This is a genomic window from Streptomyces sp. NPDC045955, assembly GCF_056430805.1.
The window spans coordinates 27,698-84,556 of the sequence record NZ_JBWKKY010000028.1; the positions used below are offsets into that span (position 1 = coordinate 27,698).

42 protein-coding genes and 13 pseudogenes (1 of these 55 running past the window's edge) are annotated in these 56,859 nt (G+C 68.0%); 22 read left to right on the forward strand and 33 right to left on the reverse strand.

Annotation, left to right across the window (positions count from 1 at the left end):
• Positions 1–3,299: 3,299 nt before the first annotated feature.
• The 6 genes and pseudogenes from AC07F0_RS36000 to istA all read right to left on the reverse strand — a co-directional run bounded on the left by AC07F0_RS36000 (position 3,300) and on the right by istA (position 9,275).
• Positions 3,300–3,647, reverse strand: coding sequence for a hypothetical protein (locus AC07F0_RS36000; protein WP_478984150.1), 348 nt, complete (start codon positions 3,645–3,647; stop codon positions 3,300–3,302).
• Between the two features lie 1,501 nt (positions 3,648–5,148).
• A pseudogene (locus AC07F0_RS36005) lies at positions 5,149–5,652 on the reverse strand (integrase core domain-containing protein); the annotation flags it as partial.
• A 142-nt stretch (positions 5,653–5,794) separates the two neighbouring features.
• Positions 5,795–6,181, reverse strand: coding sequence for a DUF1707 SHOCT-like domain-containing protein (locus tag AC07F0_RS36010; RefSeq protein WP_436729348.1), 387 nt, complete (start codon positions 6,179–6,181; stop codon positions 5,795–5,797).
• Between the two features lie 9 nt (positions 6,182–6,190).
• Entirely contained in the window at positions 6,191–6,760 is a 570-nt protein-coding gene (locus AC07F0_RS36015; RefSeq protein ID WP_478984152.1) for a helix-turn-helix domain-containing protein, read from the reverse strand.
• A gap of 146 nt (positions 6,761–6,906) precedes the next feature.
• The gene (gene istB / locus AC07F0_RS36020; RefSeq protein ID WP_478984154.1) at positions 6,907–7,695 is read right to left on the reverse strand and encodes an IS21-like element helper ATPase IstB; all 789 of its coding nucleotides are present in this window, start codon (positions 7,693–7,695) and stop codon (positions 6,907–6,909) included.
• Entirely contained in the window at positions 7,692–9,275 is a 1,584-nt protein-coding gene (gene istA, locus AC07F0_RS36025; protein ID WP_478984156.1) for an IS21 family transposase, read from the reverse strand. Before istA ends, istB (AC07F0_RS36020) begins: the two co-directional genes overlap by 4 nt.
• A 191-nt stretch (positions 9,276–9,466) precedes the next feature.
• On the opposite strand from istA, the pseudogene AC07F0_RS36030 reads away from it, so the two are divergent.
• Positions 9,467–9,610, forward strand: a pseudogene (locus AC07F0_RS36030) (thermonuclease family protein); the annotation flags it as partial.
• 152 nt (positions 9,611–9,762) lie between these two features.
• Here the strand turns inward: AC07F0_RS36030 and AC07F0_RS36035 are convergent.
• From AC07F0_RS36035 to istB (AC07F0_RS36045), 3 genes and pseudogenes are all read right to left on the reverse strand, one after another.
• Positions 9,763–9,864, reverse strand: a pseudogene (locus AC07F0_RS36035) (glycerate kinase); the annotation flags it as partial.
• 312 nt (positions 9,865–10,176) lie between these two features.
• Positions 10,177–10,713: a GNAT family N-acetyltransferase gene (locus AC07F0_RS36040; protein ID WP_478984158.1), complete on the reverse strand. Its 537-nt coding sequence runs from the start codon at positions 10,711–10,713 to the stop codon at positions 10,177–10,179.
• A gap of 77 nt (positions 10,714–10,790) precedes the next feature.
• A pseudogene (gene istB, locus AC07F0_RS36045) lies at positions 10,791–11,566 on the reverse strand (IS21-like element helper ATPase IstB).
• 149 nt (positions 11,567–11,715) lie between these two features.
• Here istB (AC07F0_RS36045) and AC07F0_RS36050 point away from each other — a divergent pair.
• Together AC07F0_RS36050 and AC07F0_RS36055 are read left to right on the forward strand one after the other, a co-directional pair.
• Positions 11,716–12,240 (forward strand): annotated as a pseudogene (locus tag AC07F0_RS36050) (HARBI1 family protein); the annotation flags it as partial.
• Between the two features lie 6 nt (positions 12,241–12,246).
• Positions 12,247–12,354: pseudogene (locus AC07F0_RS36055) on the forward strand (IS481 family transposase); the annotation flags it as partial.
• A gap of 9 nt (positions 12,355–12,363) precedes the next feature.
• Here the strand turns inward: AC07F0_RS36055 and AC07F0_RS36060 are convergent.
• The 5 genes from AC07F0_RS36060 to AC07F0_RS36080 all read right to left on the reverse strand — a co-directional run bounded on the left by AC07F0_RS36060 (position 12,364) and on the right by AC07F0_RS36080 (position 16,468).
• Positions 12,364–12,660, reverse strand: coding sequence for a hypothetical protein (locus AC07F0_RS36060; RefSeq protein ID WP_478984160.1), 297 nt, complete (start codon positions 12,658–12,660; stop codon positions 12,364–12,366).
• A gap of 97 nt (positions 12,661–12,757) precedes the next feature.
• Positions 12,758–13,840, reverse strand: coding sequence for a M14 family metallopeptidase (locus tag AC07F0_RS36065; protein ID WP_478984162.1), 1,083 nt, complete (start codon positions 13,838–13,840; stop codon positions 12,758–12,760).
• A 2-nt stretch (positions 13,841–13,842) separates the two neighbouring features.
• Positions 13,843–14,154 (reverse strand): hypothetical protein, encoded by a 312-nt coding sequence (locus AC07F0_RS36070; RefSeq protein WP_478984163.1) that lies wholly within the window; start codon positions 14,152–14,154, stop codon positions 13,843–13,845.
• Entirely contained in the window at positions 14,151–15,707 is a 1,557-nt protein-coding gene (locus tag AC07F0_RS36075) for a S8 family serine peptidase (protein WP_478984165.1), read from the reverse strand. Before AC07F0_RS36075 ends, AC07F0_RS36070 begins: the two co-directional genes overlap by 4 nt.
• Before the next feature lie 368 nt (positions 15,708–16,075).
• On the reverse strand, positions 16,076–16,468 hold the full coding sequence (locus AC07F0_RS36080; protein ID WP_478984167.1) for a hypothetical protein: 393 nt from the start codon (positions 16,466–16,468) through the stop codon (positions 16,076–16,078).
• Between the two features lie 322 nt (positions 16,469–16,790).
• Here AC07F0_RS36080 and AC07F0_RS36085 point away from each other — a divergent pair, with 322 nt between their 5' ends.
• The 3 genes from AC07F0_RS36085 to AC07F0_RS36095 all read left to right on the forward strand — a co-directional run bounded on the left by AC07F0_RS36085 (position 16,791) and on the right by AC07F0_RS36095 (position 21,021).
• On the forward strand, positions 16,791–17,717 hold the full coding sequence (locus AC07F0_RS36085) for an AfsR/SARP family transcriptional regulator (RefSeq protein ID WP_478984169.1): 927 nt from the start codon (positions 16,791–16,793) through the stop codon (positions 17,715–17,717).
• A gap of 223 nt (positions 17,718–17,940) precedes the next feature.
• Positions 17,941–18,690 carry a peptidoglycan-binding protein gene (locus tag AC07F0_RS36090; protein ID WP_478984170.1) on the forward strand — a complete coding sequence of 250 codons (750 nt, stop codon included), beginning with the start codon at positions 17,941–17,943 and terminating at the stop codon, positions 18,688–18,690.
• Between the two features lie 240 nt (positions 18,691–18,930).
• Positions 18,931–21,021: a trypsin-like serine peptidase gene (locus AC07F0_RS36095; protein WP_478984219.1), complete on the forward strand. Its 2,091-nt coding sequence runs from the start codon at positions 18,931–18,933 to the stop codon at positions 21,019–21,021.
• Between the two features lie 227 nt (positions 21,022–21,248).
• Here AC07F0_RS36095 and AC07F0_RS36100 read toward each other — a convergent pair.
• A pseudogene (locus AC07F0_RS36100) lies at positions 21,249–21,479 on the reverse strand (alpha/beta hydrolase); the annotation flags it as partial.
• A 506-nt stretch (positions 21,480–21,985) separates the two neighbouring features.
• Between AC07F0_RS36100 and AC07F0_RS36105 the strand changes: the two are divergent.
• Together AC07F0_RS36105 and AC07F0_RS36110 are read left to right on the forward strand one after the other, a co-directional pair.
• Positions 21,986–22,195: a hypothetical protein gene (locus AC07F0_RS36105; protein WP_478984172.1), complete on the forward strand. Its 210-nt coding sequence runs from the start codon at positions 21,986–21,988 to the stop codon at positions 22,193–22,195.
• 81 nt (positions 22,196–22,276) lie between these two features.
• Positions 22,277–23,396: pseudogene (locus AC07F0_RS36110) on the forward strand (IS630 family transposase).
• Between the two features lie 48 nt (positions 23,397–23,444).
• Here the strand turns inward: AC07F0_RS36110 and AC07F0_RS36115 are convergent.
• On the reverse strand, positions 23,445–24,101 hold the full coding sequence (locus AC07F0_RS36115) for a maleylpyruvate isomerase N-terminal domain-containing protein (RefSeq protein WP_478984174.1): 657 nt from the start codon (positions 24,099–24,101) through the stop codon (positions 23,445–23,447).
• Between the two features lie 1,198 nt (positions 24,102–25,299).
• Between AC07F0_RS36115 and AC07F0_RS36120 the strand changes: the two genes are divergently transcribed.
• A complete protein-coding gene (locus AC07F0_RS36120) occupies positions 25,300–27,174 on the forward strand; it encodes a diguanylate cyclase domain-containing protein (RefSeq protein WP_478984176.1) in 1,875 nt (624 codons plus the stop codon).
• Here the strand turns inward: AC07F0_RS36120 and AC07F0_RS36125 are convergent.
• Positions 27,142–27,774: a hypothetical protein gene (locus tag AC07F0_RS36125; RefSeq protein ID WP_478984178.1), complete on the reverse strand. Its 633-nt coding sequence runs from the start codon at positions 27,772–27,774 to the stop codon at positions 27,142–27,144. The two genes, AC07F0_RS36120 and AC07F0_RS36125, sit on opposite strands and share 33 nt — an antisense overlap.
• Positions 27,775–28,161: 387 nt before the next feature.
• Here AC07F0_RS36125 and AC07F0_RS36130 point away from each other — a divergent pair, with 387 nt between their 5' ends.
• The 3 genes from AC07F0_RS36130 (at position 28,162) to AC07F0_RS36140 (ending at position 31,670) form a co-directional block, all read left to right on the forward strand.
• Complete coding sequence (locus AC07F0_RS36130) at positions 28,162–28,689, forward strand: hypothetical protein (protein ID WP_478984180.1); 528 nt, start codon at positions 28,162–28,164, stop codon at positions 28,687–28,689.
• A gap of 1,050 nt (positions 28,690–29,739) precedes the next feature.
• Positions 29,740–29,892: a hypothetical protein gene (locus tag AC07F0_RS36135; RefSeq protein ID WP_478984182.1), complete on the forward strand. Its 153-nt coding sequence runs from the start codon at positions 29,740–29,742 to the stop codon at positions 29,890–29,892.
• 533 nt (positions 29,893–30,425) lie between these two features.
• Positions 30,426–31,670 (forward strand): AlbA family DNA-binding domain-containing protein, encoded by a 1,245-nt coding sequence (locus AC07F0_RS36140; RefSeq protein ID WP_478984183.1) that lies wholly within the window; start codon positions 30,426–30,428, stop codon positions 31,668–31,670.
• A gap of 362 nt (positions 31,671–32,032) precedes the next feature.
• On the opposite strand, the gene AC07F0_RS36145 is transcribed toward AC07F0_RS36140, so the two are convergent.
• The 4 genes from AC07F0_RS36145 to AC07F0_RS36160 all read right to left on the reverse strand — a co-directional run bounded on the left by AC07F0_RS36145 (position 32,033) and on the right by AC07F0_RS36160 (position 35,070).
• Positions 32,033–32,410 (reverse strand): fic family toxin-antitoxin system, toxin component, encoded by a 378-nt coding sequence (locus AC07F0_RS36145; RefSeq protein ID WP_478984185.1) that lies wholly within the window; start codon positions 32,408–32,410, stop codon positions 32,033–32,035.
• On the reverse strand, positions 32,410–32,649 hold the full coding sequence (locus tag AC07F0_RS36150; protein ID WP_478984187.1) for a hypothetical protein: 240 nt from the start codon (positions 32,647–32,649) through the stop codon (positions 32,410–32,412). The genes AC07F0_RS36145 and AC07F0_RS36150 overlap by 1 nt, the downstream gene beginning before the upstream one ends.
• 429 nt (positions 32,650–33,078) lie before the next feature.
• The gene (locus AC07F0_RS36155; RefSeq protein WP_478984189.1) at positions 33,079–34,821 is read right to left on the reverse strand and encodes a tyrosinase family protein; all 1,743 of its coding nucleotides are present in this window, start codon (positions 34,819–34,821) and stop codon (positions 33,079–33,081) included.
• Positions 34,822–35,070: a hypothetical protein gene (locus AC07F0_RS36160; RefSeq protein ID WP_478984190.1), complete on the reverse strand. Its 249-nt coding sequence runs from the start codon at positions 35,068–35,070 to the stop codon at positions 34,822–34,824.
• Between the two features lie 343 nt (positions 35,071–35,413).
• Between AC07F0_RS36160 and AC07F0_RS36165 the strand changes: the two are divergent.
• Positions 35,414–35,661, forward strand: a pseudogene (locus AC07F0_RS36165) (ISAzo13 family transposase); the annotation flags it as partial.
• Positions 35,662–35,667: 6 nt separating this feature from the next.
• The gene (locus tag AC07F0_RS36170) at positions 35,668–35,994 is read left to right on the forward strand and encodes a hypothetical protein (protein ID WP_478984226.1); all 327 of its coding nucleotides are present in this window, start codon (positions 35,668–35,670) and stop codon (positions 35,992–35,994) included.
• Between the two features lie 66 nt (positions 35,995–36,060).
• Here the strand turns inward: AC07F0_RS36170 and AC07F0_RS36175 are convergent, their stop codons facing one another.
• Positions 36,061–36,420, reverse strand: coding sequence for a hypothetical protein (locus AC07F0_RS36175; RefSeq protein WP_478984192.1), 360 nt, complete (start codon positions 36,418–36,420; stop codon positions 36,061–36,063).
• Positions 36,421–36,518: 98 nt separating this feature from the next.
• Here AC07F0_RS36175 and AC07F0_RS36180 point away from each other — a divergent pair, with 98 nt between their 5' ends.
• A complete protein-coding gene (locus AC07F0_RS36180; RefSeq protein WP_478984194.1) occupies positions 36,519–36,761 on the forward strand; it encodes a DUF6207 family protein in 243 nt (80 codons plus the stop codon).
• Between the two features lie 829 nt (positions 36,762–37,590).
• On the opposite strand, the pseudogene AC07F0_RS36185 reads toward AC07F0_RS36180, so the two are convergent.
• Both AC07F0_RS36185 and AC07F0_RS36190 read right to left on the reverse strand, forming a co-directional pair.
• Positions 37,591–37,750 (reverse strand): annotated as a pseudogene (locus AC07F0_RS36185) (LexA family protein); the annotation flags it as partial.
• A gap of 64 nt (positions 37,751–37,814) precedes the next feature.
• Complete coding sequence (locus AC07F0_RS36190; protein WP_478984196.1) at positions 37,815–38,153, reverse strand: ATP-binding protein; 339 nt, start codon at positions 38,151–38,153, stop codon at positions 37,815–37,817.
• Positions 38,154–38,279: 126 nt separating this feature from the next.
• Here AC07F0_RS36190 and AC07F0_RS36195 point away from each other — a divergent pair, with 126 nt between their 5' ends.
• The 3 genes from AC07F0_RS36195 to AC07F0_RS36205 all read left to right on the forward strand — a co-directional run bounded on the left by AC07F0_RS36195 (position 38,280) and on the right by AC07F0_RS36205 (position 41,584).
• A complete protein-coding gene (locus tag AC07F0_RS36195) occupies positions 38,280–38,774 on the forward strand; it encodes a hypothetical protein (protein WP_478984197.1) in 495 nt (164 codons plus the stop codon).
• 378 nt (positions 38,775–39,152) lie between these two features.
• Complete coding sequence (locus AC07F0_RS36200; RefSeq protein ID WP_478984199.1) at positions 39,153–40,022, forward strand: nuclease; 870 nt, start codon at positions 39,153–39,155, stop codon at positions 40,020–40,022.
• 314 nt (positions 40,023–40,336) lie between these two features.
• Positions 40,337–41,584: a M20 metallopeptidase family protein gene (locus AC07F0_RS36205; protein ID WP_478984220.1), complete on the forward strand. Its 1,248-nt coding sequence runs from the start codon at positions 40,337–40,339 to the stop codon at positions 41,582–41,584.
• A gap of 534 nt (positions 41,585–42,118) precedes the next feature.
• Here AC07F0_RS36205 and AC07F0_RS36210 read toward each other — a convergent pair.
• The 5 genes and pseudogenes from AC07F0_RS36210 to AC07F0_RS36230 all read right to left on the reverse strand — a co-directional run.
• Entirely contained in the window at positions 42,119–42,520 is a 402-nt protein-coding gene (locus AC07F0_RS36210; protein ID WP_478984201.1) for a DUF6009 family protein, read from the reverse strand.
• Entirely contained in the window at positions 42,517–44,037 is a 1,521-nt protein-coding gene (locus AC07F0_RS36215) for a DNA primase family protein (protein ID WP_478984202.1), read from the reverse strand. The genes AC07F0_RS36210 and AC07F0_RS36215 overlap by 4 nt, the downstream gene beginning before the upstream one ends.
• Entirely contained in the window at positions 44,034–45,068 is a 1,035-nt protein-coding gene (locus AC07F0_RS36220) for a bifunctional DNA primase/polymerase (protein WP_478984204.1), read from the reverse strand. Before AC07F0_RS36220 ends, AC07F0_RS36215 begins: the two co-directional genes overlap by 4 nt.
• A 756-nt stretch (positions 45,069–45,824) precedes the next feature.
• Positions 45,825–46,382, reverse strand: coding sequence for a telomere-protecting terminal protein Tpg (gene tpg, locus AC07F0_RS36225; protein ID WP_478984206.1), 558 nt, complete (start codon positions 46,380–46,382; stop codon positions 45,825–45,827).
• A gap of 649 nt (positions 46,383–47,031) precedes the next feature.
• Positions 47,032–47,587: pseudogene (locus AC07F0_RS36230) on the reverse strand (ATP-binding protein); the annotation flags it as partial.
• Between AC07F0_RS36230 and AC07F0_RS36235 the strand changes: the two are divergent.
• Together AC07F0_RS36235 and AC07F0_RS36240 are read left to right on the forward strand one after the other, a co-directional pair.
• Positions 47,510–47,884 (forward strand): hypothetical protein, encoded by a 375-nt coding sequence (locus AC07F0_RS36235; RefSeq protein WP_478984228.1) that lies wholly within the window; start codon positions 47,510–47,512, stop codon positions 47,882–47,884. The pseudogene AC07F0_RS36230 and the gene AC07F0_RS36235 overlap by 78 nt on opposite strands.
• A gap of 149 nt (positions 47,885–48,033) precedes the next feature.
• The gene (locus AC07F0_RS36240) at positions 48,034–48,765 is read left to right on the forward strand and encodes an alpha/beta fold hydrolase (RefSeq protein WP_478984208.1); all 732 of its coding nucleotides are present in this window, start codon (positions 48,034–48,036) and stop codon (positions 48,763–48,765) included.
• 358 nt (positions 48,766–49,123) lie between these two features.
• Here the strand turns inward: AC07F0_RS36240 and AC07F0_RS36245 are convergent, their stop codons facing one another.
• Entirely contained in the window at positions 49,124–50,248 is a 1,125-nt protein-coding gene (locus tag AC07F0_RS36245) for a GlxA family transcriptional regulator (protein WP_478984210.1), read from the reverse strand.
• A 166-nt stretch (positions 50,249–50,414) separates the two neighbouring features.
• Here AC07F0_RS36245 and AC07F0_RS36250 point away from each other — a divergent pair.
• A pseudogene (locus AC07F0_RS36250) lies at positions 50,415–51,343 on the forward strand (NADP-dependent oxidoreductase).
• A 257-nt stretch (positions 51,344–51,600) separates the two neighbouring features.
• On the opposite strand, the gene AC07F0_RS36255 reads toward AC07F0_RS36250, so the two are convergent.
• Positions 51,601–54,675 (reverse strand): Tn3 family transposase, encoded by a 3,075-nt coding sequence (locus AC07F0_RS36255; protein WP_478984212.1) that lies wholly within the window; start codon positions 54,673–54,675, stop codon positions 51,601–51,603.
• A 391-nt stretch (positions 54,676–55,066) separates the two neighbouring features.
• Positions 55,067–55,567 (reverse strand): DinB/UmuC family translesion DNA polymerase, encoded by a 501-nt coding sequence (locus AC07F0_RS36260; protein WP_478984222.1) that lies wholly within the window; start codon positions 55,565–55,567, stop codon positions 55,067–55,069.
• A 27-nt stretch (positions 55,568–55,594) separates the two neighbouring features.
• Here AC07F0_RS36260 and AC07F0_RS36265 point away from each other — a divergent pair, with 27 nt between their 5' ends.
• Positions 55,595–56,557, forward strand: a complete 963-nt coding sequence (locus AC07F0_RS36265) for an IS481 family transposase (RefSeq protein WP_478984214.1) — start codon at positions 55,595–55,597, stop codon at positions 56,555–56,557.
• On the opposite strand, the pseudogene AC07F0_RS36270 reads toward AC07F0_RS36265, so the two are convergent.
• Positions 56,552–56,859, reverse strand: a pseudogene (locus tag AC07F0_RS36270) (hypothetical protein) (its annotated part continues 259 nt past the right edge of the window); the annotation flags it as partial. The gene AC07F0_RS36265 and the pseudogene AC07F0_RS36270 overlap by 6 nt on opposite strands.

Genomic DNA, 56,859 nt, shown 5'->3' on the forward strand with positions numbered 1-56,859 from the left:
GCGGGCGGACACGCGGCGGGCAGCCCGGCAGTCGTCCCCGCGCCCGCGGGGGTAGCTCGTCCTGGTAGAGGTCCAGGTGGTCCAGGACTTCGTCGTCCCCGCGCCCGCGGGGGTAGCTCTCCCTTGTACGCCTGCCTCACAGCGCCGCACAGGTCGTCCCCGCGCCCGCGGGGGTAGCTCTACGAACGGTGGAGGCGCGGCACGGCTGGCTTCGTCGTCCCCGCGCCCGCGGGGGTAGCTCCCTCTCCGCCAGCAGCATCCGGGCTGCAGTGTCGTCGTCCCCGCGCCCGCGGGGGAAGCTCCTCGTCACCCATGTCCGGCACCGGAGGCGCGTCGTCGTCCCCGCACACGCGGGGGTAGCTCGAGGGACCAGGGGCCGTATCAGTGGGGGCCCGGGTCGTCCCCGCACCCACGGGGGTAGCTCCATCATCCGGCGCAGCATCCGCGCGCCGATCGCGTCGTCCCCGCGCCCGCGGGGGTAGTTCCGACTACACGGCGCTGTTCGCGGAGGAGTGCGTGTAGTCCCCGCGCCCCGCGGGGTAGTTCCGCCATGACCGCGGTGTCCAACCTCCAGCAGTTCGTGTACCCGCAGGGGGAGCTCCTCGAGCCGGCCGCTTGCGCCGTAGCCCGCCACGCCGTCCCCGCATGCGGAGGTAGTTCGGGAGACGAGATCCGCGCCGTGCTCGGAGCGTGGTCGTCCCCGAGCCCGCGGGGGTAGCTCCGTTGCCGTGTCGTTGACGTTTGACGACGCCACGTCGTCCCCACACCTGCGGGGGTAGCTCGGACACGTTCCCGCCCGTGCTGTGGCTGCGCGAGTCGTCCCCGCACCCGCGGGGGTAGCTCCTTGGCCGGCGCGACGAACGTGCCGTAGGTCGAGTCGTCCCCGCGCCAGCGGGGGTAGCTCCACCGACGGGTCCAACACGGACATGGCGTCCTGTTCGTCCCCGCGCCCGCGGGGATAGCTCCTCGGCCACCTCCGGGATCGGTACGGCGCCCGGGTCGTCCCCGTGCCCGCGGGGGTAGCTCCTCGTTGATCTCGTCGAAGGTGGCGTCGGCCTCGTCGTCCCTGCGTCCGCCGGGGTAGTTCCGCGGCCGAGGTGATGCTCTCGTTCGGGGTCCCGTCCTCCCGTGCCCGCAGGGGTAGCTCGCCGTAGAAGTGCCTGTTGCCGCCGATCGTGGCGTCGTCTCCGCACCCGCGGGGGTAGCTCCTTTGCCGGGAGCCTCCAGCGCTACCTTGACCGTTCCTCCCCGCACACGCGGGGGTAGCTCCTGAGCCAGCCGGCACCTGAAGTCCGAGGCCCAGTCCTCCCCGCGCCCGCGGGGATAGTTCCTGCCAGCCCTCGTGTCCCTCACCGGCCTTGCGGTCGTCCCCGCGCCCGCGGGGGTAGCTCGGGGCTTCGAGATCCCTGCGGCGCACCCCCAGGTCGTCCCCGCATCCGCGGGGGTAGCTCCCGGTTCGTGAAAGTCGTGAAGGCCCGGGTGAGGTCGTCCCCGCACACGCGGGGGTAGCTCCGAGTCAACGCGGAGCGGAACGCCATCGCTCCCGTCGTCCCCGCGCCCGCCGGGGGTAGCTCGACCGGCGGACCGGCCGTGATCATGTGGGGCTGGTCTCCCTGCGCCCGCGGGGGTAGCTTCGCGTACGCGTAGGCGTGAGGCTTGTCGAAGCCGTCGCCCCGCACCCGCGGGCGGCACACCGCGCCGGCTGTTTCGTCCCCGCACACGCGGGGGGGGGAGCTCCGTCCATCGCGGCGGCCTGCGCCCCGACACTCCGTCGTCCTCGCACACGCGGGGGTAGCTCCCGGAAGGCCGGCGACACCGTGGCCGTGCGCCGGTCGTCCCCGCACACGCGGGGGTAGCTCGACGCCGAACGGGCCCACCTTCGGCGACCTCGGGTCGTCCCCGCATACGCGGGGGTAGCTCCTGCCGGTTCCTCGGCTACAAGGACAACAGCGGGTCGTCCCCGCACACGCGGGGGTAGCCCCACCGGCGGACCGGCCGTGATCATGTGGGGCTGGTCGTCCCCGCACACGTGTGGGTAGCTCCGCCGCAGTGGTGACGGGAGTTGACCCCTGTGCGTCGTCCCCGCGTCCGCGGGGGTAGATCCGACTGCGATGCGACCTGGTACGGCCGGGTGGCGTCGTCCCCGCGCCCGCGGGGGTAGCTCCTTGCGTGGGCCGAGCTGCTTGCGTGAGCTGAGGTCGTCCCCGCACACGCGGGGGTAGCTCGACGCCTGGCGCGAAGAGCGTCACCGTTACCACGTCGTCCCCGCGCACGCGGGGGTAGCTCGTGCCGTGAGTCCGAGTCGCTGGAGGGGAACCAGTCGTCCCCGCACACGCGGGGGTAGCTCCTCCTGGGCCTACTGGAACAGCCTCGGCTACTGATCGTCCCCGCGCCCGCGGGGGTAGCTCGCGAACATCGACATCGATGTTGTTCTTGCCGTTGTCGTCCCCGCGCCCGCGGAGGTAGCTCTCCCCTTTCGCTGTACGCGTGTTCTGGCAGTAGGTCATCCCCGTGGGCGCGGGGGTAGCTCCAAGGTCGTCCTGTCCGGCCGGCGGCAGGGCCAGTCGTCTCCGCGCTTGCGGGGGTCCGGTGTTGGAGGCGTCGGCGGTGACTCGCACTACGTCGCCCCCGCACACGCAGGGGTAGCTCCGCCAGCAGCTCGTTCACTTCGAGCTGCTCTCCGAAGCGGTGCAGCTCGTACATTGCGGCCTGGTCGTCCCCGCGCACGCGGGGGTAGCTCGTGGGTCCAGACCCCGGCGGCGTCCGGCGGTACGTCGTCCCCGCACACGCGGGGGTAGCTCCCTTGCGAAGCGTCTCGCGTCGTCGCTCACCACGTCGTCCCCGCACGCGCGGGGGGTAGCTCGATCACCGGTCTTCGGCAGGCGGCGCACCTGCTGTCGTCCCCGCACACGCCGGGGTAACTCCAGTCGGGTGTTTCCGGGTGGCCTCGCTCGGGGTCGTCCCCGCACACGCGGGGGTACTCCCTCACCGTCGACCTGAACGTGGACGGCGCCGCGTCGTCCCCGCGCCCGCGGGGGTAGCTCTCCGAAGCGGTGCAGGTCGTACATTGCGGCTTGGTCGTCCCGACGCTTGCGGGGCAACTCCAGGAGCTCCCAAAGCTTCGGGCCAGGCATTCCGTCGTCCCTGCACCCGGGGGGGTGGCTCTGCGGAGAGAGCGTTGAGACTGAGGCAAACCGACGGAATTCGCTGACCTGCTGAAACACGGCCTCGGAGCAGTAGGTATCCCATGAAGGGGTGTGAAGCCTCCCATTCATAACGGGGCGTTGTCATGCGCCGCGTCATCGCCGCCGCCGCCGGCGGCGGCGGCGGCGAGAAGACTTGCCGCCCTTCCTGTCACGACCCCGGGCACGACCACCAACCACCCCATCCCCAGCAGAGGAGACAGCCTGAACGTCATCAGCAGGGGCAGTGACGGCACACCGTTCGAGGATGGAAACCAGCTCCGCGACGACTTCCGAACGGATCCGGGCCTCCTGCATGCGCTCCTGGCAGCGCGCCAGATCCAACTCCGCGGCACGCACACGCGCCTCATCTAGGGCAACCAGCTGCTTGAGCTGCACTGCGGCCTGCTGCAAGAACTCCCGATACCCCATGACTGTCAAACGACGGGCGGGCAGGGCGGACACGCGTGCTACCTCCGCGGCGTCGACCACCCTTCGAGCACACCCAACCGGGCGGCATTCCGTCACTTGACGAGCCCCATTTCGTCGGTAGCCCACTGACGCTGGCGGGGCTTCGTCACCACCTGCTCGCAGCCGTCGTCCCCGCGCCCGCGGGGGTAGCTCGGACGCTGTCCGGATCGCGTGGGACAGCGGGATGTTGTCCCCGCACCCGCGGGGGTAGCTCCTCGACGCGCTCGCCGCCGACCACCTCGACATAATCGTCCCCGCACACGCGGGGGTAGCTCCTGGAGGACCGGCACGACAACGTTCATGATCGCATCGTCCCCGCGCACGCGGGGGGTAGCTCCATCCTGGATCACGGCCACTTCAGCGTGTTGGATTCGTCCCCGCGCCCACGGGGGTAGCTCCTCCCAGCAGGCGGTACCGGCATGACCGACGTGGTCGTCCCCGCGCCCACGGGGGTAGCTCCATCGACGGCGCGAAGGTGGCGTTCGCCGGTCTGTCGTCCCCGCACACGCGGGGGTAGCTCTCACAAGCCGCGTTTCCGTGGCCAGGACGAGGGGTCGTCCCCGCAAAGCGGGGGTAGCTCCGTCTCGTCGCTGCGGAAGTTCCTCAGGATGCCGTCGTCCCCGCGCACGCGGGGGTAGCTCCCCCGTCGCCTCCTACGCCACCCAGGGCCTCGTGTCGTCCCCGCACACGCGGGGGTAGCTCGTTCGGCGCCACTCCGGAGGACCGGGCTCGACTGTCGTCCCCGCGCCCGCGGGGGTAGCTCGCAGTACAACGGTGTCCCGCCGTGTTCTTTCGCGTCGTCCCCGCGCCCGCGGGGGTAGCTCCCGCCCGACCACCAACCCCCGCGGAGCACGCCTGTGGTCCCCCGCGCACGCGGGGGTAGCTCCCACCGTGACGGGCTCGGACCGTTGGGACCGAGGGGTCGTCCCCGCGCCCGTGGGGGTAGCTCTGTGCAGGTGATCGCGTGCCGTATCGACGGCACGTCGTCCCCGCGCCTGCGGGGGTAGCTCCACCGGGACCACGCCGCAGTGACAGCCGTCGTGGTCGTCCCCGCGCACACGGGGGGGGTAACTCCCAGTCGTCGATGCCGCCGTGGTGGCCGACGATGTCGTCCCTGCACACGCGGGGGTAGCTCCGAGTCAACGCGGAGCGGAACGCCATCGCTCCCGTCGTCCCCGCATCCCCGGGGGTAGGTCCTGGACGGTCAACGAGTGGGTAGTAGCTCTCTCCTCGGTCCCCTTGGGGCTGTCTCAACGATGTCGTCCCCGCATCCGCGGGGGTAGGTCCTGGACGGTCAACGAGTGGGTAGTAGCTCGTCCTCCCCGCCACCCCTGCCGGCGATCGCGGAGACCCCCACCAACCGCCTCAACCGTCTACTGAGCGCCTTCGGCGACAGCCTCCACGACGCGCGCACCCTCGCCCCCTCACCCGGACTGTCGGTCCGGCGCCGCGCACTGCGCCGCCGCATGGCAGCGCAAAACACTCGCCCCACCCTCTAGGTGTGCTGATCGGACAGGTTGGTGACGCGGCTGGCTGGTGTGTGGCCGCTGATGCCGGTGTGGGGTCGGTGGTAGTTGTACCAGTCCAGCCAGTCGTCAAACGCTGCCTGTCGTTCGGCGTCCGAGGTGTAGGGGCGCTGGTAGGCCCACTCCTCGAGCAGGGTGCGGTGGAAGCGCTCGACCTTGCCCTTCGTCTGCGGCCGCCAGGGCCGGGTCCAGCGGGGGCTGATGCCCAGCTCGCGGCAGGTGTCGCGCCAGGTGTTCTTGGTGTAGGACCAGGCGTTGTCGGTCAGCACCCGCTCGACGGTCACGCCGCGTGCGGCGAACCAGGCGGTTGCCCGTCGCAGGAAGCCGGCGCAGGTGGCGGCCTTCTCGTCGGGCAGGTCTTCGCTGTAGGCCAGGCGGGAGTGGTCGTCCAGGGCGGTGTGCAGGTAGGCGTATCCGGTCGTGGACCGCTTGCGGTTGGCGCTGCCGGCCGGGCGGCCGAGGACTTTGTGGCCGTGACTGTGTCACTTCCCGTGGATGTCATTTCGACGCGAGTTTGGGAGTCACCTGACGCCCGCCTGCATGATCAATGTCGATGAGAATTGATGTCACTCGCCCTTGGGAGGGGTCGGTAAGAGAGGCCATCGGCAACATTGATCACGGGGCTCGCTGTGGGTCTCCGTGTTCATCGGCGCCTTCCAGGGCCTGGGGCGATGAGTTCCTTCGACGTGCTGCGCGTTGGCAGATGAGCCAGTAGATGAGCGCCGCAGGTGGCGAGACGCACAGCAGGATGATCAGCAGGCGGGAATCGATCACGTGAGTGTGTGACGCAGGCTGTTCCGCCTCGCCTGGCAGGTCTCTCAAGAGGGCATGGAGTTGTTCGCGGGTGCGTGCTTCGTAGGCCGCGGCCACACGTTCTTCGAGTTCGGGAAGTGTCAGTCGGCCAACGGCGTAGTGGTGTTGCAGTTGCGCTTCGACCTGGTCGCGTTCGGCGTCCGAGGCTCGTAACGCAGGGCTGATGGTGTGCTCCTCGCTGTCATTCATGGCGGCCTCTCAGTCAGGGGTAGCGGTGTCCGGGGATGGGCGGTCTTGCAGGTCGACGACCGCGATGACCACCCGCGTCCAAACCCCTGGGGCGTCGCGGTCTCCGAATCGGGTGGCGAGCTGTTCGATGTGACTGCGCAGCTCGGCGAGGGCCTCGTCGGTCAGTCGCAGCGCACCACGATGCAGGTCGATCTCCCGGCGGCCTCCTGTCTGCTTGGACCGGTAGGCAGCGTTGATGTCGGCCCGGGTGGCGTCCAGCATCGAGCCGAGGAACTCGGCCATGTCTTCCGGGTTCGCAGCATCGGCGGGGGGTTCTGTGACGGCGGGGGTATAGACCCGCTCGACCTTGCCGCGGGCCAGCGGCCGGTATTCGGCGATCTCGATGAGCCCGGCCCATTCGAGCTGATTTAGGTGGTAGTAGAGCCGGTCTGCTGGAAGGTCGACGTGATCGGCGAGTTCGCGTGCGGACTGAGGCATCTCCCACAACGCTTCCAGGAGCCGGATGCGCAGGGGATCGGCGAGCGCCTTGTGCACACCGTGCCACCGACGGGTCGATGCACCGGAGCTCTGTGTGCTCATCGATCGCCCCTCCATTGCACAGGTCTTCACTCGTTGGAAAATTCTACAGCCAACGGATAGAGGGTCGCAGCCAGTTGGAGCGGTTAAAAACTGAGCCAGGCCAGGGGTTTCCCTCCCGGACGGGTCAGTGCGATTGCGTGACCGCGTCAGCCGGCTGCGGCTTGCTGGGCTTGTGCCTTGGTGTGTGCGAGCCGGTAGGACTCGGTGCCGGTCTGGATGATCGCGCCGTTGAAGGTCAGGCGGTCGACGATTGCCGCGCAGAGCCGGGGGTCGGTGAAAGTCTTCGTCCAGCCGCTGAAGGACTCATTGGAGGCGATCGCGACGCTGTTCTTCTCCTCCCGCTCGGTCAGCACCTGGAACAGCAGCTCAGCTCCCCGCCGGTCAAGTTCCATGTAGCCGAGTTCGTCGATGCAGAGAAGGTCGACGCGTCCGTAGCGGGCGATCGTCTTCGACAGCTGCTTCTCGTCGGCGGCCTCGACCAGCTCGTTGACGAGCTTGGTGGCCAGCACGTAGCGGACCCGGAAGCCCTGCATGGCGGCCTCGGTGCCCAGCGCGATCAGCAGGTGGGACTTGCCGGTGCCGGAGTCACCGATCAGGCAGAGTGGCTCGCCCTTCTTCACCCACTCACAGGTCGCGAGCGTGTTGACGGTGGCCGGGTCGACGTTGGGGTTGGCGTCGAAATCGAAAGTCCGCAGGCTTTTCTCCCGCGGGAAGGCAGCGGCCCGGATGCGGCGTTCGGACCGGCGCCGGGCCCGGTCGTCGCACTCGGCCATCAGCAGCTCGGCCAGGAAGGCCCGGTAGGACATCTGCTCGCGGGCAGCGCCGTCGGCCTGTTCCTTGAACTGCTGGCGGATGGTGGGCAGCCGCAGCATGCGGCATGCCTGGTCGATGGAGGCGGTGGCTGCTTCTTCGGTCAGGCCACGCTTGCGCATCATGATCCTTCTTTCTCGCCGGCCGTGCGGCCAGGCCGCTGGTCGTAGTGGGCCACCGAGGGGAGCGGCCGGTTGTCGGGTGGGAGATGGGACAGCCTCCAGTCGGCGAGGAAGGTCACCGACGCGGTCGGTCCCTCGTCCTTCGTCGCCTGCTCTGTCCCGGGACGGGCTGGCGGGATCGGCGCACCGTCTGACTCGGCGAGTTTGCGGGCTTCCAAGGCGACTGCGTCGGCGGTGAGGGCTCCAGCTCGGTAGGCGGCGGCCAGGCCGGCCACGACCTGCTCGTGGTCCATGTGCCGTGCCAGCAGCAGTACTTCGATTAGCGCGCGGGTGCCGGCGGCGTCACCGTGGGCGGCCTTCGCCGCAGTCCACCACTTGTCGTGGACGGGGGTGAAGCGGCCTGCGGAGCGGGCCTGCTCCAACGCGGTCGATCCGGGAAAGGCGCCTGGTTTGCGCAACAGGGCCTCCAGGTAGTGGTCCAGGACCAGACGGGAGCCATTGCGGCCGCCGAGGCGTTCATGCCGGGTGACCACCTGGCGGCCGTCGTAGACGACGAGGTCGTTGGCGTGCAGCAGCACCCTCAGTTGGCGGCCGATGAAGCGGACCGGGACTGAATACACGTTGCCGCGGACGCTGATCTGGCTGAACCGGTTGACCCTCGGGGTGAACCAGCGTCCCGTCTCGAAGGGCTCCGCCGGCAGTGGCCGTAGCAAGTGCAGTTCGTCCGCGAAATAGTGGCCGATGGTGCGGGTGCGGCCCCGCAGTCTCCGGGCTTCGTCGGCCTGGTCCCACTGGTCGACCATCGCGTTGAGCTCGGTGAGCGAGGCGACTTCGGGGACGGGGACGAAGTGGTTGCGGCGGAAGTAGCCGATCTGCCCCTCGACGCCGCCCTTCTCGTGGGCACCCTCGATGCCGGGTCGGCAGTAGAACGGCTCGATACCCCAGTGCGAGCGGAATGCCGTCCAGCGGTCTGTCTCCACCCGGCCCCGGCTGAAGCCCAGCACACGCTCGACCGCGGCCCGCAGGTTGTCGTAGCGGATGTGGACCCGTGGGACACCGCCAAGTACCCGAAAGGCATGCACGTGACCTTCGAAGAACGCCTCCTGACCTGCGGTGGCAAACACCCGGTGCACTGCCTTGCCGGAATACGACAGCCGCAGCGAGAACAGGTAGAGCCGGGTCAACTCTCCGGCCAGGAGCACGTGGATCTCACCGAAGTCGACCTCGGTCTCCGCCCCGGGCGGATGGGTCTGGGGCACGAACATCGCCTGCGGGCCGATGCCTGCGTCCCGCCGGATCTGCGGCCGTCGATCCTTCACGTATGTGCGGACCATCGGGTAGGAGATGTCGGATGCGTCGTGTTCCTCCACCAGCCGGTCGAAGATCCGCTGAGCGGTGTGCCGCTGCTTGGCCGGTGCGTCCAGGTCTGCCTGCAGGATCCCGTCGATCAGAGGCTTGTAGGGATCCAGCCGGGACTCCCGGCGTCGCTGCTGCTGGCGTGGCTCCGGCCACTGGCCGTCGAGGGCCCTCCGGACCGTCCGCCAGGTGACGTTGTACTTGCGTTGCAAGGCTCGCTGCGACATGCCACTGCGGTGGGTCACGGCGGATCGCGGCGTACAGATCGACCTTGGACTGAGACTTCCCCATAGGACCCCCTGCGGCAGAAGCACACTCCACCGTCCCACCGCAAGACCCTGGGTGACGTCAGAACAAACCGACATCGCAAACTCGGTCAGAAGGTGACTCCCACAGTCACGTCGAAACGACTCCCGCACTGAGATACAAAGCCACGCAGGGCACCTTCGTCAACGAATCCCTCGTCCGCAGCGGTCACGCCGAGGCGGTCCTCTACCCGCCCAACGACAAGTACTGGACCAGGATCTCTGACGCCGAGGACGCCGCCCAGCAAGCCGGAGCCGGCCTGTGGACCGCCTGTTCCGAGCAGCCGGAGACCCCCACCTCTTCCCCGGGCTCGCCTGACTCCGCCCCGGACACCCCGGCACGCCCGGATCTCCCGGACGGGCCTCCCGCTGGTGTCCCCGATGTGGACTGCTCGGACCTGTCAGGCCCGCCGTCGCCGCCGTCGGCCACGGGCAGCGCCTCGACCTCGACGTCGGGTACGGCCCGGCGCAGCCCGGCCGTCACCCGCTCGGCGACCTCCACGGCCGTCAGCGACCCCGTCTGGGTCGGCCCCGACGACCCGCACCGCCTTGACCGGGAACGGTGACGGCATCGGCTGCGAGGCCAACTGATCCGCTGACAGACCCACGGTGCGAAGCGCACGCTGCGAATACTGCCTATCCACCAGTTGGACGGCGGTGTGGAGGCGGCTGGCTTCGTAACCGAGAGCTGACACCGTTTGTCGTCGAGTTCGAGCAGCACTTGTTGGTCACAGAGCCCAAAAATGTCAGCGAGAACTGACACCGCTGTCACCGGGATGGGGCTTTTGTTGCCCCGCTGGACGGCCCTCGCGGAAGAGGCCCGTCACATCGGGAGGGAGAACAGACGCACTGGCTTTGAAGGCCAGCGTGCGTTGTCGCGCAGGGGCGTCACCATGGTCCGCAGTGGCATGGTCACCAGGCGGTTTTCGGGTTGTTCGACAAGCACCTCCTTGTCGAGAGCGTGCCATCCGAGGCGCTGGTACAGCGGCACGAGGGGAGGTCGGCAGAACAGGAGCGCGTGCTGAGGACCCATCGTGCGAGCGTGGTCAAGTGCCGCCGTGACCACGCGCCGGGCCAACCCCTGGCCCTGCATGTCGGGTGCGACGGCCACTCCACCGACGCCTACCACTTCTGTCTCGACATCACCGATCGCAACTGGCAGCCGGAGAAGGCCGGCGTGTGCCACAAGCCGGTCGCCGTGTCTGATACCGAAGTGCTCTTTTTTGGGCAGCCAGGTCAAACCGGCCGCGGCAACACCGAAGGGATCATCGCCGTCACCGAGGATCTCGTCCTGGTCCGTCTTCGTGTACTGAGGAAGCCGCACCACAGCCGGTGCTACAGAGGATTGGTTGTCAGACATGCCCACATGATGATCTCTCTTTCGAGGTCGGGCCAAGTGATCGATCAGCCGATCACCGGGAGTAGGACTGGTGTAGGTCAGCTGCCAGAGTTTTGTGCTGCGGCCCGGGCTTGGGTGATGGCGAGGCGGTAGGATTCGGTGCCGGTCTGGATCAGGTTGCCGCCGAAGGTGAGCCGGGGATCGGTGAAGGTCTTGGTCCAGCCGCTGAAACTCTCGTTCGAAGCGATGGCGACGCTGTTCTTCTCCTCCCGCTCCGTCAGAACCTGGACAGCAGCTCAGCGCCCCGTCGGTCCAGCTCCACATAGCCCAGCTCATCGATGCATAAAAGGTCGACACGGCCGTAGCGGGCGATTGTCTTGGTCAGCACCTTCTCGTCTGCGGCCTCGACCAGCTCGTTGACGAGCTTGGTGGCGAGTGTGTAGCGGACCCTGTAGCCGGCCATCGCGGCCTCGGTTCCCAGCGCGATCAGCAGGTGCGACTTGCCGGTGCCCGAGTCGCCGATCAGGCAGAGAGGCATGCCCTTCTTGACCCACTCGCAGGTCGCCAGGGTGTGGATGACCGCCGGGTCCACGCTGGGATTCGCCTCAAAGTCGAAGGCTCGCAGTGATTTCTCGCGGGGGAAGGCGGCGGCTTTGATCCGTCGTTCGGAACGGCGGCGGGCCCGGTCGTCACATTCGGCCATCAGCAGTTCGGCGAGGAAGCCGCGATACGACATCTGGTCACGGGCGGCGGCTTCGGCCAGCTCGGGGAACTGGGCTCGAATGGTGGGCAGCCGAAGCATGCGGCATGCCTGGTCGACGGCAGCGTCGGCGGCATGTTCGGTCAGCCCGCGGTGGCGTTTGAACGTCGTCATGGCAAATCTCCCTCGCCGGCGGAACGGTCCGGCCGCTGCCGCGGTCGGAGCAGCTGGTCGTAGGCCGCGACCGACGGCAGCGGCCGAGTATCGGGCGGCAGGTGGGCCAGCCGCCGTTCGGTCAGGCAACGTCACACTCGCCCGACCGCCTGCTCGCCGATCGTGCTCCGGGCCTGCTGAAGACCCTGCGCGAGAACGACCCGGACTTCGTCCTTCTGGACGGGACCCTTGCCGAATGCGACCGGGTCGGCGACAGCCGCGCGGACTACTCGGCCAAGCATCACCGCCATGGGGTGAACGTGCAGGTCGTCACCGACCCCACCGGCGAGGTTCTGTGGATCTCGCCCGCGCTGCCGGGTCGCACGCATGACCTGACCGCGGCCCGCACCCACCGGATCATTCGGATCTGCGAGCGGCAGGGCGTAGCCGTACTGGCCGACCGCGCTTACCAGGGCGCCGGCCCCTGGGTCACCACCGGGCTCAGACGACCGCCCGGCGGCGAACTCACCCCTACGCAGCGCACCCTCAACCGCGCACTGGCCCAGGCCAGAGCTCCCGTCGAGCGCGGCATGGCACGGCTGAAGTCCTGGCAGATCTTCCGCAGAGCCCGCATCAGCCCCAACCGCATGACCGTCATCGCCAAGGCCGTCCTCACCCTGGAGAGGCAACGCTGAAAAGGCTCACTGGCAGACTTCCTCCACACCTTCAACCACCACCGCTGCCACACCGCACTCGCAGGCAAGCCACCGATCAGCCGTGTGAACAACGCCGCGGGTCAATACACCTAGAGCGCCGTCTCATTGGTTGTCGTCGAACAGGACCGCGTTGACGATGTGCGCTCGTACATCGTTCCTGGTGCGCTCGGCGATGCCAGAGTCCATTGAGTAGGCGCTTACGGTCATCCACAGGTTTCCCGTTTGAGGGACGCAGACGACAGTGGCGATCGCGTCACTGTTTCCGCCTATCACTTGGTAATCGTTGTCGGCGGACGTGTCCCAAATCGTGAAGCCTTGCTGCCTCATAGCGGACTCCGCGAAGCGCAAGCCAGTCTTGAGACTCGCCTGTTTGGTAAATGTGCCCCAATGTGCATGCATGTGAATCTTCTTTCGGGAAATGCCGGCGAGCAGTGGAACGCATTGAGCTCCAGGCGGCGGTCTGCGGAACTTGCGCTACGTAGATTGCCAGCACCAGCTACGTTCTGTTGGTCACCTCGAGGGCGTTCAGCGCAAGTGCCAGCAGCGCGGCCGAGACCTCCCGGATTACGTGTATGGCCTCGTTGAACGCTGGTTGGAACCTGTCACCGCACTCGATGGTGTAGCTGAACACTTTCGTGGCGGCTGGGTTTGTGAGGTGGCGACTGTACGCGTAATCGTCGCTCGTCCCCGATGTGGGGTACAGCCCGTATGCTGCCTCGACGCCGTAGTCGACACCGCGCACCGCACGTACCGCGTCATTCATGCGCTCCGCCAGCTCGACTGCGATCTTCAGATCCCGTTCGGGGATGAATTCACCGATTCCGTCGTCCGGTCGCCCTCGAATGGCATCGAGATTGGGGTTGCGGAAGTTGTCTGCCGGGGAAGTGGACTGGTTCTGGTCGGACCCCCAGTTGTGCAGGATCACCGGGACTGCGCTGTGGACGTCGGTCATCCACTGGATCTGCGGATAGGTGTCGAGAGTCCAGACCACGTTACGGGTCTCGGGCTCTGACGCGGGGGCCGGCCCTCGGTAGACCTGCGGATCACATGGAGCGCTCGACGTATGGACATCCGCGTCCGGGGCGAACTTCGAGGTGTGGTCCCACAGGAAGTCGAAGTTTCGGTTCAGATCCACGCCCACGCATGAGGGATCCGTGGACCCGGCAGGTGCCGGTCGGCGGTTCTTCCGCCACATGGCGGAAGTCGTTTGGCTGAAGGCCCGCCCGTCGGGGTTAACACAGGGGAACAAGAAAAGGTTGAGGTTCTCCATGACCTGTGTGACTTGGGCCGGCGAGAACGTCGCCGACCCGTAGCCGAGCCCGGTGGCAGAGTCGTGTGCCTCGAGTAGGTCTGCGGCCAATGAGATCAGTGCATCGGGCGGTATCCACTCGCGCGCATGCATCCCGCCCAGCAGCAAAATTCCGGGTACCTCGTCGGCCTGCCGTGTGCCGAGCCGCAACAGCCGCGCAGTTCGGGCCTCGTGGGTGGAGTGGGGCGGAGTGATGATTTCTGTCGCTCCGGGGTAGGCGCCGTGCAGACTGGTGATCGCCGATTCGATCTCGTCCACGTTGAGATACATGGTCACTCCTTCCGGCCAAGACCGTGTGGGACGGCGTCCCGGTCAGCGAAGCGGTCACCGCCACCGACCTCTTGCTTCTGGGTACGCCAGTTCTCCGTGACGTTCTCGACCGCGGTGATGTTCACCAGCGGTGCCGCTCTGGCCCGGTCGAGCTGGTCCTGCCGGAAGTAGAGGTCCAGTCCGACGCCTGCCCGGGTGCTGCGCGCGATGGCGCGGCAGCCGACATCGGGCCGTGTCTCGCGAAGGAACTCCCTGAGCACTTCGGCGTTCTCGGCAACGACGTGGCAGCGGTAGACATCCGGTTCCTCGCTCATGGCCTCATCCCCTCGGCGAGCGTGACGGCTTGGGAGGCGTTCACCCGGCCGAAGCCGTAGTCGTCGTTGTGGCCAGCCGCGTCGTACTGCACTTCCGGTCCTCCGATTTTGTCGGCGGACTTGTGCATCACGTCGCGCAGCTGGTCTCTCGTGAGGTGGTGGTTCACGGACAACGCCAGTGCGGCGCAGCCGGCCGCGCAGGGAGCGGCGAAGCTGGTGCCGGTGCTGGTTCCGAAGGTGCCGCCGGACATAGTGCTGACGACGTTGACGCCGGGTGCGATCAGTTCGACCTCTGGGCCTCGTGCTGCGTTGTCCTCCCGATCCTGGTTGTTCGACCGCACCACGGCGATCACGTCCGGATGGGAGACCACCTCGTCCTTGGTGATGTCGACGTTCTTGCCGTTGCTCGCCGCCCAGAAGATGGCCAGTCCCTTGCCTTGGCGGCCGTTGGTGGCGGCGAATTCGAGAGCAAGTTCCAAGGTGGTGGTCATGTCCCAGTCCGCGTTGTTCGGGCCGAGGCTGCTGACCAGGATGTCCGCTCCGTTGCCAGGGGCGATCCCGGGGATTTCCGTCGAGGCATCAGCTGCGTATGCCACTGCACGGGCGAGCGTCGTCTGCGTACCGACCTGGTCTTGGAGGCATGCCATGAGGATTAGGCTGCACTCGGGTGCCGCGCCTGTACCGCCGGCCCCGTTGTTGAGCCGGGCCCCGACCATGCCGGCGCAGAAGGTGCCGTGATTGCTGTCGGGCATCCCCGTGGTGCCTTGGACGAAGACCGCGCCTTCTCTGTCTCTGTCGTCGAAGAATCCCGACAGCGGATCCAAACCGGTGGTGAGGTCCGGGTGCTGCGTGTCGAAGCCGTTGTCGATGACGGCGACTCGCATGCCGGTTCCGAAGGTACGGTCCCAGGCAGACTCTATATGGACGTCGGCGTCCGGGGCGCCGCCGCCTGTGCCAGTGTTCCTCCACTGCCACTGCTCGGGGTACCGGGCGCCCCTGGGCCTGAACCGTCCGGGGACGTGTTCGATGAGCGAAGGTTCGGCGAATACGAAATGGTCGTTGTCATGGAGTTCGACGGAGGCCGCGAGGGCGTCGTGCGATGCCGCGGCGCGCACCTCATAGAGGTTCTCCGCGAAGCGGAGTTTGTTGACAACCGTCAGACCCGCCGCTTCTAGCTCGCGTTCGGCCGCCTCCTCCGGGAGCGTCGGCTGCAGCTGGACGGTCAGCGCGTCGGTCGCGATACCGATTCTGCCGTTAGGCCGTCGGATGACGTTGCCGGTCGCCTCCGTGCCGGGAAGCTCCTCGCCTGTAATGAACGCTTCGCGGGTCTGCTCGTTCGGTCTGACGAATACCCAGTTGGCGCGGGCGAAGGCGTCGCTCGTCTCATCGTCGACGCCAGCCTCGCGAACCTGCTCGCGGGCGCTGCTTCCCAGTTCTGCCTGCACCTCGGCGGCTTCTATTCCGGGAGTGTCCCTGCCGATCTTGACTGCGACCACCTCGTCGAGCTGTTCGGCCTCGACGAGGTGACCACGCTGATAGTACTGACGTGACATGACGCCTCTTCAATGTCGGGTGAGTCCTAGGCCGATGGCGACACGGTTCCGGACCCGGAGCGTGAAGGAGCGTGCTCCCTGTGCAGGGTTGGAGCTGCGTGCGCTCAGTGTCTGACCTACGGCACAGGGACCGGAGGACCTGTCCTGGTTCCCGGCCCCTGCCTTCACTTCCAACGCTCACGCGGAGCGCGTGGTGTTACGGCCTTGTACCTGCACCGAGCTTTCCGGCATCCCGGAAAGCTCGGCGGCATCCCGGAAGCCATTCCCCGTCTCGTTGATGCTTCCTGTCGCCGGACGGGTAATCCAGAGCTCGCGAATAAGCCTGGATAATCCGCCAAGCAGCACCGAGAGATGGAGACGTCGGCTACCTACCAGCTGACGCCGACGCCAATACCGAAGGCACTGACGCCGAGGGAGAACCTTTCTTGGCCCTCAGGCGGGTCGAGCGATTCGCCGAGCAGGGCAGAGCGGACAGGAACTCCGGAGCTGCTCTTCCACTCCACGTCCAGGTCGACACCATTGGCAAGCGTCCAGAACCGGTTGAAGAGGTCTCTCGTGTCGCGCACGGCCTCCGGTGCAATGCCCTGGGCGTCCGCCGCATCCCTGACCTGTACAGCGAAGGTTTCCGGGTCCTGCAGCGCCTCGAGCGATTCGAGGATCGACTTCGACATCGCCTTGCTCATAATCTGGACGACCTTCTGATACGCCTCGTAGTCGGCGTCCGCTTCTGCTGCTCGCTTTGATTCTGTTTGCGTGGCCATGACATTCCCCTTCTGAGTCGGCTCCCAACCATTCGCCAGTCTCTTCCGACGAAGTCGCAGAGGTTCGGATGCGATGCCGGCTTGGCCTGGATCCGCGAAACCCCTGCAAGGGAGGGAGGCTCTGCGGCCTTCTGCTCACGAGCATCCCCCGCCCGTGTTTGGGCAACGTACGGCGGATGGTGTAGTGGCGTTGCCCAGGCGTTTCCGAGCCATCAACGGTGCGTCGTCGCCGCAGGAAGCGGCGGCTGGCGCAGACGCCCAAAAGCATGTGAGCCAGTAGGCTTGCCCTGGCGCCACCTGCGGCGATGAGCCTGCCAACCGGATGCGGCTGGCACAGGCCGACGGCACAGTGGTGAACGTGCTTGTAAACGAAGCTTCGACCGAGGTATCGCTCAACCTGTTGGGCGCCTTCGAGCTCACCTGCTGCGGCGGGGCACCCGTACACCTTCCGCTTGGAGCTCAGCGACTGCTGGCGTTCCTTGGCCTCAGGCCCGACGGCGTCCACCGTGGCGCGGCAGCGGAGCAGTTGTGGCCCGACTACCCTTGTCACCGGGCTGCGGCCAACCTGCGTTCGGCATTGTGTCAAGGGCGGCGCGCCTGCTGTGTCCCTCTGATCGACTGCATCGGGCAGCGCCTGCGAGTATCGCCAGTGGTCCGCGTTGACGTCCTCCGACTTCACGAATCGGCGCGGCAGATTATCGACGGGCTAGCATCGCCGTCGGCCGGCAATGAGATGCTCATAGCGGAATTCATTCGCGAACTGTTGCCGGCCTGGTCTGATGAGTGGCTGTACTCGGACCGCCAACGCTGGGACCAAATACGTCTTTATGCCTTGGAGAGCCTGGCCCAGCAGCTGCTGGCCGTCCAGCAGTACCTGCCTGCCGTCCAAGCTGCACTGGCGGCCACCTCGATCGATCCGATCCGGGAGACCGCCCACCGCATTCTCATCGAGATTCATCTCGCCGAAGGCAACGTTGCCAGTGCGGTGAGGTGCTACCAGCAATACGAGGTCTACCTTCAGCGGGAGCTCGGGGTCAGCCCGTCGCCGCAGATGACCGATCTGTTGCAGGGACTGCCATGCCTCCAACAGGACCGGCACAGGCGGCAGCCCAGTGCACCGACGCAGGGAGTAGCGCCCGTACCTGACCGGCTGCGTAAACAGGCTGGCGGCTCACGTGCACGAGACGCGGCCGCGACGCCTTCTAAACGCCACGGCATACGCCGGCATGACGGCCAGGGCCTACGGTAGTAGCGCCCTCTGGAAGAGGGATGAGACCGAGGGAAACCCGGCTTGCACGCCGACCGTCCAGAAGACACTCTGGGCAGAGCCTTGCTAGGCGACTCAGATCCGTCGCCTTCAGGGACTATTCGGAGTGTTAGAGGCCGAGGCCCTGCTTCGGATCAATAAGGCAAACGCGCCAGACGGCGCAGCGCAATCCCCCACTTTGCCTTAATGACGCTTGGAGGCATTCATGTTCTGGGGAATGGCTCAAGATGTGGAACCCGGTGACGTGGTAAACATACTGGGGATTGATCACGTGTTCTATGAAGAAGTGATGCAAACTGGAGGCACACCATCTTGGAACAACAATAACCCTGGAAACATCGTCAGCTCGGGAGAAGCCGAGGCTTACGGCGCATACCAGAGAAAGAGCAACAATACATTCGCTATTTTTCCGAGCGAAGAGCAAGGGTTTGCTGCCATTCGGCGCTTTCTACTGAGGCGCAAAGAGAAGACGATTCTGCAAATGATGCATATCTACGCCCCCAGTGGACACGGTTCAAATAATCCCGAGACCTACGCCCAGAAAATCGCTACGGCCCTCGGCGTTAGTAAGAACACTTCAGTCAGTTCACTGAGCGAAGAACAAGTGACCGATTTTGCCAGGGAGATAAAGCGAATAGAGGGGTGGCGTGAGGGGCAGGCCCACGGTCCGGACGACTTGCCGGATGACATGAGCGAGTGGCTGACCAAATTTCCCACTCGAGCCGAGCGCGAGGCGGCGGATCAGCCGTTTGCTAAGCAAGGATCCCCGAAGGCGGAAGGAATCAAGAACATTCAACGACGCCTGAATGCTCTCGGATGGTCGCCCGCTCTCATCGTCGATGGAATATTCGGGCCCAAAACCGAAGCGGCCGTGAAATGGTTTCAAGCAAAAAATGGACTCTCCGCAGATGGCATCGTAGGCAACAAGACCTGGAAAGAGCTCGCTGAAGCATGACGAGCAGGCCGCAGCTTGCCCGGCAAGAAATGTGAATCAGCTGTCGCTCCTTACCGCGGCCATACGGGCCTGGGATCGGCCGAGGGCAGACAGCTGATCAGTCACCGGGCATCGTGACCACACGCTGAGTGCATCAGAGCTGCGGCGGCAGCCGGAAGGGGCGGGCTGTTACACACCTACGGTTTATCGCTGGTGATTGATTGGCCCATTGCCGACGACTCAGATAGGACGGTGGATGCCATGCCTGGGACGGAAACTGCACGCGAAGAGTTGCGACGGCAAACCGCCGACGCAGCGCGCCGGTACGGGGAGTCGGCCACGGAACGGGAGCGGGTCAAGGAACGGCTGGCAGAAGGGGCACTGTTTCCGGACGCTCCGGAGACCCTTGCCATACGCGCAGAGCGGATCCTTGACCGGGGCGGAGTGTCCTCCTCGGCCGTGGTATCGAGCATCTACGCTGAAACTCTGGGCCTTCCCGAGGCCAATGAGCGGATCATCAACCTGTCCAATGAGCTGCAGTCTTGGAGTTTTCTACCGCGCGGTGCACGGGCTGCTGGCACCGTTGCTCGGATCACCGTGCGTCACGCCGGACGTGAGATCCCCCACGGCACCGGCTTTCTCGTCTCGCCCCGACTGCTGATGACCAACCATCATGTGCTGCCCGACGAAGACTTCACCCGCCGCTGCTTCCTGGAGTTCAACGCCCAAGTCACTATCGATAATGTCCCGGACTCGGTGGTTCGAATGGAGTTTGATCCCGCCACCTTCTTCGCTGCGGACAGGCGTCTGGACTTTGCATTGGTGGGTGTCACCCCGGCGGCGGACGGCCGTCTCCCGGGGGAGGTCTTTGGTTGGAACCGGCTCAGTGCCAAGGTCGGCAATCTAGTGATCGGCGAGCGCGTGAACATCATCGGCCATCCCAACGGCCGCCTCAAGGAAATCGCCCTGCGCGACAACACCCTCCTGGTGCGGCTGGACGACTTCCTCCATTACAAGACCGACACCGAACCCGGCAACTCAGGTTCCCCCGTGTTCAACGACCAGTGGGAAGTAGTTGCCCTGCACCACAGCGGAGTACCGAGAACGGACGCCCAAGGACGTGCACTACGCAAGGACGGCCAGCTCTGGCAGCGCAGCGATGGCGACGAGGCAATCGACTGGATCGCGAACGAAGGCGTCCGCATCAGCTCCATCCTGAAGCACCTGGCCAGAGTAGCTCTCGACCCCGGGCGACGTACCATCCTTGCCCAGATGGGCCCTGACTCCGCACTTGGCCAGGGCATCCTGCCAGGCACAGAGGAGGCTCCGGTACTCCCTCTCCCGGCGCAGGCCGCAGAAACGATGAGTCAGCGCGGCACGCCTATTCCAGAAGCAACCGCCACGACGGTCACTGGCGCGGCCGCTGTGCCCGCCACCAGTCTACGGGCTCGGGGCAGTGCTTCCAGCAGCGGTAAAAGGCAGCTGGTTTTCCTGCACGGCAGGAGCCAACACGGGAAGGACCCTAAGGGGCTTCGTCTTGAGTGGACGGCGGGCCTGAACCATGGACTCACGCGGGCGGGAATGGCCACGGTTGAGCCGGAGGATGTCTGGTTCCCGTATTACGGCGACCGGCTGGCTGCCCTCATGGGGTGGCCGGAGGTCGTCAGCGGTGCCATCGAGTTCGGAGAGCTCACTGCCGCCTCGGCTGCAGAGCTGTTCGCCGCCGAGTCACCGTCCGGTTTCTATGAGCAGGTACTCGTTGATGCGGCGAACAGAGCCGGTATGCCGCAGGACGGTCCTGTGGCTATCGAGGGGTTCGGGAACAATCTGGTGGGTAGGTTCCAGCGGTCTCTCAGCTGGCTGGCAGCCAAGACCGATGTCGACGAGTGGACCATCGCCACTGTCTTCCGAGACGTCAGCCGCTACCTCACCGACCGCAAAGTCCGCGACACAGTGCTGGACACGGTGTTGGAAACAATGCCGACCAGCGGGGAACTGGTGTTGGTCACACACAGCCTCGGCACCGTCGTGGGCGTCGACCTCATAAGCCGGCTTCCGGACGCGCTTGATCTCACCCTGCTGGTGACCGCGGGCAGCCCACTGGGCATGAATGCTGTCAACGAGCATCTCCTCGCCGGCGGGCCCCACCGCCCTGAGAAGGCGCGTCAATGGTGCAACGCCTGGTGCCCGACCGACGCGGTTGCCATCGGCTGTCCGCTTGAGGACCCCCGCTGGGGAGAGGTCACGCAACTGGCCGTCGCCAACGCACGCGATCGAGCCCACAACATCGACGAGTACCTCGCCCACAGGGGCGTCGCTAGCGAGATCGGCGGAGCACTCCATCAGCCGTGACCGACCGCACGCTCGCCTTCGGCGGGGGCCAGCCTCAAACCGCAGGCGTGCGCTCGCGGATCGCGCAGACGTCGCGGGACCCGGCGAGGGCCAGGCACCGACCCTCGCCTCGCCAGTGAACAGCACACTGCTGGCGCATGTCGGACCGTCTTCCACCCGCCAGCACGGCGGGCCGATGCGGCTACGGCACTCATCGCCTGCCTTCGGCCAACACGGCGGCGAGGAGGTCGTCCTGCGGGCAGGCGGGCAGCCGAGGCCCCGTAGCCGGGCCGGTCCAGCGCCAGCACCGTGTACCTCAGTCACGCGCCAAGAGTCAGCAACGATACGTCCGGGTGCGCTTGTCCGTCGAAATAGCCCGCGTTCATACCGCCACCGTGCAGGGCAATGATTACCGCGCGTGGAGCCGTGTGTGAGGGCATTCGCCGGGTGGGCGGAAGCGGGCTGCGCGGCGGGGACATCAACCATGGCAGGCAGTCCTCAAACTCGGGGTGACGGCGCGCAAGCAGCACTGCTGCACCGGCACGCGCAGCACGCTGGCCGGGAAGGTCTGTCCAGTCGCGGGCCGGGCTACGTCCCAGGCCTCGCTGTTCATCCTGCGTGTCGCGACGACCATCGGCCACCCCAGCTACCCACCGCGGTTACTCTCGCCTCCGCGAACATGGAAGTTGTGACGCAACAAGGGCTGCTATGGCACTGAAGAGGCCGCCGAGCCGCTGCTGGCCGGGACCGATGGCACGCCCTGTCCTCCGCCTCGACGGACAACCCGGGAAGGTGCCATCGGTAGCCGTCCGGCCCGGTGTTGCGGCCGGGGCGTGCGCTTGCGATCTTTCCCGGCCCGGCTTTCGCTGGAGTGCACAGTCAGCTTCTGTGGGCCATCCGACCCCGGCCCGGCCAGGTCCAACGGTTGTGTCCGCGGAGGAGTCATGCAGGAGGCGCAGAGCAAGCAACTGCGCAGGCACGCCCCGTGCGTCACCTGTTCTCCCCCGTGCTGGCGGCCTGCGCCACGGTGGCGATCCTGGTCGGCATCCGGTGGCACCGGCCGCGCCCGAGCCGGTCCTGGTATCTGTTCGCCGCAGGCATGGGGCTGTTCACGGTGGCGGACGCCATCTTCGGCGCCTTCCAGGCCTCAGGCACCTCGTGCCGTTCCCCTCACCGGCCGACGTGCTGTATCTAGTGCTGTGACCGCATAGGTTCACCGGGTTGGCGGTCATGGCGGTTGGATGTGCGGTGACCCGATCCGACCGCTGGAGGCGCGGTGACCGAGCCTGTCTGTGTGCGCAGACTGACTGACCAGGAGGGGCAGACACTGCAGCAGATCGTGCGTCGCGGCAGCACCAACTCGGTGCGCTACCGGCGCGCGATGATGCTGCTGGCCTCCGCCGGCGGCAACCGGGTGCCGGGGATTGCCCAGCTGATGCAGGCCGACGAGGACACCGTCCGGGATGTGATCCACCGGTTCAACGAGATCGGCCTGGCCTGCCTGGACCCTCGGTGGGCGGGAGGCCGTCCCCGCCTGCTCAACCGTGACGACGAAGACTTCGTCGTCCGGACGGCCACCACCCGCCCCGCCAAGCTCGGCCAGCCCTTTACCCGCTGGTCGCTGCGCAAACTCGTCGCCTACCTGCGGAAAGTGCACGGCCGGGTCATCCGGATCGGCCGCGAGGCATTACGCGGTCTGCTCGCGCGCCGCGGCGTGACCTTTCAGCGCACCAAGACGTGGAAGGAATCCCCCGACCCGGACCGCGAGACCAAGCTGGACCGGATCGAGGAAGTCCTTGACCGCTTCCCTGACCGGGTGTTCGCCTTCGACGAGTTCGGCCCGCTCGGGATCCGGCCCACCGCAGGCTCAGGCTGGGCCGAACGCAAACGTCCCGACCGGCTGCCCGCCACCTACCACCGCACCCACGGCGTGCGGTACTTCCACGGCTGCTACCCGGTCGGCGACGACACCCTGTGGGGCGTCAACCGGCGACGCAAGGGTGCCGGGAGCACGCTCGCCGCGCTGAAGGCGATCCGCGCCGCCCGGCCCGACGGCACCCCGATCTACGTGATCCTGGACAACCTGTCCGCCCACAAGGGCACTGACATCCGCTGCTGGGCCAAGAAACACAAGGTCGAACTGTGCTTCACCCCGACCTACGCCTCGTGGGCCAACCCGATCGAGGCCCACTTCGGACCGCTGAGGCTTCACCATCGCCAACTCCAACCACCCCAACCACACCGCGCAGACCAAGGCTCTGCACGCCTACCTGCGCTGGCGCAACGCCAACTCCCGCCACCGCGACGTCCTGGCCGCCGAGCACAAGGAACGCGCCCGCATCCGAAGCGAGAAAGGCATCCGCTGGGGTGGCCGACCGCTCTCAGCAGCAGCCTGACCAGCCAACCGCGGCCGAACCTCTCCTCTGTGGCGGAAACGCCTGAGCCTATGCCCGGGGTGTGCCGTCCCAGCGCCATGCGGTGAGACGAGGGTGTCCGGGTAGTTCGGCGCGCCCGGTGGCCCACAAGAGGGTGGGCCAGGGATCCGTGGACAACGGTGCGTCCGGAAACAGCCGGGAGAGCACCCGAGAGCACAGATCGGCAGGCGGGCTCCATGCGAGATCGAGTCCTTGTGCCAGGTCGTGCGTGTGCACCAGGGTCTCCACGATCCCCATCGCCGCGAAGCCCTCGGGGTCCGAGACGCCGAAGACGTGGTGAGCGCGAGTCTGCGGAGGCGTCGTGCGCACCATGGCGACCAGCAGCGCGCCGCTCGCTTCCAGGACCTGCAGCAGGCCGGCGGGCCCCGCCTTGCGGTTGGCGTGAATGGCGTTCGCTGGGCCGCCGGGCCGTCGGCTCTCCCATACGAAGGGCACCTCGCCATCCAGGGGCGGTGTTTTGGGGCCCAGTTGCGCAGCGTAGGCGAAGAGGTCGTCGCTGAGGTGCTCGACGGTTTCCCAGCAGTCCCATTCCAGCGAACCGGCCTTGCCTTTCCACGCGGCTGGGGGCGCCTCGCGCAGGACTGCCACAGCAAGCTGCACGGCAAGGTCGAGGTCATCCGCGGTGACGGGGGGCTGGGAGAGGCCAACATCGGCTGATCGGGACATGGCAGGACCGTACCGCGACCGGAAGGAGCCACCCCTCTTATTAATCACCGGCCCACCAACCCGGCGACGTATGCGGTCACAGCACTAGCAGCCTATCCGTAGGGTGCGTTGCGGCAGACATTCCGGTGCCCGCGAGACCTCGCCGACAGGCTCCGGCGCGGCGGCGGGGATGGTGCTGCGCGGGTACGACCGCCGGCGGGAGTACTGGGAGCGGATGCACGGGTGATAGCAGCTGTGGGTCATACGGGTCTGTGCCGTCGCGCCGGCGACGGCACAGACCCACAGCCCAGGGCTTCGGATCGTGCCGTCGGACGCCATCTGCAGAGTTTCCGGATACCCGAAGTGCTGGATCAGGCCCTGTAGTCAGGGCGAAGCTGGCGGCCACGAGAGTCGCCCCGTCTTCAGCGAGGTCGTCGAGGTCGAACGCGCCCGTGCCAACGGGCGGCTTGATAAGCCGCCGAATCTCCTTGTTCAGCCTCGGGCGGGCGGGGCCAAAGCCCGACTCTGCCACCCCCGGCCCCTGCACCGTCGGCGGCCCCGGCCGGGTCTGCCGCGGCGGTGGAGCCGACGCGCAACGCTGTGAGCGCGCCCCGATCCTCGGCTGCGGGCCGCGCCGCCCACCCCTCTCCCTCAACTTCAGCAGGGTGTGGCGAAAGGACGCAGCGGGGATGACAGTGGCCCGACTGCGCCGTACGCCTATGGCGGACCTCGGGTGGAGGCGCTCAGTCTCTAGTGGGTGCGCCGGGAATATGCGCCGTGTCAATCGGGCGCTGGCGGTACACCAGTGGTGGTTTGGCGGCTCGCTGTATGCCAGGCGTGTCAGTTCCAGCTCTGACTCCCTCGAGACCGGGCATCTATGAGTAAATCAGGCGGTCATCATCTATCAGAAACAGAGACGGTGCAACTGGCAAAGTGTCAGCATCCGGGAGCTCGTCCGTTTTTCAGGTGAACCTACCGCCTTTATAGAGATAAGCGCGCGAGACATCTGCCTACGCTCTAATCCGGCACGAGCGAGTAGAAACACGGTGTGCCTGCCCTCTTGGGGCTCGATGGACCGTCGGGGGTTCGCATGAGGCTGGGACAGGCCGGTTGGTGGGGCTCGTTGCACACCGTTCGTATCGGCTGGTCATCGGCGGCATGTGGGTGGGGCAAGACTCTGGGGCTGGCATGCGTGCTTGCCGCCGCAATGAGCGCGAGCGTGACAGCGGTGTTGTTCCTTCCAGTCGGCGTCGGCGTGCCGGCTGCGCATGGTCTGGCCGCCCTGTCGCTGCTTGGGCGTGCCAGGACGGCCGCCGGAAGGGTGCGTCTTCGCCTCGCACTCTTTGCGGGTTCTGTGGCAGCGGGTGGCCTTCACCACCTCGCGGTCAGTCAGCTCCCCTCCTTTCAAGGGGAGCTCGCTGGTGGCCGTCACTTCGACCTCCAGCTGCTGGCGGTCTCAGCAATCGCCATCTGTCTGGTGGTGGCGATTGCCGGGTTGGTGGTCGCGGTGGCGGACGGCGGCACGACGCTGGTCGGACTGCGGCGAATCCTGGACGGATGGATGATCGCCGGCTCCCTGCTCACACTGGGCTGGGTGCTGCTGCTACATCGTGCCGACCAAAGCGGCGATGCCTTCGGGTCCTTGCAGGATCTGGCACGCGTGGTGACGGACATCCTGGTCTTTGGACTTCTGGTGGCACTGCGCTACTCGCTGAAGCGTCCTGAGCGCACAGCGACAACGGTGGGGGCCCTGGCCCTCGTCGCGTTGTCCGCAAGCGACATGCTGCGCATCCTCATGCCGGCCCCCGGCACGTGGTACGGCATTCCTTGCGCAGCAGCCTGCTCGATCACTGGCTTGCTCCTCATCGCTGTTGCCCCATGGCTGGCCGGAGGCACCAGCGTCGTGGACGTCGACCAGCGCACCATGCCCGTTGTCGGGGTCGTGGCCGCTTTCGTGCCCGTGGCCATCTGCGTCGTGGCCTTGACAGCTCACACCATGGTCGGAGGCCGCACCAGCGTGGTTCCGTTGGTCCTGGCAGGTTCGCTGCTTATCGCGCTCGGCATCCGGCAGGGCATCATCCACGCCGACCACCTTCACATCACCCGCGAAGCCACCACCCGGGAAGCGCTCTACCGCACCTTGGTTGACGGCACCCGCGACGTGATCACCATCGTCAGCCTGGAGGGCCGCGTACGCTACGTCAGTCCTGCCGCTCATCAGGTCTTCGGTTACCGGCCTGAGGACCTGATGGGTGCCCGTCTGCCTCTGTACTGCCACCCCGACGACCTGACGCCGCTGATGCAAGCAGTCGAGACGCTGCGGCGGGAAGCCGCATCAGGAATCCGCGGTCCGAGCCGCCGCGTGTCCTGCCGGGTCCGCCACGCCAACGGACGTTGGTGCCACGTCGAGTCGACGGTCAGCCACCACACCGAGGGAATGATTTTCAGCAGTCGCGATGTGACCGACCGGGTCACCCAGCAAGAACTACTCGAGCACTTGGCCTTCCACGACGCGCTCACCGGACTACCCAACCGGGCCCTGTTCGCCGACCGAGTTGCGCATGCCCTGCGCAAGCGAACCACGCGCACAGCCCCACCCGCAGTGCTCTTCATGGACTTGGACGGCTTCAAGGCTGTCAACGACTCGGCCGGACACGCGGTGGGCGACGCTCTCCTGATCCAGGCCGCACGTCGGCTCCAGGCATCCGTACGGGCTGAAGACACCGTGGCCCGACTCGGCGGTGACGAGTTCGCCGCCCTCCTGGAGGGAGAGGCCGGGACACATCCCTCACGTGCCAATGACGTCGCCGAGCGAATCCTGTCTGCCCTGAGGCAGCCATATCAGATCGCAGGGACCAAGGCGCTCGTCTCGGCCTCCATCGGCATGACACTAGCCCTCCCGGGCGTCACACCGGACGAACTCCTCCGCCAAGCCGATGAAGCCATGTACGAGGCCAAGAGAGCAGGCAAAGGCCGCATCCGCATGCACATCCCCCAGCCGCGCCAAACCGGCCACAGTCCGTCACCCGAGGCTAGTCAGACAGCCATTCCCCTCCAGGAGTCAGACGAACCGGCGGCGCGCGGCCTGGGATAGCACCCCTGTACTGCCGGTACCCGAAACCCTGACCCGAGCCACGGCGCCCACCTTGACCGCGGTGAGGCCTGCCGTAGGGGCGGCGGCGAGCAGGATCTGGTGGGTCCTCGGTGCGGTGAGCGGGGCCAGGGCGAGGTGGTCGGCTATGGCGCGGATCTCTGCCCGGCGCTGTGCTCCGGTCATGCCGCCGCCGGACGGTACATGGCCGGTGTCGCGTTCGTGCTGGTGGCGGTTGCGCATGTCTTCGTCCCACAGGGACAGCGCGCGCCGCCGTCGTTCGGCCCGGCTGGCGCCGTCGAGGAGCCACAGGCCGGTGGCGAAGTTCTCCAGGGCGCCGCGCAGCAGCGTCCAGGGACACGTGGGGTCGACCTCTCCGGCCACGGTCAGGCGGCGCAGTGCGTCGGCGTGGGCCAAGCCGGCGGTGTAGGAGGTGCGGATCAGGTGGGAGGCGGCGTACGGGCCCAGTGGTGCGTCGTCGGTGGCGAGGCTGCTGGCCGGGGCGGGGGCGGGCAGTGGCCGGTAGGCGCCGTCGGCGCGGGCCTGCTCGATCTCGGCGAAGAGGGGCAGGAGGTAGGCGCCGTTGAAGGCTTGCGTGCTCATGCCCGCCCACGGTAGGAGCCAAGAGGCTCCAGGGGTAGCTGGTTTGGGCGCTGCCGGGGTGGGGTGTGCTGACGGCGGTGTCCTCCGCCTGCGTCACGGCCGCCTGTTGGCGTTCCCCACCGTGGAGGGTGGTCTGCCAGTAGGGGCTTTGACCTGGTATTTCACGCGAACTTCGACCTGTGGCAAGGAAACTGGCTACGCTGTCCGCTTGTATGCGGGGTGTACCCCGCTACGTCACGGCTGGTAGTCCGAGATTGCCTCGCCCCCTCTGAACGGGCCGGGAGCGCGGACTGCTTCTCATCCTCTCCTCCGCATTCCTCGAAGGCCCCGTTGCCCCACACGGCAACGGGGCCTTCCGCATGCCCGCACACTCCCGGGAGACCGCTCATGGCGCGTATCCGCTTTACCGACCCCGATCTGCAGGCCGTCTACGCCAGCCTCAACCCCCAGGAGGTTGACGGCCCCGCTGACACCGCCGAGGCCATCGCCGCCTGCGAAGGCCTGGATCTCACCGCAGACCTAGCCGCAGTACGCCGAAGCACGGCCCGCTCCGCCGCACCACGGCCGCGCGCGGAGCGCGCGGCCCGACGCGGTGGGGGCCGGCGCTCGCTGGAGTCCTTCGCCTTCACCACGCTCAGCCGCCAGGCACCGCACCTGCGTACGGCCCAGCTGCGCCCCCTGGCACGGGACTGGGCGCAGCTGGGGCTGTGGCCGGAGGAGATGCAAGGATGGATCGGCGCTGTCGGTGTGGACCGCTTTGCCGTCGTCCGGGACTGCATTACGGCAGGGGTCGCCCTGGCCGCGATGGACATCGTCCTGGACGGTGTCCGCGTCAAGCAGCGCCTGCGCGGCGGCGAGCCCACCTTCTCAGTGCTGGCCCGCGCCGCGAGCTGCGGGCGCAGCCTGTCCGTGTAACTCCCGGCCCGGGACGCCGCCCGCGGTGCTGCGACCGTGTGCGCGGACGCCAGCGCCACGCCTGGACGCTGGCCGCGCTCGCCGACCGGATCGGCGCCCTGGCTCTGTGCACCGTGCCGCACGGGAAGTCGGCGCGCCCGGGCACATCCTCATGACGCCCCTCCCGCCGGGGCGTCCCCGGCCGCTGGGCATGGCGGTCTGTGGTGATGTCCACTGGGCGTGCATGTACGGTCGTCGAGGTGAATGCAGATGCTGGTCTGGCCCCCCGTCGGTTCGGCGTTCCGAAGCAGATCGTGGACGAGGGTGCACGCACTCTGCGCCACGCTTGCACGTCCCTGGAGACATTCGTCGGGAGTCTCACCGAGGGAGACTCGGCCGAGGGGATGTCACCTGCCGATGCCGACTGGGTCAGCTCCTCGCATCACCGGCACCGCACGGCACGCTCCCGGTTGTGGGCCTGGGCGGGCTGGAGCACACATCTCACCCTCGCCAACATCCTCGATCATGTGCAGGCGATCCAGCGGGCGCTGGTGGGCGAGCCAGTGGCGATCTGGTCACTGGTCTCGCTTTCCCGGGTTGTGCAGGAGGGCGCCATCCGCGTGTGTCACCTCTACGCGCCAGGGCTCAGCCCGGAGCAGCGGGCGGTGCGCATCGCGGCTGCCTGGCTCAACGGGGCCCGGCAGCACCAGACTGCGGCTGGCGAGGTCGGCGCTCAGGCGATCCCGGAGGCGGACAGGATCTGGCAGTACGCCGAGCGGACCGTCCAGCGCGCCGGGATGAGTATTGGGCTGGACAGAAGGGGCCGTCCGAGTTCGGCCATGCTGGGCTCTATGGAGGCACCGTTCACGGTGAACCTCACCAACATCGCCGCACGGCGGCCGACGCATCTTCCCGCCTGGTACCGCATATCGTCCGCCGCCTCGCACAGCACGGTGTGGATGGTCGCTCAAGCTTTCGCTTCCGACGAGGACGGCCAGCCGGTCATGCGGGCTGACCCGGAGATCGTCACCGCGGCGGTGCTGGCCACCGCCGGGGGCGTTCGAGGACCTCGTGCAGACGCTGGGCGACTACCACGGCAAAGACCCGCAGCCAGCCTTGCTGACCATCCGCCGACGCACCGTGGCGGTCCTCGACCGTCAGCGAAAGTGGCGGCGGCAAGCGGAGAACGAGGCACGCCTGCTGCACGGCGAGAGCGACATCTGATCCGGCTCACGCGGGGCTGCGCCGGGGACCGCCTGGTGTGCGATTGGTGCCTCAATGCATCGGCAGGGTCACGCAGTACGGGCCCACCCGCGCGCATGGTTGACGGTGGGCGCGCCTGGCGGCTTCCACAGCTGACGGGCTTGTGAACGCCCGGCCGCGCGACGGACGAAGCCCCCCAAACCTTCCGTCGCCGAGGACCGGCCAGAAGCGTCACCGCTCAACGCGCACGTCTGTTTGCCTCTTCACACAGCGCGCACCGCCGGGGGCCGGTCCCGCGCGGAAGACACGCCTCATGCATCCTCCGGCCGCCTTGTTTCTCACCGCCGACCGGCGGCGCAGCACCGGTGAGTTCCATCAGGCCCTGTGGGCCCTGCTGCCCCGGTCCGGACAGCCGTTGTCCGTTCCGGCCGCGCGCCAGATCGAGCAGGCTCGACTGGAGGCCGCGGTCCTTCAGCGGGTGTGCGCGATGGGCGGTCTGAGCGAGCAGCCGGAGCAGGTACGACGCTCTAGGTCAATACATCTAGGGTTCAGCCATGGCCTACACGTCGCTTCACCGCTCCGTCGGCTCACCGCCCGGTCCTGTAACCGCCGAGATGCTCGCCCGAGCCGTATCGATCGGCCTGGGCGAGGCGGAAGATCTTGACTGGAAGCGGGACGCCGACGATGTGAAGAACAACCGGGAGAACGCCAAGGATTTTGCTGCGCTGGCCAACGCACGCGGCGGGCTCGTCGTCACCGGCGTGGCAGAGGACGGCGCCGACCAAGCCAGCGAACTCCTGGGCGTGGAGAATGACCGAGCCAATGGCCTCGTCAACAGTTTCCGACAGGTGGCCAGCTCACTCGTGCGTCCGTTCATCCCCGCTCTCACGGTCTACGCCGTACCGCTGCCCACCGCTCCTGGGCGTTCGGCCGTAGTGGTCGACGTTCCCCGCAGCCCGGAAGCCCCGCACCTGGTGGCCTGGGACAAGGAGTCATGGCGGTATCCGAAACGAGTCGGCACCGAGACGGTCTGGCTGGGCGAATCCGAACTCGAGGCCGCCTACGGACGACGGTTCACTCTGCGACAGGATGCACAGTCTCATCTCCAGCGCCTGCACGACGAACTGCGCCCGCGCCTTCATCAAGAACCGCGCTGGGTGTGGATCACCGTGACCGCAGTACCGTCTGTGCCGGCGCCCCTGGAAGCGGCATCGTCGGTCAGCCCATACGCCGCGGACCCGGTCATGACCGAAATCCGGAAAGCCCTCCCCAGCGGTGAGAGCTTGCTCCGTAAGAAACTGACGAACCTCAATCCCGTGGTGGGGCTGCGACGGTCGATCTTCACCGAACACCATCCGTACACCGGCGAGAGCACCCGCGCCCACATCGAACTCCACCGGGACGGATCCTTCGGTGGTGCACTGAATGCGAGTTCCACCATCCAACACGGCCCCGCACTGCTGCCACAGTTCTCATTGGAAAGCGCTGTGCGTGACCTCGTGACGGCCGCCGCCTTGCATGCCGGCTCTCGTGGAGCGGACGGCACTCTCCAGCTCCGCGCACAGATCGTCAGCAATGGCCCTGTGGCCCTGGCCGACCGGGATGAACCGTACGACGAACAAATCGACGGCAGCCTCACACTCGACTTCAGCATTCCGACGCAGGCTGCCACCTTCGTCACGACCGAGGCCCCCCTCAACGATCTCGTTGCTCTCCCGCAACGTCGCGCCGAAGCCGCGAAGCAACTACTCATGGATCTCACCCACCAGTTCGCCGTCGCGGACCTGCTCCGGCCCTAACACATCAGTCCGGTTGTTACACACGGTCGCATCAGGCATGGCCGCTTCCACGGGCCTGGGCGCGCGGCTGCCGTGCTCCCAGCAGGCGGCACGGGTGCAGAGGTCAGCCGCTTCCACAGGCCGGTGTAGGCGGCGCCGCATCTGGTGCAGTGGGCGAGATAGAGGCGGAATGGGGCTGTGGGCAGAAACGCGGGCACGCCCGGGTGGATGGGTCCTCGATGACGGTAGTCAGGGCGCGCCGGTCGTCTCTGGGACCCGCAGTCCCCGCTGCACTGCCTAGGGCACGCGCGGGGTGCTTACGGTGCGGCGTGCGAGCTGCTCCCGCCGCCCTGCCCCGGAGGGCGGTGGCGGGCCTGCGGGCGTCAGGTGGTGGTGGGCCAGGTCCGCAGCAGAGCGGCGATCTTCCCCGCGGTGCAGGCAGGGTCAAGGAGCAGGTCCTTCAGCGCGGTGGCGTCCTCACGGCCGGGCTTGACGGAGATCCCGGCGGCCTCGAGGTACATGACGCCGGACGCGGCGGCGACGGCCATGTTGGAGCGCTCCAGCCAACGACACCGGCCCAGTGTGTGCACCAGGGCAGCGGCTTTAGCGTAAGGGCCGCCGTAGACGGGCTGCTCGAACAGTTCGGCGCGGTGGCGGGCGACCGCCGAGATGGGAACGCCGTAGTCGTCGGGGGCCGGATCGTGCGCCCCGGCGGCCTCGGCGACCTGCAGGATCCAGGGAACGTCGATGTGCAGTTCCATCAGGCCGCGCGCGCTCCCCTGGGTGCTTCCTGGGCTTGTTCGGCCTCGTCGAAGACCGCCTGGTGTTCGGCCAGGAAGCGGGCGGCCGCATCCACCGCTCGGGCACGCAGGCCGCTGGCATCGTCCTGTACCAGCCTGGCGAGGTAGTCCCCGATACTCAGTCCCAGGTCGGCGGCGCGTTTCTTCGCGAGTTCCGCAACGTCCTCATCCACCCGCGCGCCCAGCTGTGTCTTCGCCATACCGGCATGGTAACAGCTGTTACCGGGATAGAGGGGCGGCCGCCGGACCGGTGGCCTCCTCCGTTCAGTCCCGTCGAAGAGGGCGGGTAACCCCGCGCTCATGACCAGCGTCCAGTCGGCTGCCGGCCCGCTGCTCGGGGCGAGCCCCCGGTCCGGGCCGTGTCACCGCCGGCCCGGGTGGTCGCACGAGCGGCGGGAACGCACAGCCTCCACGGTGTCGGAAAGAGCTCACCTGGCCTGCGCGGTCCGCTCGCAGGTGCGGCGCGAGCGGGGGTGAGCAGGGCGTCGACCAGGCGCTCTTGACCGGCGTCGAGCTGCCTGGCGCGGCGCTTAGACGCGGCCGCCCCCGGCACCTGCGGCGCAAGGGCGCCTGCCGGGGGCTTCCTCCGGGCAGGCGCCCTTGGTGAGAGCCTTCACACTTCGTCGGCATCACAGAACCGACAGGTTCTTCCCGTACCAGAAGGTGCCCTTGACGGAGTTGTTCGGCGCGATGTGCCACGTCTCCAGGCTGTTGGGGATGCGTGAGACCGCGGCGACACCCGACTGCGCGGAGGCCGCACCGGCCGGCGCGATGTCACACGTGCTCCATCTGGGGGCGCCCTCGTACCAGGACGCGCCCTTGAGTGCGCCGTCCGGAGCGACGAACCAGATCTCCATCCCGGCCGGGATGCGTGAGACCGCAGCGAGACCGGACTCCGGCGAGGCTGTACCGGCTGGGGCGACGGGATAGGTGACCCAGTCCTCCATGCCCTCGTACCAGAACGCGCCGTTGATTGCGCCGTCCGGTGCGATGTACCAGGTCTCCATGCTGTTCGGGACACGTGAGACCGCGGCGACACCCGACTGCGGGGATGCCGAGCCGGCTGGCGCAATGGGATCGGGATCCGCGGCCCACTTGTCCATGCCCTCGTACCAGAAGGCGTGCTTCAAGGCGCCGTCCGGCGTGATGTACCAGGTCTCCATGCTGTTCGGGATGCGCGAGACCGCGGCGAGACCCGAGCCCGCTGCGGCCGCGCCCGCCGGCGCGATGGAGTACGTGCCCCAGTCCTCCATGCCCTCGTACCAGAACGCGCCGTTGAGCGCGCCGTCCGGTGCGATGTACCAGGTCTCCATGCTGTTCGGGATGCGCGAGACCGCGGCGAGACCCGAGCCCGCTGCGGCCGCGCCCGCCGGCGCGATGGAGTACGTGCCCCAGTCCGCCATGCCCTCGTACCAGAACGCGCCGTTGAGCGCGCCGTCCGGTGCGATGTACCAGGTCTCCATGCTGTTCGGGATGCGCGAGACCGCGGCGAGACCCGACTGCGCCGAGGCCGCGCCCGCCGGCGCGATGGGATCGGGGTCCGCGGTCCACTTGTCCATGCCCTCGTACCAGTAGGAGTGCTTCAGGGCGCCGTCGGGTGCGATGTACCAGGTCTCCATGCTGTTCGGGATGCGCGAGACCGCGGCGAGACCCGAGCCCGCTGCGGCCGCACCGGCCGGGGCCGCCTCGTAGGTACCCCATTCGGTGTCGTACCGGTAGCCCAGGCGGCTGTGATCGAGCACATGCGCCGGCGTACGGTCCGGCCAGCCCATGAGCGGGTCGTTCACACCGAAACCAGAGCCGCTGGCCATGAACAGCTCGTCGGGATGGGCTGCTTGCCACCGCGCCCACAGCAGGTCGATCCAGGCGTGGTGCAGGAAGAACACTGGATCGCCGGGGGAAGCAGCGCTGGCCATCACGCCGCCGACCCAGCGGTGCGGGGCGTTGTGAATGTCCACTTGCAGCTCGGGCCAGAAGGCGGAGTACGTTGCACGACTCTGGTTGGCCCGCACCTGCTCGACCGACGGCAGGGTATCCGCACCCAGCACCCGCTCGAGTCGCCAGGGGATGTCGAACTGCCCCAGGAAGGCGTTGTTCCAGAGCGGATCTGACGCGCTTTGATCGACCGACGAATCCCAATAGGGAAGCGAGATGTCAGCATGGACCGTGCGTAGTTCGGCCTCGAATCGAAGGATGAATTCCCGGTGCCACGCGAGGAAGTGTGAAGTCCCGTGGATCCCGTGACTGAAATGCTCCGCGTGCATCCTGGCGAACTGGTCGATGACGCCCTCCCTCTTCAGCTCGAAGAGGGCTTGGACGAATCGGTCGCGCTCCTGGTTGGTCAGGCTGCGATAGTTCTTTCGGGTACTCATCTACCGCTCCTCACCACCGAGCTTCGACGCGGCGCGGACCTCGCCCGCCTTGACCTGGTGGTCGATGTACTTCGCGGCCAGGTCGGTAAGGCTGTTGCTCCAGTCGTAGGCGTACTTGTAGAGAAAGTACTGACCGTTGATCAGTTGACCGAACGGAAGCCGCTGGCTGTCGACAATGAGCTCAACCTCCCGTTCGCGGCCACGGAGCTCGATCTGGCGCCCCCTGTAATTCTGGTAGTGATTTGCCATGTCAATCTCCCTTTACTGGTGGGGCGAAATCCCGACAGCGACACGTTTCTCTGCAGAGAAACGAAAGAACTTAGCAGTAGATTGCAGTCGAGATGGGCCGAACGGCCGCCGCCAGTGAGAAATACGCAGTGCGTATTCGCAGGCATTACAACTTTACTGCGGCATGCCTGTAGTCGCATCCGCTGGCGATCGGTTCAGATTTCACTCACCGAGCGAAGGCCGCCTCGACGAAGGCGGGAAAGGCACATCCGAACAACTGGCCAACCTGTCAAAGATTCACGCGTCTACAGGGCTTGCAGGGAATCAAGGTGTTGCTTCCCGTTCTGAAGCTCGTTGGTGTGGTATGCGTATCCCGGACGAGACTTGTGGCCAACTCTCCTTGAAGTTTGCTGTGTTGTTCCCGCATCTGGACGAGCGCCAGCGTCGATTGTTGCTGGCCGCCGAGGCTCGTGTCCTGGGCCACGGCGGTGTTCGGGCCGTCGCCCAGGCGGCCGCGGTGAGCGAGACGACGGTCCGCAAGGGAGTGTTCGAGCTGGGGGCCGGCGAGGCCCCCCGTTGGGGCGGGTTCGGCGACCGGGCGGCGGCCGCAAGCCCGAAGTGTGGCTGCACTGGGACCACAGGACCGTCAAGGAGCGCGGACCCGAGGCGTTGCTGCGCTCCCGCATGGATTTTCTCCTGCTGCTGCCTCACGGACAGCGCGTCGTCCTGGAGGTCGACGGATCCCAGCACTACACCCGCGACCGCGGCCGCACGCCGGATACGGGCAAGTACGCGGACATGGTCGCCGCTGATCGAGATCTCAAGCTCAGGGGGTACGAAGTGTTCCGCTTCGGCCACGACGAACTCAAGTATCTCGATGCCGCCCAGGCCCTTCTGCGGCAGTTCCTCCCGGACATGTTCCGCCGCTTCAAGGTGAGCCGCTGACGCCCTCGGAGTCGGCGCAGGATGCTCCGCACAGGCCAGCGCGCCAGACCGATACCGCCGGGCTCCTCAGGCCAGAGGCAACTGACCGAGTGGCCGGCCCCGATCGGCCTGCGCCTCCAGCAGAGCGGCCACGTCCGGGCCCCGCGTGAAGACGGGACCGTCCCAGTAGGCCGGGACCGCCACGGGCGTCAGGCACACCGCGGTGCCGTGGACGCGTGCGGCGTCGAAGAGTGCCTGCAGCATCTGCACGCCGGCCAGGTCAAGCGCACCGAGACGGGCATGCCACGTCTGGGTCTGCGTGTCGTACGAGGCGATCGGGCGGAGCCTGTCGAGTTGCTCCTGCCATTGAGAATCGGCGGCCGACGCTGTCTGGATGGTGGCCTCCAACACCCATGCAGTCTCAGGGGAGTTCGGCGAACTGGTCATGCAAGAGACGGTAGATGCCGCCACTGACAACCCGCTCGGTCGGGTGAATCCGCATCCTGGACAGAACCCCGGCCGTACACGAACACGTACTGACAGACGTGGACCCGATCCGAAAAGCGCACCTGTCCGAACCCGGCCTGCTCGTCATCGACGTGGCGGGCTTCGACGATGACACCGTCCTCGCCTTCCAGGAGGCGATCGCTCGAACCTGGGGGACCTCGACTGCCGAACACACCACCCGGGATCCCGGCCAGCCCGGGGTGAGGCTGCGGATGTACACCGATCTGCGACAGGTCCTCGAGGAGGCCTCCTCCCCGGAGTCGGAGCCGTCGGCCACGTAGACCGGCGTGGTCCGCCACCACGGGGGGGAGTGGCGGACCCGCCTGCGTCCACGGTGCCACACCCGTCCCAGGTGCGCTCGTAGGTGGGTGAAGTCGCCGCGGGAGAAAGGGGCTCCATCGCCCGGGCGGCGTGAGGTGCGGGCCCGCAGCAGAGCGAGGACGGCGGCCGCATAGGCGCGGGATCGATCCCAGACGGCGAAGTAGTCGGTGTGCAACTGGTCGAACTCCTCGTCCCGGCCGGGCTGGACACGCATGCCGCTGCCACGATCGAGGAGAAGGTTGGCGCGGCGGCTCGCCTCCGAGCTCCGCCGCGGATCGGTGACAGCGATCGCCCGCCGAACGGTGTGCCGTCGGGGATGTGCGCCTCGTACAGGCTGTCGCGGTTGCGGTAGCCCACGCGGCTGGCCTGCAGCAGCCGGGCCTGCTTGGCGACTTCCTGCACCAGCGGGTCGTCCGGGCCGCCGAGTCCGAGCTCCGGTCCGGTCGAGGGGATTGCTCGCCAGACGCCGACGTACGTGGCGTTGACGCTGTTCATCCACCACTGTGGCACGTAGCCACCAGGCAGAATGCGCGGCGGTGGCAGGCGACGGAGTGGGCGCTGTCCGTTCGCGTACCGGGCGAGCAGCTTGCGGGCCGAACGCAGCAGGGCGGCGTCGTGTGCCTTGCTCAGGGCCACAGCGACTCGAAGTTCACGGTCGGCTGCCCGGTACTGGGGGGGGTCTGCACGTAGGCGCGGAGCTGCCGCTGGTACTCGGCGGGTGCGAGGTCATTGCGGTCCGGGCGCTGGCTCCTTCCGGCGCTCCGGCCTCGTCCACGCGGGCCGGGCACTTCAGAGCAGGCGCAGGACGCCGACGACCTTGCCGAGAATCTGCTCCTGATCGCTGGGGATCGGCTGGTAGGCCGGGTTGCGAGGGCATGAGCCACACCTGCCCGGCCTGCCGGCGCAGCACCTTGACGGTGGCCTCGTCCTCCAGGAGCGCGGCGACGAGGCGCGCTCTCCGCTCCGGCTGCCAGTTTCGTGCCCTGCGTTATCGGCGGAGGCCTGCGAGCGGGTCACAGTGACACCTCGCCCGGCATCAGCTGTGCCCGGACGGTCTTGAGCCGGGCGTCCTCGGAGATGAAGCAGCTGAGCCTCGCGCCCAGGAGGCGCGCGTACTTCAGGCCCCTTCCCTTCTCACCGTCGATGGCGGCCTTGCTGAGCGGGACGTCCGGGCGCGGGTCTTGCATATCGATCAGCAGTGCCTCGTCCTCAGTCACGGCCAGGCGCACGGTCATTCGCGCGAGCGCCTCGTCGGCGGGCCGGGCGTGCACGGCGGCGTTGCACGCGAGCCGGGACAGCACCTCGATCGCCGTGACGATGTCACTGGGCCACCTCAGCACGGTCAGGCGCATGCGGTCATCGTCCCGGAGCCGGCGCAGGCTCGCCGGAGTCATGGCGTCGGGTCGGCCTATGCCCGAACGCTGTGCGCGTATTCGAGACCACCGAAGAAGGACGAAGCCCGACGATACGGTGGCCAGGTGGCGAACATCTTTTCTGGTGGCGGCCGGGAGCTGGATTTGTCCAACGGCGGCACCGAGGCGTTTGTTGAGGTGCTGATGCTCGCTGTGTCCGATCTTGCATCCGAGGTCTGGGACCTTCGCTTCGCCGCGCTACTGATCTTGCAGGACCAGAACGTGATGGGCCGTGGTGCGGTCGGCTTCCACCTTGAGGAGGTCGACTGGGGCGCCAGCGAGTCCGAGCGGGCGCGGTCCAAGGACTTCGTACTGCGCGCCACGGCTCTCGCAGCGAGCGGACATCGCTGGAGCGAGTTGGGCTACCATCCGCCCCGCGCGCATGACTACCTGGATCAATTCAGGATCATGGTGGAATATTTCACCCCGCCGGCCGGCAGCGGCCCTTACCACCACTTCCCGGGGCCGGACGGTGCGGCGATGGCATCGTGCACACGTCACCGCATCCTCAGCGGGCTCCCGTATTGGGAAGGGTGCTTCCTGTGTAACCAGCCCAGATAGCTGTTGTGGTCGGGTGGATCCAGCCCCGGTCCCCCTCCGTTGACCTGCGGGCAAGGTGGCCTGGTGGGACTGTACGAGTACCGGATCACGGGGCGGCGCTAGGGCTACAGGGGGCAGTGGCCTGAGAGTACGCCGGGCAACAAGCTCAGCAGGGCCACACGATGCCCTCAAGCCTCACCTCCAGTGACAGCAGGACGGCTCCTCCAGCGAAGGACCGCGGTCAGGCCCCGTGCCCGCGTGCCCCGCAGCGCCGGGCATCTGTCTTACTTCGGGATCCCTCATTTGCATGGGTGTGGGGCGCTTCTTGGCATGGCGTATGGCCGCTCCTCGGGCAGCCAGTCACAGTGAAGTTGGCCTGCGACCGCGAGGAGAACTCTCATGCCGATGCTGCTGATCAAAGGTACCTACAAGATCGTCGGGGCGAGCCCCGACGGGGACTCCGTCCGCTTCTACCCCGATAACCCCGACCAGTGGGACCTCCTACAGGGACGACGGGTACGGCGCAACCGCAGCGGCGGCGCTCAGCTCCGCCTCGACGGCATCGACACCCTGGAGACCCACTACCGCCCGCCCCGCGGTCCCGAGCTGCACCAGCCGGCCCCCTTCGCCGGCCAGGCCGCAGACGAACTGCTGTCCTGGCTGGGCTTCGACGACGTGCAGCGCAACACCCACGGCATCGTCACCGACAGCAGCCCCGCCTCCCGGCCCGGCTACATCCTCACCCGCAGCGCGGACGTTCACGGCCGCTGTGTCGCCCTCGCCGGCCGCGGAACCGACGCTCCCGGCCGCAGCGGCACGCTCCTCACCGTCACCCCGGACCATCTGCGTGAGACGGCCAATCACCATCAGCTCGCCGAAGGCCTAGCCTACCCAACGTTCTACCGCAAGCTGTTCGTCGACCTGCGCAAGGAGATGACTGCGGCAGTGGAGCAGGCCCGGCAGGCCGACAAAGGGCTCTGGCCCAAGGACCAAACCCACAGCGGAGCGAAGGTGGAAGGGATGTCCACCCTCACCGACACCGCGGTACTGCTGCCCAAGCTGTTCCGCCGCCTCGCGGACTACCTCCAGCTCAACGACGGCGACGCTTCGCTGGAAGGCTTCCCCGAGTACCTCGAGCAGCGCGACGATCGGCTGTTCATCCTCTCCACCGGGCAGTGGACCGGCTTCGACACCATCGTCAAGGTCACCAACGGCAACACCGTGCGGCTCACCCGTGATCCCGAGGACCTCGTCTTCGACGAGAAGTAGCCACCCGGCGGCCGCCGCATCCGGGCGGTCTGCACTGCTCTTCCGCTTGCGCTCAGGCACGGCCAACCGCCGCTCCAACACCGCAGTACCTGGACTATTCCGCCGAAGCGGATACCGGTGAGAGAGCGATGCCCCAGGGTGTGGTTACCTCCACCGCCAAGGGGTGGCTCACCGGATGGGCAATGGCATCGGTGCGCGGCGATCGTGTGTCCCAGAAGACGACTTGAGCCAAAGGGGTAGCAGTGGATCGTCCCGTAGAGCACGCTCTCGCGCGCCGCACGTTACTGGCCAGCACAGTGGCAGCCAGTGCGGGAATGGTGTGGGGAGGCAGGGGGAAGGCCGTCGCGGGTGGGTGGAGAGAGCCGGTGAAGCAGGCGGCGATGGCCGCCGAGGCGGCGCGTCTGGACTGCGTGCTGATTCAGCTGCGGCGGGACATCCATCGGCACCCTGAGGCTCCGGGGCAGGAACAGCGCACGGCCGCTGTGGTGGCCCGCGAGCTGCGGGCGGCAGGACTGCTCGTCACCACCGGAGTGGGCGGCCACGGAGTCGTCGGGGTTCTGCAGGGCTCGCGTCCAGGCCGGACCGTTGCCTACCGGGCGGACATGGACGCGGTTCCGCCCAAAGACATCGTCGGAGGAGGTCCCGCGCCAGCTCATCTCTGCGGACACGCCGTCCACACCACGGTGAGTATCGGCGTCGCCCGGGTCCTGGCCCGGCTGCGGCGGCAATTGAGCGGAAGGGTCGTTTTCCTTTTCCAGCCTGCGGAGGAGACGCTGTCCGGTGCCCGCGCACTGATCGACTCAGGTGTGCTGGATCGCGAGGACGTCGAGGAAATCCATGCGCTGCACTGCGGACCGTTCCCAGTCGGCCAGTTCGCCGTGACCCCGGGCTACGGGATGCCAGGCCAGGACAAGGCGGAAGTGCCCCTGTCCGGACCGGACGTACTCGATGCCGCGCGGCGCTTGGCTGTCGATGTCAACGCGCTCGCAACCGTGGCCCTACCGCAGACCCCGGCGGACCTGGAGCGGATCATTGCTGAGGCCCAGGCGCCCGACGGGCCGCTGGCCCGGTTCGTAGCCGTCCGGGCAACAGCCCAGGAGGCCAAGGTGAGTGTGTCCTATCGCTGCTGGCCGCAGGAGCGATACGCGGAGGTGCGCGACAACATTCGTCGATTGGCCATGCCATATGCGGGGGCCGGGGTGCGCTTCCCCGCTGAGCCGTTCCCGGCCATGGTCTGCCCAGAACGCGACGCCCGCCTGCTCGTACGCCACCTGCGCCGCACCGTCGGCCAGGACAAGATCACCGAGCTCTGTGCCGCCTTCCCGCCCTTCAGCGGCGAGGACTTCGCCCTCTTCCTGGACCGGATCCCCGGTACGTACACCTTCCTCGGTGTCCATGCCACGGGCACACCCATCACAACGAGCTATCCACACTACCCCGACTTCTCCCCGGATGAGCGCGCCATCGGCGTCGGCGTGCGGGCGATGGCGGGCTGGATCGCGGAGCGCACCCACAGGAGCGCAGGGCCTGCCAGGCGGACCCAGCTAGCGCCGACTGGCTGACCTGCTGGCGATGCCATCACCTTCCCCTCGCTGATCGGCCGACAACAAGCCTCCAGCCCTGCCCGCCTGTCAGCCGCGAAGTCGACCCGTTCGCACGTGGGTTGCGGGGCGGGCCCGGCACCCGTCGGCGCGTTCCCGCGCGACCAGGAGACCGGCAGACGGCGAAGCACTCGGCGAGAAATCACGAGCGGTCCGGGCGACGGCCCCGGCGGCGGGCGCCGTATGAGAGCCGACCCACGTCTCGGCGACGCCACCGCCCGCCCCGGTGTGGCCGGACCGTGGCCACCACAACGACGCTCCCGCAGCAGCGACCTCCTCGTCGACGCCTACCTGGGTCGGCGGCCGAGCAGCTGCATGACGGCCTCCCGGCAGGCCCGGGGCGCACGAGGAAGGCCGGCCGTCTACCGCCCCGGCAGTGGGGCCATCACTGCCCTTCCCTTCTGGACGCATGTCAAGGCCAGCAGCGAGGGCGGTGCCGGCCTTGACGTGGCGGCGGGCGCGGGCCAACGCGCCTGCCGGATGTCCTGAAGCAGTTTACAGCGGGAGTTGTATGCCGAGTTCCTGCATGGCGAGCGAGGGTGGGCCGCCTTCGGAGCGTTCGGTCTTGGAGCCCTTGATGCGGGGTTCGAGGGTGCGGGGGTCGACGGCTTCGGCTGGCGCGCTGTTGGCGTAGAGGCCGTCGGGCTGGCTGTCGCGGTCGTGGGGCAGGAGCCAGAAGACGCGGCGGCGGAAGGTGCCCGAGGCGCGGGAGGCTTTGGCGTTGGGGCCGAGGATGGCGTAGCCGACCATGCGGCCGTCGCGGTGGTAGGCGGGTTTGCCCTTGCGGGTGGGCAGCCGGTCCAGGCTCTGGCGGACGTAGTCGAGCTGGTCGGTGTCCTCCAGCCACACGATCTCGGTTTCGTGGCTGATCTCGTCCGCGCTGATCAGGGAACTCATTGGCTGGTGTCCCTTTCGTCGTCGGTGAGCAGTCCGATGCCCGGGTAGTGCTTGCGCTGGTTGGACAGGATCATCTCCTTGGGTGAGGCCAGTCCGACGAGTTCCCGTGTGCGGGCGGCGAACGCGCGTGAGGACATGACCAGGGCGCCTTCATTGTGGCACCAGGCCTTGTAGGCGGCGTAGAGCGCTGTCTGCTCGGCGCGCAGGTCGGGGCCGAGGCGGCAGCATTCGTCGTAGAAGCGGCCGGTGTGGTCTTCGGTTTCGGCGTAGGCGGTGGTGGCGATGCGGACGCGTTCGGGGCCGGTGAGGTCGCGGGCGCCGGCGAGGTAGCGGCGGGCGCCGTCGATGAGCCAGCTGAGGATGCCGGGGCCTTCCTCGGTGACGAGGATGTCGGCCAGGTTGTCGATCTTGCGGTCGTCGGAGACGATCCGCTCGAAGGGGAGCAGGCGCATGCGGCGCCAGAAGGCGAAGCCTCCGGTGCCGACTTCGGGTCGGGTGTTGCCCAGCAGCCAGAGCTTGTGGGTGGGTTCGAAGCTGAAGGGGTCCTGTCGCATGCGGCGGGCTTTGATGCGGTCGCCGCCGGTGAGCAGCTTGACCCGGGCCTCGTCGAACTTGTCGCCGGGCTTGATCTCCGAGCAGACGTAGATGCGGCGGCCGTGGAGTTCGGCGAGGTCGGTGGGGTGGCCTTCGAACGGTTTGGCCATCAGGAAGCCGGGCGGGGCGGCGTCGGCGTAGTCGCCGAGCAGCTTCATCGTGACGTCGAGGAGGACGCTCTTGCCGTTTTTGCCCTTGCCGTAGAGGAAGGGGAGGATCTGGGCGCCGACGTCGCCGGTGATCGAGTAGCCGAGCAGCAGGTGCAGGTAATCGATCATTTCCTGGCCTTCGGCGTCGTCGCCGAAGGTGTCGGTGAGGAAGCGCAGCCAGCGGGGGGTGGGCATGGGCTGCGGGCCGACGGTGGTGGAGCGGGAGTGGAAGTCCTTGCTCGGGTCGGGTGCCGACAGCAGGCCGGTGCGCAGGTCGACGACGCCGCGGGGGGTGCACAGGGCGTAGGGGTCGGCGTCCAGGCGGTCGGGGTTGAGGGACATGCCGGGGGCCGACTTGGCCTGGGCGAGCATGGCGTTGATGCCGGTGGTGGACAGGGCGCGGCGGCGGTGTTTTTCCAGGGCTGTGGTGGTGAAGTGGCCACGGGGGTCGTGGGTGGCGATGTTTTCGGCGAGGTCGCCTGCGGCCCACAGGACGGTCTCGTCCTCGTCCATTTGCCAGCGGGTGGTGTCCCACCGGAACCAGCCGATTCTGGAGACGTAGCGGTAGTCGGAGGCGTAGAGCTTGACGAAGAGCTTGGCGTTGCCGCGGTCGGTCAGGGTGTCGGGCAGCAGGCCGTTGGCGGTCGCTTCGCCCAGTGGCCGTTCGGGGGTGGCTTGGGCGGGCATCGGCACGGAGGCGGCCTGGTGGCGGATCTGGGCGGCGACGGCTTCCGGGTCGAAGTCGAAGAGAGTCTCGGGGCGGGGCGACGTCATGGGCGCCTCCCGCTGGCGTGGAGGGGCCGTTGCTTGCCGGCGGCGAGACCGCTGCGGATGATCTGCTGGATGCGCAGGTCCTGGCCGGGGCGGGCCGCGGCCGCGGTCTCCTTGAGCGCGTGCTCGGCTTCCTCGGGCAGGCGGCCGGCTGCGATGAGGCCTCCGAGGGTGTAGGCGGCGCGGTTGAGGGTGTCGGAGAAGCCTGCGCCTTCGGCGACTTGGCCGCAGGCCTCGACGGGGGCGAGGAGGGTGGCGAGGATGTGTCCGGCTTCCTGGCGGCCGCCGCCGGCGGCGAGGACAGCCTGCTGGGCGCGCGGCGGGACGGGCCGGGGCGCGGGAATGCTGGGTGCGGGCAGGTGCCCGGTGCGGTCGAGTTCCTGGGCGAGCCACAGCGGCAGGGCGGCGGGTTCACGGGCCTCGCCGACGGGGGTGTAGGTGCCGTGGGTTGTGGTGGTGCCGGGGGCGACGATGTAGCTTCCGTGGGCGCGGATGTCGACCTGCCAGGCGAGGGCGCGTCCGGGGGTGGAGCCGACGGAGGAGAGCCATTGGCGGCTGCCGGTGGCTCGGTACCAGACGTGGAGCCCGCCGGAGGGGGTGCGCACGCGCAGGGTGGTGGTGTCTTCGGCGGGGCTGCGCTGCCCGCGCAGGGCCGCGAGGACGGCGAGGGTGTGGAAGCCGGTGGCGAGGCCGGTGAGGTCGACTTGGTCGCCGATCGGGATGCCCGGCAGGATGCGGTCCCGTGCTGGGGGCTTGGCGGGGTGGGCGTCGATGTCGATGACCACGAGGCCGGCTGGGCCGCAGGAGACTCCGATGCCGAATTCAGGGTGTTGGCCCCACCACTGCTGGATGCGCTGCTGGTTGAGGGTGGCGGCGTAGAAGCTGTGACACCAGCGGCCGGCCCTCAGGCAGGGACAGTCACTTGCCGCGTGGGCGTCCTCACGGCAATCGCTGCAGTTCCCGGCCGGGGACTTGCGCCCAGGGGCGAGTGGGTGCACGGGCCAGCCTCGGCGGGCGCACCACTGCGCCGCCATCAGGCTTGGGGCAGCGACTGAAGGCCCGGGCGCAGTAGACCGTGAGTCGCTGCGAGAAAGGCGCAGCTCAGCAGGCATCCGCACCCCCTATCAGCGACCGAAGCGACTCAATGACGGACACAGACTAGCGAATAGCGGCGGTGTGGTCGTGGAACACATGCGGAACCTCGGTGACGCCGTGCTCATAGCTCAGGCCAGGCAAAGATGCTGCCAGCGACCGAGCAGAGAGCGCAGCGACTGGGGCCCGTTCAGTCGCTGCTCCTCACCAGACGCAAAAGGACCAGGTCAGATAGGAGTTGTGAACCAGAACAGCGACTGAAGCGACTGAAGCATCCGATATATCACGCACACGCACACACTCCATGGCGCTCATATATGCCAAACCTCAGTCGCTTCAGTCGCTGCAGCTCTTGGGCCAACCAGCTGACCTGCACTTTTACCTTCTTGCATGGGAGCGACCGAAGCAGCCGTTGGTCGCTGGCCGTTCAGTCGCTACCCCCAGGACCAGCGACTCGAGCGACCGAAGCGACCGATCCCCCGCCACATGGACACCGCGGCAGGCCGGGAGGGCTGCCCGCTCCCCTCGTATGTCCGCGGTGCCGGTTCGAGTTGCCTGGCGGGGCAGTGGAATTCGTCGCTCAGCAAGTGCAGGGCGACTCGTCGTGAGCTGGGCGTGTACGAGTGGAGCGGGCAGCTCAAGCGTTCAGTGCACCGGCTTACAAGCCGCACCGGCCCGTTCAGCTCCGAGCGCGGCTGCTACAGGTCGAACTCCAGGTGCTCGATGTCGGTGAAGCGGACGTCCTCCAGGGACCCGGCGCGGCGGCCGCGGTCCTGGAAGTACACCTCCTTGAGCCCTTCAGCGACGATCTGTTGCAGCTGCTGGTCACTGGCGCCAGCCTGTTGGGCGTCGAAGAGGCGGGCGGCGTACTGCGGCGGGAGCGCGACGGTCAGGTGCCGGAGCCGGGCGTCGTCGGTGGTGCCGATCGGCGCGGTGTAGCCGATGCGGGCGCGGGTGTCGATGACGATGCCACCGGTGGTCGCCGCCTTCTCGCGGGCCTTGGCACGGATCTGCGGCTGCCACCGCTTCTTCACCTCGCGCTCCAGGCGCGCGGCGAGGTCCGGGCGGGGCTTTTTGATCTGGTCCTTCACATACCGCTCGACGGTGCGCTGGGAGATGCGCAGCATCTGGGCGACCGCCTTGGTGGTCTTGAGCTGCTTGACCAGGTACCGCATCTGCGCGGGCGCGCTCTTGGGTGCCGGGCGGGTGAACGCCTTGTGGACCGCGGCTTCCAGGCCGTCCCCGAACAGGCTCATCGCCGTCTCCCGCTCTTCGTTCGTCCGCCGACCCACCCTAACGTGACGCATGATCGCCCGGACAGGTCCTCGGGCCAGATCAGCAAGGCCATCGACAGCTTCTCCTCCCCTGCACCGAGTCGTCCAAGGCTCGAATCTGCTGCAGGAGACGATGCCCGCCGGTGCCACCGCGTCGTGTGGCACCGGGCGGCGACATCAAGGACGTCGCCGCCCAGGACCGGATGACCGTCACCCTCGACAAGCTCGCCAAGATCCCGGTGGGCCCGGGTGATGACCATCCGGTCTCCAGGATCAGGATGAGGAGGGACGGCGGCGAGGAGCAGGCCGGCCCTGAAGAAGGGGCCGGCCGTTGGCCGGCGTGGGGCGTACCCCCTGTCGGGGGCCGCGTGGGGGGTAGGGGGCGGCTCCCTTTCGGGACCCTGGTCGGACGGGTGCGGGCCCGGGGCCGATGGCCCCGGATCGGGTGGCGTTCGAGGCGAGGCCCGTACCGTCTGGCATGACCTGGACGGGCATGGACCACTTCGGTGATCTCGGATCTCGCGTCAGCTATGCCGCTGTTGAGCTTGGCTAGGCCGTGCCCTGCAACAGCTGGTACTGGCTGCTCTGGGCGTACAGCGGCCTGGTCTCCCACACTCGTGGCGGCCCAGACTTACCGGTTGTAGTCGAGTTCAAACCAGACCACCTTGCCTGTGCTCAGCCGGGTCGCGCCCCAGCGCCGGGCCAGCCGGTTCACTACGTACAGGCCACGTCCCGCATTGTCGGTGAAGCGGGGCTGCTGCAACCGAGGGAGTTGCGGCACATCGTCGCCAACCTCGCAGCGCAGCACGTCCGTGCGCAGCAGCCGCATGGTGACCGGTCGGGAGGCATAGCGCACCGCGTTGGTGACGACCTCGCTGACCAGCAGCTCCACGGAGTCCGTGAGTTTCCATGCCCCAGCGCTGCAGCGCGCCCCGGGCGAAACGTCGGGCCCGGCCCGGGGCCGTGTCCTCCGGCTCCAGGGCCCAGTACACCACGTCGCTGGGTGCGATGCCGTTGAAGCGTGCGGCGAGCAGTGCGATGTCGTCGTCCCGGTCGCCCGGGCCGAGCATGTCGAGCACCTCGTCGCACAGCGCTTCCAGGGGCGGCGGATGGTCCGGCCCGGTGAGCTGCGCGACCGCGGCGAGCTTCTCCCGCAGCTGCTCGATGCCGGTCCACACATCGTGTTCACCGTGCTCGCCGCGATGTCCGGCATGGAGCGCGAGTACATCCGCGACCGCACCCTTGAAGGACACGAGAGCGCGCGGAAGCGCGGCAAGACCATCGGCGGCGCCGGAGTCACCGACGGCGACATGCTGTCCATGGCCGTCCACCTGCGCGACCAGGAGCTGAGCCTGCGCGACATCGCCAAGAGGCTCGTCATCACCACGGGCGCCAAGAAGGGCCAGCACCCCTCGCCCGCCACCGTCATGCGGATGCTGCGAGAGCACGACGAACAGGCCGCCGCGGCGGCGGTGACCACCTGAAAGCTACCGGCCGGTTACTTGTTCCCTGGCAGACGGATAGGAGACCGGGGCCGTGACTGAGCGTCCTCGCTGGCCAGCATCTCCGCGCTCAGCACCGGGATGGCCCGCCGGTAGAGTCGGTCCGAGGAGAGTGCTGATCTGGGGGACTCATGACGGCAGCGGGTGCACCGCCCATCATCTTCGTACACGGGACGCGGTTCAGCGCGGGACAGTGGAGCCCACAGCTCGCCGCACTCCAAGAGGACTTCCTGGTAGCCGCTGTTGACCTACCAGGCCACGGCGCCCGCTCTGCTCAACCCTGGAGCCTGAACGCGGCGACGGAGATCATCGCTTCCGCGGTGGACACGCTCGACTGCGGACCGGCTCTGGTCGTCGGGCACTCGCTCGGCGGATACGCCTCACTGGAGTTCGCGCGGCGCTGCCCCGAGCAGCTGCGGGGGCTGGTCCTTGCTGGAGCCAGTGCCTCAACTCGTGGCCCGTGGGCAACGCCGTATCGGTGGGTCGCCGGGCTCGTCCCTCGCATACCGGCGGACCGGCTGGCCCGGTGGAACGACCGGTTGCTGCGCCGGCTCTATCCTCCCGAGGTGGTGGAGGCGACCATCCTCTCTGGCTACGCCTTCCACACTCTGCCAGCCGCCTGGGGCGAGGTGCTGGGCCGCTTTGACGCGGGTGCGATGCGTCATGTGGTGGCTCCCGTGCTCATCTTGAACGGCGAGAAGGACACCGTCTTCCGGTCCGGCGAGTTGGACTTCGCCCGCGCTCATCCGCACGCCCGCGTCGAATTGATCCCGCGGGCAAGACATCTCGCGAACTTCGACGATCCAGATGCCTTCACCGATGCTGTCCGCCGCTTCGCCCTGCAGCTACCTGTTGGCAGCTGAGGGCGCCAGAGTCGGGTCCACCAGGGCCACCCGAGCGCAGCGGGACCCTGAACGCTCAGGCTGACCAAATCGCGCGCTCACTAGCCGCGGCGGCGGTCGTGAGCCGGTCGTCGCGCTCGCCGTGGTCGGCCTCGGCCTGGCGGACCCAGCCGCGCAGGGCCTCTTTCTCCACCCAACTCGGGGCACTTCCCCGACTCCACGCAACTCGGGGCAGGCCGGGGGACTCCACAAATCTCAGTACAGCTCAGTCTGCGTACATAGATGGGCTCGGCCACCGCTCCTCCAGCGGTCGGATTGGACGTCACCACACATCCAATCGCCACAGCCACCAACCCGGTGAACCTATGTGGTCACAGCACTATCCGAGAACAGGGCCCACATCGCCCGCGACCGGACCCGGGGCACGGAAAGTACGCCGGTACGCCGACGGGGCGACCCCCGTCTCCGCCGCCAGGTGCCGCCGCAGCGATGTGGCGGTGGCGAAGCCGACCTCGTGGGCGACCCGTTCCACCGGCAGGTCGCTGGATTCCAGCAGGTGCCGCGCCCGCCGCAGCCGCTGCTGGGTCAGCCAGCGGCCGGGACTCAGACCGGTCTCCTCCTGGAAGCGCCGGGCGAAGGTGCGGGTGCTCATCGCCGCGTGCGCGGCCAGCTCGTCCAGCGACAGCGGCAGTTCCAGCCGCTGCAACGCCCAGTCGCGGGTCGGCCCGGTGCCGGTTCCGCTCGCCGGCGGCAGTGGCCGCTCGATGTACTGCGCCTGCCCGCCGTCCCGGTACGGCGGCACGACGCAGTAACGGGCGACCTGGTTGGCCACCTCGCTGCCGTGGTCCTGGCGCACCAGGTGCAGGCAGACGTCGACACCGCTCGCCGCCCCCGCTGAGGTCAGCACGTCACCGTGGTCGACGAAGAGCACGCCAGCGTCAAGCTCGACCTGGGGGAACAGTTCCCGGAAGTGGTCGGTGAGTGCCCAGTGGGTGGTAGCCCGGCGCCCATCCAGGAGACCGGCGGCGGCCAGCAGGAAGGCGCCGGTGCAGATGGACACCAGGCGGGTACCGGGGCGGACGCGGGACAGGGCGTCGAGGGCCTGCGAGTCCGCGGTGGCGGCCGAGGCCTGGGTGATCGCGTACGGAGGGATGATCACGGTGTCCGCCTCGGCCAGCACTTCGGGACCGTGCCCGGGGGTGACGGCCAGGTCCGAGTCGGTACGCACGGGCTGCCCGTCCACGCTCGCGGACAGCACCTCGTAGCGGCCACCGGCGGAGCCCAGGACCCGGTGAGGTATGCCGAGTTCGAAGGGATAGATCCCGTCGAGAACAAGGACGACCACCTTGTGGGCGCCCGGCCGCGGTTCCGGGCGCATCAGGCGACCCAGTTCGGCTGCACGATCGGCGAGGTCACGGGCCCGGGAGGGCGCGGCGGAGGCGGGGCGGACGGTGGGAGTACTGCAGGCGCCGGGAACGCAGCGGGCGGCAGGGTAGATGCGCATGGCAAGAATGTATCGAATGCTGACCTTCTTGCCGTCGCCCCGGGCCGGACCGTACGGCCAGGATCGAGGCATGACTTCGACGGAGACACTTGAGAACCTCAACTCCCCGGACCCAGCGGCCGCCACTGACTCCTCTAATCTTGCTGCCCCGGATGGAGCCCCCCTGATGCTCGCCCTGCACCAGACGGCCCTCGGCGGCCCCGAGGTCCTACAGCTGACCGAGGTTCCGCGGCCGACGCCCGGGCCCGGGCAGATCCTCGTCGCCGTGCACGCGGCCGGACTCAATCCCACGGACTTCAAGCACCGCGCCCTGAGTATTTTCCTGCCGCCCCCACCGCTGACCCTGGGTTGGGACGTCTCCGGCACCGTGGTGGAGATCGGCTTCGGCGTCACCCTCTTCCGGCCCGGTGACGAGGTGTTCGGCATGCTGCCCTACCCCCACGGGGCTGGCTCCCACGCCGAGTACGTGACCGGCCCCGCCCGCGCCTTCGCCGCCAAGCCCGCCGGCATAGACCACGTCCAGGCGGCCGCTCTGCCGCTGGCCGCGCTCACCGCCTGGCAGGCTCTCACGAGACCGCGGGCCTCCGGGCCGGGCAGCGGGTCCTGATCCACGCTGCGGCCGGCGGTGTCGGTCATCTCGCCATACAGATCGCCAAGGAGCGCGGCGCGCACGTCACCGGGACGGCGAGTGCCCCCAAGCATGACTTTCTGCGCGAGCTCGGCGCGGATGTCTGCATCGACCACCGCTCTGAGGACTTCACCGACACCGAAGAGCGCTACGACGTCGTCCTTGACGCCCTCGGCGGCGAGACCGCCACCCGTTCCGTGAGCGTGATCCGCCCCGGCGGTGTCCTGGTCTCCCTCCTGCCAGGCAACAAGGACACCCAGGCCGCAGCGGAGAAGGCACAGGTCCGCGCGCTCATCCTGCTCGTTGAGCACGACCAGGCCGGAATGCGCGCCGTAGCCGAGCTCGTCGGCCGGGGAAGTCTCCGCGCCCACGTCTCCCGCGCCTTCCCCCTCGCCGAAGGTGCCCGGGCCCACGCCCTAGGGGAGACGGGCCGCACCACAGGCAAACTGGTTATCACCGTGCGCTGAGGCGGGATGGCTCGGGGGTTGTCCCGGGCCGCGGCACAGGACGGGGGTCGTCCCGCGCCGTGCGTGCTCCAAGGTCTGTGCCACGCCTCCAGCATTTCCCGGGCGCTGGCTGAGCACGAGGAGACCCAGGCGTACCCGGAAGCCGTCGAGACGGCACACGCCGACTTCGCCTACCCTCCAGCAGCGCGGCTGGTGCGTCTACGTCTGCTGAGGCTGGCAACCACTGGCTGGGGGATCGACGCAGGCGCTCCAGAGCTTCACACCGGCGCGGTGGGAAACAGGGCTCCGGGGGCCAGGTCCAACCTGGTGGCGACGACGTCCTTGGGCGGGGTGAGGTCCAAGTGCCAGTCGCCGAAGCGGCGTATCGTGCGCGTGATCAGCGGGCTGACGGTGGCCAGGTCGTCGGGGTCCACGAGATGGCCCTCGGCGGCGAGGGCGTTGGCGGCATCGGTAATGTCCAGCGCGGTGGAGTAGATTGCACAGTTGGCGATCAGCTCGTTGAATTTGACGACTCGCTCCTGGTAGTCCGGGTCGTTGTGGCCGATCAGCCGTCCGCCGATCATCAGATGCGTAGCGAAGCCGTGGAACGCCTCCGTGCGGTTGGTGATCGCGGTGATCTGGACACGCAGCTCGGGCTCGGACAGGTATCGAAGGAGCGTCACGGTCCTGATGACCCTGCCCAATTCGCGTAGCGCCTTGTAGATCCGGTTGCGCTTCGAGTGGTTGCCCAGACGGCGCAGCAGCGTCACCGAGGACAGCCGACCCTCCCGGATCGAGATCCCGGTACGCAGCAGATCCCTCCAGTGGCGTTCGATGAGGGCCCAGTCGATGACATTGTCGTCGAACAGGGAGTCGATGTGCTTGTACCGCACCTTGGCGTCCGGCCGGTAGAAGTTCAGGTCGTGCCAGTTGCGTATGCGGGGAAGGAGGTCGAATCCGAGGAGCGCGGCCAGGCCGAACACTGGCAGCGAAGCCCCTTGCGTGTCGGCGTGGATGGTGTCGGGCTGGATGTCGGAGACGTTGGACAGCAGCGAGTCCAGTAGATACACCGCCTCCCACACCCCGCACGGGATGAAGTGAGAGAAAAGCGCGATGTAGTTGTCGGACACCAGCCGAAACGCCAGAGCCCCGAACCCGCCATATCTGACGTGGGACTCGGCCCGCAGGCTGTCTTCCCAAGTGTCAATCTGCGAACCGTCGGTGGCCGCGGTCGACCCGTCGCCCCACATCGCGGCGACATCCAGCTTCGCAAAGGCGTTGACCACGTCCGCCAACGCCTTGTAGATCTTGTCAGGGGTGGCGTGCTTGTTCCCAGCCGTGTAGATCTCGTGGGCGCTGACCCCGCGCATGTGCCGGGCGACCTCGGCCGGCCCGAGGTTCCCCCCGTAGGCGAACGCAGTCACCACGTACCGGCCCAGGGTGTCGCGGATCTTCGGATCGGAACCGGAGGCCGGGCCGAAATGCCGCGGCCAGCCCGTCAAGTGGGCGGTGCGGGCCAGGATGTCCAGCAGTGCGCGGTCGGGCAGCCGGTCCAGCACCGCGGCCTCCAGCGCGATCGCTGCCGGCCGCCGCTCGGCGCCCTTGCGCCGCGCCAGCACCGGCCGTCCGCCCTCCAGGCGCAGGTCCGTGTTGGCCGGGTAGCCCGCGTCGACCTCCGTGGCCGTCTTCGTCAGCAGCGCCCGGTAGTGCGCTGCCAGCGCCTTCGCGTCGGTCGGAATGCCAGCCTGGGTGCAGAACTCTGTGACCTTGTCCTCGCACTCCTCCCAGCTCATCAACTGGGCATGAAGGTTGGCGTAGGAGTCCGAGCCGACCACCGCGATGTCCCCGGACCGCAGCTCGGCGGCCAGATGGGAGAACACGCACACCTCCAGGTGCCGGCGGGCCAGCATCCCCGGACGCCGCCGGTCGCGCAGCGTGCGCCTCCACAAGAGCCCTGCGAAGGCGTCGACGTCGACCGTCAGGACCACGTCCTTGCCGTCGCGCTTGACGGTGACGCTCTCCTCGATCCACTCCGCGCGTCGGTCCAGATCCCGGTTGGCCTTGACGAACTCCAGCGCGTCCAGCACCGACCGCTCCGCGGACGTCGCCTCCAGCTCAATCGCGTCCACCAGCGTGAACAGCACCGCCCGGTGCGACTTGTAGTACTGCTCGCACAGCGGCAGGTAGTTGTTGCCGTGGTGCGCGGCCACCGCCTCGTGCGACGCGCTCAGCGCCGCGATGCCTCCGCCGACCGTCAGCGCCGCCAAGACCATCTCCCCAGTCCGCGCCGCTGCGGACCTCCCGTCTTCGGCATCGGGCGCGTTTGCTGTGTCGGCCGCATCGGCAGCCTCGCGCACCGCGGCCAGAACATCGCCGAACACCTCCAGCAGCCGCTCGGACTCAGCGCGGTGCTCCTCACGCAGCGCCTCCAGCCGGGCCCGGCCCTTCTTGTGGATGACCGCCATGCGCTTGCAGAACATCTCGGTCACCTCGTCCCGAGCCGAGGTACGCAACACGTGGATGAAGCTGGCCAGCAGCGTGAACCGCTTCTCGTCGCCGATCTTGACGAAGTCCGCGACGTCGGTGACCCGCGCCTCGCCAGCGAAGTGCGAGATCTTGCCCGGCGGGACCCCTTGCAGCCATGCGTCGGTCGGCCCGAGCGCGTCCAGGTCGGCAAGATGCGCCAGGCGGACCTTGAACTTGCCGATCGTCGCGGCCTTCGCCGGGTCCTTCAGCCGGTCGAACCGGCTGCGCCGACTGGACGGGTCCACTACCAGCAGCTCGGCCAGCCTCGCGCGCTGCCCCGGAGTGATCCGGCCGGCGACAGTGGCGAACACCTCCCGGTTCACCTCGGCGCGGATCTTGGCCACCATCCGGTCCAGCGTGGTGTATCCGGGCAACTCCCGACCGGATTCCAGCAACTCCTCCAACGCTACGTTGATCAGGTCAGCCGGGTTGTCCTTCGTGACCGCTGCCGCTCGGATCGCCGTCTCGGCGATGCCGCGCACATCCGCCGCGTCGTACTTCACCCCCAAGCGCTCGCGCACGTAGTCGCGATACCGCGCAGCCGACCGCACCGCTTCCACCCCGACCGCCACACTGTCCGGCAGTCCCAGCGCGGTGCGTATGTGACGGGCCACCGCGTCGGGAACCTCGTCCAGGCCGGGGAAATAGCGCATCCGCTGGTAGCACTTCAGCCATATCACCAGCACGAGGAAGGTCTGGTCAGCGGTCGTCTTCCCTCGCGCCCAGCTGACCTCGTCCGCTGTGGGTGTGAACGACTCGACCAGCTCCCGCGCCGTGACGGTCCCGGGGAACCTCGGGTAGGCCGTGCGGTCGATCGATGCCAACACACACCTCGAAGATCACAGGGGCCAGGATGACGGAATCCTAACGATCCCTATCAAGGCGACCCGCGCTGGCCTCTACCAGCGGTGAAACAAGGTCGTGGCACGTTTCGCTCGTATTCCGGCCCCACCCCCAGTGGAGCCGGACGCCGCCCCGGGCGCCGGTGCGGCTGACGTCCCAGATGAGGGTCATGTAGAGCGTCTGGCGGCGATCGACCTGGTGGTAGGCGCGAGATGTCCGGTCGGCGCGGACGATGCCCGGCGCAATGCCCCGGTCGGTGAGGGCCTCTTCGACGGCCTGAACGCACGGCCAGTGCGGCAGTGCCTTGGGCCATGTCCCCCAACCTGGCGGATCAAGCAGCACTGGCCTCATCCTTCCGCCGTGGGCCGATCGGATTCATGAGGCGCGCCGGAAGACAGCGGCCGGGCCGATGACGCGGGGCCCGAACCGGTCGCGGACGCGGTCGACGGCGGCTTCGGCCACGAGCCGGTCCTCACGGGCGTCATCGAGACTGATCTGCTGGGCGACCTGGTTGGCGTCGACGAGGTCCTCGCCCTGGAGCGCGAGCGCGACCAGCCGGCCGCGCTGGAGACCGGCGGCGTCCATCAACTGGTAGGCGAGGGCGCGCAGGTCGTCGTCGTGGGCGGAGGGCTCGGCCAGGCGGCGGGTCTTCTCCCAGCGGCTGCCGCCGGCGAACGTCAGCGCCAGGGTGAGGGCGCGGGCCGCCTGGCTGCGCCGGCGCAGCAGGGCGCCGAGGCGGACCACGAGCTCGAGGAGGGCGGCGCGGGCCTCCGCTCCGTCTAGGTGTGCTGTCCCGGAACGTTGGTGACAGGCGACACGCCTTGAGCGGTCCTTGAACGAGGCGAGGGCCTCTGGTTTCGGTGTGGACTGCGACATCGACAACCGGCACCCAGGAGGCCCTCGTTGTTCCACCGTAACGCCCCGCTGACCGCGACCGGCCGGCTGCGTCTGGCCCGGTGTGTCGTCGACGACGGCTGGCCGCTGCGCAGGGCCGCGGAACGCTTCCAAGTCAGCCACACCACCGCAGCCCGCTGGGCAGACCGCTACCGGCAGCTGGGAGCCGCCGGAATGCAGGACCGCTCCAGCCGCCCGCACCACCAGCCTGGCCGCACCCCGGCCGCCATCGAGGAGCAGGTCGTGAACCTGCGCCGCGAACACCGCATCGGACCGGTCCGGCTGGCCGCCCGATGCGGCATCGCCGCCTCCACCGCCCACCGCATCCTGCGCCGCCGCCACCTGCCCGCCCTGGCCGCCACCGACCGGGCCACCGGCGAACCCGTACGCCGCTTTGAGCGCTCCCGGCCCGGCGAACTGCTCCACATCGACGTCAAGAAACTCGGCCGCATCCCCGACGGCGGCGGCCACAAAGTCCTCGGCCGTCAGGCCGGCCGGGCCAACCAAAACCGCCGCAACGGCACCGGATACGCCTACCTGCACACCGCCCTGGACGACCACACACGCCTGGCCTACACCGAGGACCTGCCCGACGAGAAGGCCGCCACCTGCGCGGCCTTCCTCAAGCGGGCTGCCGCCTGGTTCGCCGCACGCGGCGTGACCGTCGAGCGGGTGCTGACCGACAACGCCTGGGTCTACACCAAGAACACCTGGCGCGACACCTGCCGCGAGCTGGGCATCAGCCCCCGCTGGACCCGGCCCTGGCGGCCGCAGACGAAGGGCAAGGTCGAGCGCTTCCACCGCACCCTGCTCGAGGAGTGGGCCTACCAGCGCCCCTACACCTCGGACGCCGAACGACAGGCAGCGTTTGACGACTGGCTGGACTGGTACAACTACCACCGACCCCACACCGGCATCAGCGGTCACACCCCAGCCAGCCGCGTCACCAACCTGTCCGGTCAGCACATCTAGGGCGTGGCGGGTGAAAGCGTGGTGGACGGTCGCGGACTCGGGCAGGGCGCGGGGGACGACGGGGCGCGGGTCGATGCCGCGGGCCTGGTCGGTGGCCAGGCGGCCGGCGCGGCCGCCCAGCAGGCGCTGGACGGTGGCGGGCGGGACGGCGGCGAGCAGGCCGATGCAGTGGATGCCGTACTCGCGCAGCATCTGCGCCTGGCGGGGGCCGATGCCGTGCAGTGCGTCGACCGGCAGCGGGGCGAGCCAGTCGACGACCTGGCCCGGGGCAACGGCGAGCACACCGCCCGGCGGGTCGATCT

Excerpts from the sequence above, each read along its gene's own strand:
- AC07F0_RS36010 (WP_436729348.1), bottom strand. The coding sequence starts at position 6,181 with ATGAATGACAGCGAGGAGCACACCATCAGCCCTGCGTTACGAGCCTCG.
- AC07F0_RS36015 (WP_478984152.1), bottom strand. The coding sequence starts at position 6,760 with ATGAGCACACAGAGCTCCGGTGCATCGACCCGTCGGTGGCACGGTGTG.
- istB (WP_478984154.1), bottom strand. The coding sequence starts at position 7,695 with ATGATGCGCAAGCGTGGCCTGACCGAAGAAGCAGCCACCGCCTCCATC.
- istA (WP_478984156.1), bottom strand. The coding sequence starts at position 9,275 with ATGTCGCAGCGAGCCTTGCAACGCAAGTACAACGTCACCTGGCGGACG.
- AC07F0_RS36040 (WP_478984158.1), bottom strand. The coding sequence starts at position 10,713 with ATGTCTGACAACCAATCCTCTGTAGCACCGGCTGTGGTGCGGCTTCCT.
- AC07F0_RS36060 (WP_478984160.1), bottom strand. The coding sequence starts at position 12,660 with ATGCATGCACATTGGGGCACATTTACCAAACAGGCGAGTCTCAAGACT.
- AC07F0_RS36065 (WP_478984162.1), bottom strand. The coding sequence starts at position 13,840 with ATGTATCTCAACGTGGACGAGATCGAATCGGCGATCACCAGTCTGCAC.
- AC07F0_RS36070 (WP_478984163.1), bottom strand. The coding sequence starts at position 14,154 with ATGAGCGAGGAACCGGATGTCTACCGCTGCCACGTCGTTGCCGAGAAC.
- AC07F0_RS36075 (WP_478984165.1), bottom strand. The coding sequence starts at position 15,707 with ATGTCACGTCAGTACTATCAGCGTGGTCACCTCGTCGAGGCCGAACAG.
- AC07F0_RS36080 (WP_478984167.1), bottom strand. The coding sequence starts at position 16,468 with ATGGCCACGCAAACAGAATCAAAGCGAGCAGCAGAAGCGGACGCCGAC.
- AC07F0_RS36085 (WP_478984169.1), top strand. The coding sequence starts at position 16,791 with ATGCGGCTGGCACAGGCCGACGGCACAGTGGTGAACGTGCTTGTAAAC.
- AC07F0_RS36090 (WP_478984170.1), top strand. The coding sequence starts at position 17,941 with ATGTTCTGGGGAATGGCTCAAGATGTGGAACCCGGTGACGTGGTAAAC.
- AC07F0_RS36095 (WP_478984219.1), top strand. The coding sequence starts at position 18,931 with ATGCCTGGGACGGAAACTGCACGCGAAGAGTTGCGACGGCAAACCGCC.
- AC07F0_RS36115 (WP_478984174.1), bottom strand. The coding sequence starts at position 24,101 with ATGTCCCGATCAGCCGATGTTGGCCTCTCCCAGCCCCCCGTCACCGCG.
- AC07F0_RS36125 (WP_478984178.1), bottom strand. The coding sequence starts at position 27,774 with ATGAGCACGCAAGCCTTCAACGGCGCCTACCTCCTGCCCCTCTTCGCC.
- AC07F0_RS36130 (WP_478984180.1), top strand. The coding sequence starts at position 28,162 with ATGGCGCGTATCCGCTTTACCGACCCCGATCTGCAGGCCGTCTACGCC.
- AC07F0_RS36140 (WP_478984183.1), top strand. The coding sequence starts at position 30,426 with ATGGCCTACACGTCGCTTCACCGCTCCGTCGGCTCACCGCCCGGTCCT.
- AC07F0_RS36145 (WP_478984185.1), bottom strand. The coding sequence starts at position 32,410 with ATGGAACTGCACATCGACGTTCCCTGGATCCTGCAGGTCGCCGAGGCC.
- AC07F0_RS36150 (WP_478984187.1), bottom strand. The coding sequence starts at position 32,649 with ATGGCGAAGACACAGCTGGGCGCGCGGGTGGATGAGGACGTTGCGGAA.
- AC07F0_RS36155 (WP_478984189.1), bottom strand. The coding sequence starts at position 34,821 with ATGAGTACCCGAAAGAACTATCGCAGCCTGACCAACCAGGAGCGCGAC.
- AC07F0_RS36160 (WP_478984190.1), bottom strand. The coding sequence starts at position 35,070 with ATGGCAAATCACTACCAGAATTACAGGGGGCGCCAGATCGAGCTCCGT.
- AC07F0_RS36175 (WP_478984192.1), bottom strand. The coding sequence starts at position 36,420 with ATGACCAGTTCGCCGAACTCCCCTGAGACTGCATGGGTGTTGGAGGCC.
- AC07F0_RS36190 (WP_478984196.1), bottom strand. The coding sequence starts at position 38,153 with ATGCGCCTGACCGTGCTGAGGTGGCCCAGTGACATCGTCACGGCGATC.
- AC07F0_RS36200 (WP_478984199.1), top strand. The coding sequence starts at position 39,153 with ATGCCGATGCTGCTGATCAAAGGTACCTACAAGATCGTCGGGGCGAGC.
- AC07F0_RS36205 (WP_478984220.1), top strand. The coding sequence starts at position 40,337 with ATGGTGTGGGGAGGCAGGGGGAAGGCCGTCGCGGGTGGGTGGAGAGAG.
- AC07F0_RS36210 (WP_478984201.1), bottom strand. The coding sequence starts at position 42,520 with ATGAGTTCCCTGATCAGCGCGGACGAGATCAGCCACGAAACCGAGATC.
- AC07F0_RS36215 (WP_478984202.1), bottom strand. The coding sequence starts at position 44,037 with ATGACGTCGCCCCGCCCCGAGACTCTCTTCGACTTCGACCCGGAAGCC.
- AC07F0_RS36220 (WP_478984204.1), bottom strand. The coding sequence starts at position 45,068 with ATGGCGGCGCAGTGGTGCGCCCGCCGAGGCTGGCCCGTGCACCCACTC.
- tpg (WP_478984206.1), bottom strand. The coding sequence starts at position 46,382 with ATGAGCCTGTTCGGGGACGGCCTGGAAGCCGCGGTCCACAAGGCGTTC.
- AC07F0_RS36235 (WP_478984228.1), top strand. The coding sequence starts at position 47,510 with ATGGTCCGGCCCGGTGAGCTGCGCGACCGCGGCGAGCTTCTCCCGCAG.
- AC07F0_RS36240 (WP_478984208.1), top strand. The coding sequence starts at position 48,034 with ATGACGGCAGCGGGTGCACCGCCCATCATCTTCGTACACGGGACGCGG.
- AC07F0_RS36245 (WP_478984210.1), bottom strand. The coding sequence starts at position 50,248 with ATGCGCATCTACCCTGCCGCCCGCTGCGTTCCCGGCGCCTGCAGTACT.
- AC07F0_RS36260 (WP_478984222.1), bottom strand. The coding sequence starts at position 55,567 with ATGTCGCAGTCCACACCGAAACCAGAGGCCCTCGCCTCGTTCAAGGAC.